Genomic DNA, 54,155 nt, shown 5'->3' on the forward strand with positions numbered 1-54,155 from the left:
ACATGAAGCCGATGCCGCCCGCGAGGCCCGCGACCAGTTCCTCCTCGTACACGCTGCCGAGTGCGTGCCGGACGAGGGAGCTCTCACGGTGCCGCCCGGTGCCGAAGTCCTCGTAGAGGAGTCCGGCGGGCTTCGGCCGGGGTGCCTGCTCGGTCATCGTGCCAGCGTAGCGGCGAGGTCGGACAACGCGACTTCCTGTACAGTTGTCCAGGAAATACCGACGAGTAGGCAGGAGTGGCCCGGGCAGCCCCGGCACTCCGCCCGTCCCGCCGAAACCGAAACCGAAACCGACCCGAGAAGTGGAGGCGGCCATGCACACGGTCGCTCAGATCCTGATCGGCCTCGTGGCCGCGCTGCACGTGTACTTCCTGGTCCTGGAGATGTTCCTGTGGCAGCGGCCCCCCGGCCGCGCCCTGTCCGGCTTCGACGCGGACACCGCCCGCCTCACCGCGCCGCTCGCCGCCAACCAGGGCCTCTACAACGGATTCCTCGCCGCCGGGCTGGTCTGGTCGCTCGTGATCGACTCGCTCGCCACCCAGATCTTCTTCCTCGTCTGCGTGATCGTCGCCGGGGTCTACGGGGCCGCGACCGCCAACCGCCGGATCCTCGTGGCCCAGGCGCTGCCCGGTGCCCTCGCCCTCGTCGCGGCGCTGCTGGCCGCATGAGTCCGCAGTTCCCGCGCGCGGACACCTCCCGGGCGGACGACGCCCGGGCTGAGGACCCCCGTACGGCCCGGACGAAGGCGCGGCTGCGCGAGAGCCTGCTGGCCGAGTGCGCCGACCGGCCGCTCGCCGGGGTCAGCGTTTCGGCGGTGGTGCGCCGGGCCGGAGTCGGCCGAGCCACCTTCTACCTGCACTACGAGGACCTCACCGCGCTCGCCGTGGACGCGTGCGCGGACGTGGTGCACGCGGCGGTCGACGCCCTGCACGCCTGGCAGACCGGCCCGTCGCCGCTTCCCCCGGCCCGGCCGCCCGCGGCGCTGGCCGCGTTCCTGGCGGAGGCGGCCGACCGGGCGGCGCTCTACCGGACCCTGCTGCTCCCGGGTGGCGGCGGCCCGCTCGGCAGGCGTCTGCACCGGGAACTGCGCGCCCGGGCCCGGGCGGAACGGGCGGCGGTGGGCGCCCCGCAGCCCGAGCTGGTCGCGTCGGCGGTCGCGGCCGCGTTCACCGGCGTCCTCGCGGACTGGCTGCACGAGGACATCCGGGCGGATCCGGGGACCCTGGCGGACCACCTGTGGCGGCTGCTCCTGGCCCTCCACCGCGCGGTCGGGCCCGCCGGCGGACCGGAGGGGGCCCGCGCGCGGTAGCGGAGCCGCCCGGAACGCGCGGGGCCCCGCCGGGTAAACCGGCGGGGCCCCGTGTCACGGGCTCGGCTCGTGAAGTGGACTACCTGAGGGGTACCACCTTCTCGGCCTGCGGGCCCTTGGGGCCCTGGGAGACGGAGTACTCGACGCGCGCGTTCTCCTCCAGCGACTTGAACCCGGTGGTCTCGATCGCGGAGAAGTGCACGAACACGTCGGGGCCACCGTCGTCCTGCTGGATGAAGCCGAACCCCTTCTCCGAGTTGAACCACTTCACGATGCCTGTTGCCATCTGGCTGATCCTTCACAACGTTCCACTGCGGGCCGCACGCGCGGCCGTCTCGATCCTGCCCAACGGTCCCGCGGAGCACACGCTGGACGCGGCCGTCCGGGGCGCGGCGCAGATTCGAACTTCTGCGCGCCTTGTCCGTGAAAAGAGGGAGGGGCCCCGTCCCACGGCTCCCGAGAGCCGCCCGGGCGGGGCCGCCGCCTCCCGGCCCGGGCACCCGTCACGTGGCGTTGTCGGCAGCGGGCAGCGGCGCGGCCGCCCGGGGCCGAGGCGCCGCGGCGCGGGCCCGCCGAGGCCCGCCGACGCGGCAGCCGAGGCAGTCGGCGTGCCCGGCGTGGGCGCGGGCGTCCCGGACGCGCCAGTCCCAGTCGGCCTCGGGCCTGGGCCCGCTGGGCTTGCCCCACCCGGCGAGGTGCAGCACCCAGGTGACGATCCCCGCCACGGCGACGACGCCGAGGCCGATCCAGATCCCGGGGACCCAGGCCGCGCACACGGCGGCGCCCGCCCCCGCGAAGCCCAGCAGGGCCAGGGTGGTTCCGGTCCAGCCGGCCACCGTGTGGCCGAGGTCTACGTGGCCGTGCGCGCTCATGGCTCTCCCTGGTCGGGCCTACGGCAGTAGGCTCGGAAGCGTGAAGCTTATTTCGCAAGATAAGCATCTCAGTCACTAAGTAACTTAGATACTAAGGAGTATTTGGATGCAGGGCAAGACCCGCCCCCCGGCCACGGCCGGCGAGGCGATTTCGCGCATGGACCAGTACGTCGCCCTGGGCATCGTCGGCCAGCAGGAGGTGGCGCAGCTACTCGGGCTCAACGTCACCGACCTGACCTGCCTGGGCCACATCCTGGGCGCCGGGGACACCCCGCTCGCCGCCGGCGACCTCGCCGGACTGCTGGACCTCACCACCGGAGCCGTCACCGGGGTGCTCAACCGCCTCGAACGCGCCGGATACGCGCGGCGCGTCCCGGACCCGGCCGACCGGCGCCGGGTCCGGGTGGTGGCCGACCCCGCGGCCGCCGCCCGGGTCGTCGCCGTCTACCAGCCGATGTACGACCGGCTGGCGACCCTCTTCGCCGACTACACCCCCGACGAGATCGCCGTGATCGCCGACTGGTTCGGCCGCGCGGCGGTCGAGATCCGCGCGCACTGCGCGCAGGTGCGGTCCGGGAAACTGACGGCCGGGGAGGCCTAGGGGGTGTCCACAGGACCTCTCTTTCGGATCCTGCCGCACTGGTACCATGGGCGGTTGACCATCTGCTTCTCGCTTCCCTCTTACTCACTGCTTCGAAAGGTCCTGCATGAGGAACCCGTCAGCTCATGGGCGCTTCGGTGTGAAGGGCGGTGCCAAGGCCGGTCCCCGGACCCCCGCCAAGGCCGCCCGCACCCTCGGCCCGCAGGGTGAGTTCACGATGCACGCGCCGAAGGAGCCGGCGCTGGCGCCGGTGGAGTCCTTCGCCGAGCTCGACCTGCCCCTTGAGCTGGTGGAGACCATGGCCTCGCTGGCCGTGACGGAGCCGTTCCCGATCCAGGCCGCGACGCTCCCGAACGCGCTGGCCGGCCGGGACGTCCTCGGCCGCGGCCGCACCGGCTCGGGCAAGACCCTGGCGTTCGGCCTGGCGCTGCTGGCCCGTACGGCGGGGCAGCAGGCGGACCCGAAGCGTCCGCTGGCGCTGGTCCTCGTACCGACGCGCGAGCTGGCACAGCAGGTGACCGAGGCGCTGGAGCCGTACGCCGCCGCTCTGAAGCTGCGGATGGCCACCGTGGTCGGCGGGCTGTCCATCGGCCGCCAGGTGAGCTCCCTGCGCACCGGCGCCGAGGTCGTGGTCGCCACCCCCGGGCGGCTCAGCGACCTGGTGGGGCGGCGGGACGTGCACCTGGAGCGCGTGAAGATCACCGTGCTCGACGAGGCCGACCAGATGTGCGACATGGGCTTCATGCCGCAGGTCACCGAGATCCTGGACCAGGTGCACCACGCGGGCCAGCGCATGCTGTTCTCGGCGACCCTGGACCGCAACGTCGACCAGCTCGTCCGCACGTACCTGAAGGACCCGGTCTCGCACTCCGTGGACCCGCAGGCGGGCGCGGTGTCCACCATGGACCACCACGTGCTGCACATCCACGCGGCCGACAAGGTCTCGGCGGCGACCGAGATCGCGGCCCGGGACAACCGGGTACTGATGTTCCTCGACACCAAGCACGGCGTCGACCAGTTCGTGAAGCACCTGCGGGCCATGGGCGTACGGGCGGAGGGCCTGCACAGCGGCAAGTCGCAGCCGCAGCGCACCCGGACCCTGGCCCAGTTCAAGAGCGGAGCCGTCACCGTGCTGGTCGCGACGAACGTCGCCGCACGCGGTATCCACATCGACGACCTCGACCTCGTGGTCAACGTCGACCCGCCCGCCGACCACAAGGACTACCTGCACCGGGGTGGCCGCACCGCCCGGGCCGGCGAGTCCGGTCGGGTCGTCACCCTCGTCACCCCGAACCAGCGCCGGGACATGGTCCGCCTGCTCTCCGACGCCCGGATCCGGCCGACGATCACGCAGGTGCGCTCCGGCGAGGCGGCACTGACCCGCATCACCGGCGCCAAGACCCCGCCCGGGGTCCCGCTGGCCGGCTCCGCGCCGACCGACGCCAAGGGCAAGCCCTCGGGTTCGGACCTGGCCTTCCGCGGCATCGGTACCCGCCCGGGCCGGGGCAAGGAGTCCCGCAAGACGATCGAAGCCCGCCAGCAGGCCGAGGCCCGCCGCGCGGCCCGGGTACGCCGGGGCGTCTAGGCAGTCGCCTTCGCATCGCGGCGGCCGGGGCCGCGGCGGAGGGGTCCCCGCCACCGGTTCAGAGCGCGCCGCCCCGGCGCAGGCGTTCGGCGGCCGCGTTGCGGACGCGGCGGGTGCGGGCGTCGGTGGCCAGCAGCGTCAGTGCCTCGTGCGAGGTGAGCAGGCGGGCGGCCGTGCGCTGGCACCAGTCGGAGGCGGCGGTCAGCTCCTCGGCGGACCAGGGCTCGCCGCTGCCGACGGCCTTGAGCAGGTTCCACTCCCGGAGCCTGCGCTCGGGAAAGGCCCGGCCGGCCAGCGCTGCGGCCATGGCCCCGGCCCAGGCGGGGAACTCCTCGTCCGCGAGCAGCTGTAGGGCGCGCCGGTCGAGGTGGGTGACCACCGCACTCTCGGCCATCACCCGGTCCGGATCACGCAGCACGGCGGCCACGACCTCCGCCTCGGACCCCGCGCCGGGGCCGGGCGCGGCGGCCAGGGACTCCAGGTGGCGGGCGTAGCGCCAGTGCTCGGGTGGCTCGTCGTCCGGGCCGTGCTCCGGGTCCCGCGCCGGTATGTCCGTGGCCGGTCGCTGCTGGTCGTTTGCTCTCCCCATGCCACCCATTCCACACGATCTCCCCGCGCGGCCGTCGGCCAGGGTGCCGTCAGGGCCTGTTCAGCGGTGCGGCGCCGGCATCAGGGCTTCGGCACCGACCGGTCGGTAGCCCGCGGCCTGGAAGGCCCGGACGCTGCGCGCGTCGCCGGTCGCCTGCTGGGACCGGACCGGCTGCCCGTCGGGGACGAGGTGGCGGGCGGCGCGGGCCAGCTCCCGGCCCAGCCAGCAATGGCGCGCGCCCTCGTCCACCTCGGGCAGGATGGTCGGGCCGGGGCGTCGCGGAGAGCCGGTCCCTTCGGAGCGGCCGTGGGTGCGGACGCACACACGCACCGGCTCTCCGTGCCGCGTCTCAGAGTTCGCCGGCCTCCTCCTCGGCCTCCGGCAGTGGAGCGCCGGTCTCCAGCAGGGTCTTGAGGCTGGACGCCAGCATCGGCCAGGCCCGTGAGCACATGCCGATCAGTGTTCCGCCGGGGGCGAAGCCCTCGTGCAGGATGGTCAGCCGGGCGAGGGCGTCGCCGACGGGCTCGATCTCGTACGTCACCTTCGTACGGCGCTCCTTCGCCAGTTCGGCCCGCAGTTCCTCACCGATCCCGACCGAGGCCGCCCACTGTGGGGTGAAGGTGTGCCAGGTGTAGGAGAGCCGGCGGTCCGGGACGCAGTCGAGGACCACCTGTTCGGGGTCGCTGGTACGGGCCCCCCGCTCGACCCAGTCCATCGGCGAGCCCACCGCCCAGTCGGTCTCGAAGCTCAGGCCCCAGTACCGGCGGGTGAAGGCGGGCTCGGTGAGGGCCTGCCAGACCCTGGCGGGATCGGCCTGGATGTACAGGGTGTAGGTGATCGCGCTGTCGCTCATGGCCCCATGCTGCGGGACCGCGGACCGCGGACCGCGGATTTCCCGATCATGGCGGCGGCCCGGGGCGGGGCCGTACGCACGCCCCGCCCCGGGCCGCCGGATCCGTTCTCCCACGCCGCCGACGTACGGAGTGCTCCCGGCATCTCAGCGGAGAGCGGCCTCCGCGGGGAGTTCCGTGAGCGGGGTGCGGGCGGGGACGGGCAGACCGAGACGGTCGCGGGCGGCGTGGACCGCGGCGAGTTCGTCCTCGCCCGCCGGCCCCCAGTCGCTCAGTTCGCGGACCTGTTCGGGAGTGGCCAGCAGGCGTGCGTACTCCGGGTCGGCGCCCGGCGGGAGGCCGGTGAGGCGGGCCGCGGTGCGGGCGTGGGCGCCCTGGTCGCCGCTCCGGTAGCCGAGCGGGAGGGCGTCCTCGGTGGCTCCGGCCGTCGGGGGCGGGAGGTGGGCGGCCCCGGTGGCGCGGGAGACCAGCAGCAGGACCCGGCCGTCGGGGGCGAACAGCCAGGCGGACAGGTCCCGAACGGGCAGCGGTTCCGGGACGGGGCCCACATGCCAGGCACCGTGCTGCGGGATCCGCCGGGTCCGCAGGACCCCGAGCCGGTCGAGGGCGGTCGGTGCGGTGGGGAAGCCGTCCTCCAGCAGGGCCGCGCCGGAGCCGTTGACGCGGGCGCGCAGGGCGGACAGCGCGCGGCGGGCGTCACCGGGGTCCATCAGGGCGGGCAGGTCGGCCGGTTCGGCGAAGTGGATGCCCGTGATCTCCTGGGCCGGGAGGCGGACGGCCTCGATCCGGTCGGGGGTCCAGGTGCCGCCGTCGTAGACGTGCAGGATCTCACCGGGAAAGCGCATCTCGGGCGGGAAGCCGGGGGTGTCGGCGGGAATCCAGTCCACGGCGAGGCCTCGCGGGTAGCGGCCGTCGACGCCGAGCTCCTCGCGCAGCTCCCGGGCGGCCGCCGCGGACGGTGCCTCGCCGGCGTCCACGGCCCCGCCGGGGAGCAGCTGGTCGGCGCGGTAGTCGACGCTCTGGACGAGGATCCGGCCGCGGGTGTCGGTGACGAGGACGACGGCCGCGGTCCAGACGGCGGTCCGCGAGGCCCCGTACTCCGCCGGGGTCATCCAGGTCCCCGTCCGCTCCCGCTCGTCTTCGTACGCGCCGGTCGCGCTCTGGTCGGTCAGCTGCGGCATCGGACTCCGTTCACCGTGGGTGGACCCGCCGGTCTGTGCAACAGCGGCCGCGGCTCCCGGGTTACGGCGCGCCGCGGAGCCCCCGTCGACACCCCACGCCTTTACCGGTCCTATACCTCTTTATTACTTGGTTATGTACTCCCTGGTACGTTCCGGATGCGGACTGGCGGCGTGAAAGCCGCCGGTCCGACCAGTTTTCACCCACCCTGGAGAGATCCACACATGCGACGCGCCTCCCCCACGGAGCCCGGCACGGGGACGGCGGCCCCGGCCGGGGGGTCCGGCGGCCGGCTGGCCGGCGTCGACGCCGTACGCGGGCTCGCCGTCCTCGGCATGTTCGCCGTGCACGTGGGCCCCGCCCCGGAACCGGAGGGCGCCGGCTACCTCCTCGTCGCGGCCGACGGGCGCGCCCCGGCCCTCTTCACCCTGCTCGCCGGTTTCTCCCTGGTCCTCGCCCAGCGCGGGCTGGACCCGGCACGGCGTCCGCAGGGCTGGGCGCGCCGCTGGCGCCCCCTGCTGATCCGCTGCGCGCTGCTGGCCGTCCTCGGTGTGTGGCTGGCCTCGTTGTGGCCCGGGATCCTGGTCATCCTGGCCTTCTTCGCCGTGTACTTCCTCGCGGCCGAGCCCTTCACCCGGCTGTCCACCCCGGTGCTCACCGCCGTGGCGGGGGTCTCCGTGGTGGCGGGCCCGTTGCTGTCGTTCCTGCTGGGCCCGGTGTTCGGGTACGAGGCGTCCGGGCGCGGGCTGGTCCCCGAGGCCGCCGATCTGGCCACGTGGTCCGGGCCGCCGACGGTGCTGCTGGAACTGCTGCTCACCGGGGCGTATCCGCTGGCCACGTACTTCCCGTACGTGCTGGTCGGAATGGCGCTCGCCCGGCTGTGCGACGTGCGGGAGCGGGCGGTGGCCCGGCGGATGGCCGCGTGGGGCACGGTGGCCGCCTTCGCCGGATACGGCTCCGCGTGGCTCGCCAACCACGTGTTCGGTGTCCGGCAGCGGCTCCTGGAGGCGATCGCGGTGCACCATCCGGAGGCCCTGGCCGCGGCCGACCCCGTCCGGGAGGTGCTGCAGGGCCAGTACGGCGCCGTGCCCAGCACCTCCTGGGACTGGCTGCTGCTGGCCGACCCCTACAGCCAGACCCCGCTGGAGACCCTGGGCAACGCCGGGGTGGGCTGCGCCCTCATCGGCCTGTGCGCGCTCGCCGCGCGCCACGGGGTGGGCGCGCGCCTGCTGCGGCCGCTGACGGTGCTGGGGGCGATGGCGCTGAGCGCGTACGTCGTCCACGCGCTGGTGCTGGCCGGTCCCGCGAACGGGGCGGCTTCCTGGTCCGCCTGGGTGGCCTTCAGCGGCGCGGCCCTGGCCCTGACCTGGGCCTGGCAGCGGGTCTGGGCCGAGAGTCCGCTGCGCCGCGGCCCGGTGGAACACCTGCTCCGGCTGGCCGCGCAGGGGCGCGCCCGGGCGTGAACGCGCCGCCATCACCCGTCCGTGTGATGGGTTCGGCGGGCGTGGCGCCGGTACGGCAGGGTGGGCGGATGCAGTTGCGCCTCGCCCTGCCCCTGACCCTTGCCGCGCTCGTGATGGCCACCGGGTGCGTGACGGTGCATCCCGCCGCCCCGCCGGACGCGCCGCTGCCGGGGCCTGCGGAGGCGGCCCGTGTGCCGGCCCGGCAACCGGCCCCGCTCGCGCTGCCGTTGGGCCCGCTCCCGTCCTCGCCCGGACCGGCCTCGCCGAGCGCGGCCCCGGAGGCCGGACCGGCACCGGCACCCGTACCGGCCGCGGCCGAGCGGTCGCACCGCCCGCGCCGGGTCGGGGCCAAGGCCCCGCGCCCCCGGCGGCCCGCCGAGCAGGCGAGGCCCGCGGCTCCGGCGAAGCCCCGCAAGCGGCCGCCGGCGGTGTCCAGGCCCCGGCCGGCGCCGCAGCATCCGTACGACATGGCCTCCTTGTGCGAGGCGGCCAAGGGCACCGTGCATCCGTCCATCGTCGCCCTCTGCCACTGAGGGCGGCCGGGTGGCCCTGCGCGGCCCGGCTGGAGCGGCTGCACTTCGCGGCGGCCGGGCAGCCGGCCGCCGCGGTGCGGTGCCCGGCTGACGACCGTACGACTCCCGGACGCCCGTGGCCGGTTCATCCGACCGGCCCCGGCCCGGCTGCCCGGGGGCGGCGGGCGGGTTCGCTTGGATGGGCCGGACGGGGTCCGGCCGGAGCCCCGTACAGCCCTCCACCCCAGGGAGCCGCCATGAAGAAGATCGCCCTCTTCGGCGCGACCGGCACGGTCGGAAGCCGGGTGCTGCTCGAAGCGCTCCGGCGCGGCCACGAGGTCACGGCCGTCGTCCGCGATCCGGCGAGGCTCCCGGATCCGGGGAGCGGGTCCGGTGCCGGGGCGCTCGTGGTGGTACGCGGCGACGTCCTCGATCCGGTGTCGGTGGCCGCGGCGGTGGCCGGGCACGACGTGGTGGTCAGCGCGTTCGGACCGGGCCGCGGGGACCCCACCGACCTCGTGACCGCCGCGCGTGCGCTGATCGGGGCGGTGCGGTCGCTCGGTACGGACGGTCCCGCACCGCGGGTGGTCGTCGTCGGCGGGGCGGGGACGCTGCGCACCCCCGGAGGCCCGCTGGTCCTGGACGAGGCCGGGGTCCCCGCGGCCGTCCTGGCGTTGATGCACGCCCACGGCGCCGCCCTGGACTTCCTGCGCGGCGTGCCCGTGGAACAGGTGCGCTGGACCTGTCTGAGCCCGCCCGCGCACCTCGCGCCGGGCAAGCGTACGGGCACGTACCGGCTGGGCTCCGACGACCTGGTGGTCGACGAGGAGGGCCGGAGCCGGATCTCCGTGGAGGACTTCGCCGTCGCCCTGGTCGACGAGGTCGAGCGCGACGCGCACGCGGGCCGGAGGTTCACCGTCGCCCACTGAGCGCGATGCCCGTGGCGGGCCCGCGCGATGCCTGCGGGAGGCGATATCGGGTGGATCTGTCCGGTCGGGCTACCTACAGTGACCGGGCACCCGATGTCGAGCAGGAGCGGACCATGCGCACCCACTATCCCCGTACGCCGCACCTCCCCTGGTCCCCCGGGGCGGCGGCGGACGACGTCCGGGCCGTCGGACTGGCGGGGCTGGCCGGGCGCGAGGTCGTGGTGACGGAGAAGCTCGACGGGGAGAACACCACGCTGTACGCGGACGGCCTGCACGCGCGCTCCCTCGACTCCGCGCACCACCCCTCGCGGGCGTGGGTCAAGAGCCTCCAGGGGCGCATCGGCGCAGGGATCCCGGCCGGGTGGCGGGTGTGCGGGGAGAACCTCTACGCCCGCCATTCGATCCCGTACGAGGACCTGGACAGCTGGTTCTACGGGTTCTCGGTGTGGGACGGCGAGCACTGCCTGGACTGGGACCGGACCGTACGGTTCCTGCGGGACCTGGGCGTGCCCGTCCCGCGCGTGCTGTGGCGGGGCACCTTCGACGAGCGCGCGCTGCGCAGGCTGAAGCCCGACACGGCCCGGCAGGAGGGGTACGTCGTCAGGACGGCGGCCGGGTTCCTCCGTGCGGACTTCGGCCGGTGCGTGGCCAAGTGGGTACGGGGCGGCCACGTACAGACGAGTACGCACTGGATGTTCGCGGAGGTCGTGCCGAACGGGCTCGGGCCGACGGCCCCGTTGTGGGCGGTGCGCTCGGGGGCCGAGCCCGATGTGCCGGGGCTGGCCGCCGCTCTCGGGGCGGGCGGGACGGACGCCGCGGGCACCGCAGAGGCCGCCGCGGACGGGGACGGGGTCGCGGAGGTCGTGGCCCGGATCGACGGGGCGGGACGGACCGGCGAGGACCGGCTGGCCGGTGTGCTGGCCGCCGTGCTCCGCCACGAGCCGCGGGCCCGGATCGCGGCGCGGCTCGCGGCGGGCCCGGTCGGGATGGGGCTCGCGCGGCGGGTCGCCGACCTGGTGGGGCTGTTTCCGTACCTGCAGCGGCCGTTCCCCGACGAGGAACGGAGGTCCGGGCTGGTCCGGATGGCCGCTGCGGCCGATCTCGGTGTGCTGCACGCACTCGCCGGGGCACTGGCGGACGGGCCGGCGGAGCGGGAGTGCGCGCAGTGGTCCGCGCTGTGCGCCGAGGAGGCCGGGCTGCTGGGCCCGGATCCGCTGGAGGCGCTGCGCGGCGGGCTGGGCGAGGCGCTGGCCGGGCTGGACCCGCAGGCCGCGGACCGCTGCTGGGCGCAGGCGCGGCGGGCGTTCGCCCAGGGCAGGATCTCGGGATCTGCCGTGGAGGAAGCCGTGGCGGCCACCTGGCAGTGGCGCGACGGAAGGTTTCCCCGCCTGGTGCAGCTGTGCGGGCCCTCGGGCAGCGGGAAGAGCACCTTCGGCCGCGAACTGCCCGGTGTGCAGACGTACATCGGCCTGGACGACCTGCGCGCGGCCAGGGGGTCCCGCGCGGACCAGGGAGCCAATGCCGAGGTGTTGAGCGAGGGCCTGGACCGGCTCGACGCGGCCCTGGCCCGAGGCGGGACGGTGGTGTGGGACGCCACCTCGCTCACCGCCCAGCAGCGCGGTCTGGCGGGATCGGTCGCACGGCGCCGCGACGCGCTCGTCACGCACGCCGTGGTGCTGGTGGAGGAGGCGGAGCTGGTGCGGCGCAACGGCGTGCGCCCGCACCCGGTGCCGCCCGAGGTGCTCACCGCGCAGGTGCGCCGGTTCAGCCCGCCGTACGCCGGTGAGGCGCACCGGACGTGGTACGTCGGTGCGGCCGGGGTCGTCGAGGACACGGCGGGCGGGCTCCTGGCCGGACGCGTGGACGCGGGAACAGGACCGCGTCCGGGAACGGGAGCGGGAGCGGGAACGGGAACGGGGCAGGGAGAGCGGCAGGGGACGGGACGGCACTGATGCGTACCAGCGAGGAGCTCTACCACCAGGTCCGCTGGGACTCCCGGTTCGATCCGGCACGGTTCGTGCTCGGGCTGCTCCAGCGGGGGGCCGCTCCGAAGCGGGTCCCGCTGCCGTCCTTCGTGCCCGGTGGTGACATCCCCTGGCACCGGGTGCTGTTCGTCGAGGCGGACGGTGAGCTGGTGTGGGACCGCGCCACGGGCGTGGACCGGATCGACGACACCGCGGCGGGCCGGGTCCGTGATCCGCGGCTGCTGCGGGCCCCGTTCTTCACCGCCCGGACCCCGCACACCTGGGATCCGGCGGGCGGTGGCGCCTGGCGGCCCGCCGGGCCGGCCCCCGGGGGCGGCGCGGCCTCGGCCGCGCCCTCGGTGCGGCTGCTGACCTGGAACACGCTCTGGGACCGCTACGACGCCCCGCGCATCTCCACCGCCCTGCGCAGGCCGCTGCTGCTGGCCGATCTCGCCGCCGCCGACGCCGATGTCATCGCGCTGCAGGAGGTCGAACCCGAGCTGCTCGGCATGCTGCTGGCGGCTCCGTGGGTGCGGGCCTCGTACACCGTCGGTACGGACCCGGGCGGCCGGGACGTCGCCGACTGCGGGCTGCTGCTGCTCAGCCGGCTTCCGGTACGGGAGGCGGGGATGCACCTGCTCCGCCCGCACAAGGGCGTCGTCGCGGTCACGGTGGACACCGCGGCGGGCCCCCTGGTCGTGTCGAACACCCACCTGACCAGTGACCACACCCAGAACGGCGACGTCCGGCGGGATGCCGAACTGGCCCGGCTCGCCGAGGGGCTGGGCGGCATCGAGGCCGGGGTGGCGCTGCTGGGCGACTTCAACGACGGCCGCCACGGCGCCTCGGGGCCGGCGGCCGCGCTCGGCATGCGGGACGCCTGGAGCGACGTCCACGGGGCGGCGGACGACACGCCGACCTTCGACCCGGTGGCCAATCCGCTGGCCGCGGTGGGCTCGCTGTCGGGCCGGGCGGCCCGGCTGGACCGGATCCTGCTGCGGTCCACGACGGCGCGGGTGGCCCGGGCCGCACTGCGCGGCGACGCACCGGCTCCGGAGGGGCTGTTCATCTCCGACCACTTCGGTGTGGAGGCGACGGTGGAGTTCGGGGAGCGGGCCGGCGCGCCCGCGCGACTGCGCGTACCAGCGACGGCGCGGTCGGCGGTGGCCTGGCTTCCGCCACCCCTGCCGGAGGCGGTACGGGCACTGCGCCGCACGCTCGACCCGCAGGCCGGGCGCTGGCCCGCGCACGTGAACCTGCTCTTCGGTTTCGTGCCGGAGTCCTCCTTCGCCGACGCGGTGCCGCTCCTGGCGGAGGCGGCCGCCGCGACCGGGCCGTTCCCCGTCCGGCTGGAAGGGGTGCACAGCTTCGGACACCGTGAGGACGCCACGGTCTGGCTGGACCCGGCGGCGGCCGGTGAGGCGCCGTGGCAGGAGCTCCGGCGTGCCCTGGCGGAGCGGTTCCCGGGCTGCCGGGGGCGTACGGGTGACCATCACGGCTACACCCCGCATCTGACGCTGGGTCGCAGTCAGGAGCCGCAGCGCGCGATCGCGGCCTTCGCTGCCCGGCTCGGCGGCCCGGTGGCGGCCCGGGTGGGAGAGCTCGCCGTGCTCTCGCGGCGCGGGGACGGGCCGATGCGGGTCCGGGCGACCGTGGCGCTGGGGACGGGCGAGGTGCGCTGGGAGCCGGAGACCGCCGACCGGTCCGGGCCGGGTCCGGGGTCCGGGGCCGTGGTCCGGGACGGGGACGCCGAGTCGGTCACCGCGCGCGTCCGGGCCGCCCTCGGGGACGCGCACGTGCACCTGGCCGGGTCCCGTCGCATGGGCTGTGCGCTGCCGGAGTCCGACCTGGACCTGGTGGCGGTCCTGCCCGGTGCGGCCGATGCGGCGCTCGTACGGGACCGGGTGGCTGCAGCGCTGCCCGGGGCGCGGCGGCTGCGCGAGGTGACGGGGGCTCGGGTGCCGGGGCTGCGGTTCCGTGTCGGCGGGCTGTCGGTGGATCTGGTCGTGGTGGCCACCGGCGGGCTGGATCCGGCGCACGCGGTGGCCCGGCGGGCGGAGCTGGGCGGGGCGGCCGCGCTCGCGCTGAGCGCGGTCGGCGACGCCGACGCGGTACGCGAACAGGTGGGTGCGGAACGGCATGCCGCGTTCGCCGGGCTGGCGCGGCGGGTGAAGGCGTGGGCCCGGGCCCGGGGGCTGGATTCGGCGCCGTTCGGCGGCCTGCCCGGTCTGGCCTGGACGGTGCTCACGGCACGCACGGTGGAGGAGGCCGGGGCGCTGCCGGCCGATGCCCTGCTGCGTGAGTTCTTCGGCAGGTGGGCCGCCTGGGACTGGCGTGTGCCGGTGGCCCTGTCCGCCGCGGGTCCGGCCCGGGTCGAGGACGGGCCGGACGCGGTCACGGTTCTCACCCCCTCGGAGCCGGTGCGCAGCTGTACGGCTCAGGTCGGGCCGGGGCTGCGCGACCTGCTGGTCCAGGAGTTGTACGCGGCCTGGGAGCTGCTGGAGTCCGGCTCCGGGGACCGCGAGTGGATCCCGGGGCCGCCGCCGCTGCACCGTCGGCACGCCGCCTGGGCGGTGGTGACCGTCCGGGCTGCCTCCGAGGGGGAGTTCGAGGAGACCCTGGGCCGGATGCGGGGGCGGCTGCGGGCGTTGCTCGGTGCGCTGGAGGAGGCAGGTGTCGCGGATGCGCACGCCTGGCCGCGTCCCTTCGAGTCGGGCCCGGCCCTGGCCCGTTACGCGATCGGCCTGGGCGCCGCTCCCCCGGACGCGGCGCGCCTGGCCGCCCTGGCCGGTCCCTGGCGGACCGGTCTGCCGGGGGTCGAGGTCTCCTGGGCGGCCGGCGGCGAGGTGCCGGACCTGGTGTGAGGTCAGGAAGCGCGCCGTGCCGCCGGAGCAGCCGGCTCTGGGTCAGATCTCGATGATGATCTTCCCTGCGGTGTGTCCTTCCTGGCTCAGCTCGAAGGCGGCCGCCAGCTCGCCCAGCGGGAAGGTCCTGGCGACGGGGACCTTCAGCTGTCCGTTGTCGGCGAGCCGGCCCAACTCGGCCAGGTCGCTGCCGACCGGGCGGACCCACATCCACTCGCCGCCCGATCCCAGCACGCTGGGATCGGCGATGGAGGCGTGCCGCCCGTCGTCGTGCAGCACCTCGCGGGTGACTCCGCCGACTCCGCCGACGAAGTCCGCGACGACCGTGGGGCCGTCGGGGACGAGGGCGCGCACCCGGTCGGCGAGTCCGTCCCCGTACTCGATGGGCTCGGCGCCGAGTTCGCGTACCCGGTCGTGGTTGCGCGGGGAGGCGGTGCCGATGACCCGGGCACCGAGTGCGCGGGCGATCTGCACGCCGAAGGAGCCGACACCGCCGGCCGCTCCGTGGATGAGGACGGTGTCGTCCTTGCCGGTGCCGAGGCGGGTGAGCAGCTGGTAGGCGGTGAGCCCGGCGAGCGGGAGTCCGGCGGCCTCCGCCCAGTCGAGGGAGGCGGGCTTGTGCGCGACGGCGCGTACGGGCACGGTGACGAACTCGGCGAACGTACCGCCGTGCACGTAGTCCTTGCGGGCGTACGCGATGACCTCGTCGCCCTCGGCGTACTCGGGGGTGTCGATGCCGACCCGTTCGACGGTGCCGGACACGTCCCAGCCCGGGACCACCGGGTAGACGACGTCCATCAGGGGGTCGAGACCGCCCGCCATGATCTTCCAGTCCACGGGGTTGACGGCGGCGCACTTGACCCTGACGAGCACCTCGCCGGGGCCGACCTTGGGCATCGGCAGCCGGGTCTCGGAGAGCACCTCCGTCCCGCCATAGGTCTCGTACGCCATCGCCCGCATGGTTTCCTGGCTGCTGCCGCCCGACTGGGACATGTACCCGGCCTCTCCGTGTGCTGGTGGAACCCGCCCCCGGCCCATCCCACCATGCACGAAGCGCCCGCCCCACGAAGCGGGGCGGGCGCGGCGCGGCGCGGGTGCGCCGGCGCGGGGTCTCACTCGTACTCGGTGCCGCCCTTGCGGGTCAGGTACGCCGGGCTGACGGCCTTGGCGATGGCGCGGCCGCCCACGACCGGGCTGTACCGCTCCGTCGACGGCCGGATGACCACGCCCTCCCGCAGGTGCGCGGCCTTGCCCGAGACGGTCTCCCGGCCGCTCGCCAGCTCCAGCACCGTGTCGAGGTCGTACGGTCCCTCGTAGAGCCGCGGCACCAGCGGGAGCTCACCGTCCGTCAGGACGGCGGCCGGGTCCAGCCAGCGCGTCTGCCCGTCGATCTCGGCGGAGACGTCGAAGACGGCGTATCCCGGTGGTGTGTCGGCGGTGCGGACGTCGGTCCCGTACGAGAGGTCCTGGACGCCCTTGCCGTACACCTCGCCGAAGATCCCGACCCGGGTCGCGCCGAGGCGGTCGGCCAGGGCCGCGGCAACGTCCGGCACGCCGTGCCCGTGTACGGCCCGCCAGTAGAGGTTGCGCTCGTCCTCCTTGAGCGCCAGCCCCTTCGAGCCGAACCCCTTGGAGGACACGATGGACCGCTCGCCCTCGACCACGTACGTGAACAGGCAGGCGGTGCCGTGCAGTTTCTCGGTGAGGACGACCGGCTCGCCGGGCTCGAAGACGTGCGGGTAGCGCTGGAGGTTCTCGATGTCGACCCACGGCATCAGGTCGGCGGCGGCTTCGACGTCACCGCTCATGGTCGTGGGTATCGGCGGGGCCCATTTGGTGATGCCGAGCAGCTCCGCGAAGTCGGTCTCCTCCTCGGCCGCTCGGGCCAGGTCCACGTCGGCGAGCGCGCGCGGCCTGCACACCAGCCCCTGTGACAGCTCTCCGCGGAGCCGGACCGCCTTGACCCGGTCGGCGGAGCCGCCGGCGAGCCGTCCGGTGAGGCCGAGCTCCTCGATCAGATCCGCGGGCAGCACGGCCTGTTCGGGGATGTAGACCGCGAACTCGCCCGTGCGGTAGGCGCCCTTGGCGATCACTGCGCGGTAGAGGCCCACCTGGGCCAGTTCCAGCGCATCCGCGTTCGGGTGCTCGTGGACGGTCAGTTCTTCGGCGGTGACGCGCAGGGTCGACATGGGACGGCTCCAGCAGTGGTCAGGGACAACGGACGACGCCCGGTGGTGCGGCGCGTCGTTGACGACCACTCTGCTTCCCGCCATTTCCGCTGGTCCAGCGAATATCACGGTGTTAGCCTGCCCGCTCCGTCCCGGCGCCGCGCGGCCCCCGCGCAGGTTCGGCGTCGCCCGTCCCGCAGGAGGTTCCCGTGCCAGCTCGTCCGGTCACCGTCGTCACCGGCGGCAGCAGGGGCATCGGGGCCGCGACATGTCTGCGACTGGCCACCGACGGGCATGATCTGGCGCTCGGTTACACTCGCGACGCCGAGGCGGCCGAGGCCGTCGCCCGGCGGGTACGGGCTGCCGGGGCCCGCTGTGTGACCGTGCGCGGTGACATCTCCGAGGAGGGTGCCGTGGAGCAGCTGTTCGACACCGCCGGCACCGAACTCGGCAGGGTGACCGGTCTGGTGAACAACGCCGGGGTGACCGGCCCGCTGGGCCGGCTCGCCGACGCCCGCACCGAGGACCTGCGGCGGGTGGTGCAGGTGAACCTCCTCGGGTACCTGCTGTGCTGCCGCAGGGCGGCCCGGGACATGGCGGAGGCCGGCGGCGGCGCGATCGTCAACGTCTCCTCCACGGCCGCCACTCTCGGCAGCCCCGGGGAGTACGTGCACTACGCGGCGACCAAGGCCGCGGTCGACGCGCTCACGGTGGGGCTCGCCAAGGAACTCGGCCCGGACGGGATCCGGGTCAACGCCGTGGCGCCGGGCATCATCGAGACCGACATGCACGCGGCGATGAGCGATCCCGACCGTCCGGCGAAGGCCGCGGCCGGCATCCCGCTCGGCCGGCCCGGCCGGCCCGGGGAGATCGCCGGGGCGATCGCCTGGCTGCTTTCCGCGGACGCCTCGTACACGACGGGCACCGTGCTCCGGGTCTCCGGCGGCCGCTGATCGCGGCGGGGGCCGCCGGGTCCAGGGCTCCGATCCGATGCCCCCGGCTGAACACCCACACGAGGGACAGCAGCGCGACGGCGGTAGGGCTACCCCCGTAGGGAAAGGTGCGCATCGCACGGTACGGATCGCACGGGAGCGAGCCGCTCGACAACGCCCGCTCCCGCGTTCACCCCTAGCCTGACAGAAGATTTGAACGCGTTCAATCGCGTGGGGTCGTCAGGCTCGGCCGGCGGTCAGCGCAGCGCCGCCTGGGTGGCCGGACCGTAGACGCCCGGGGAGTCGCCCTTGATGGAACGGTCGCGCTGCAGCTGACCGACACCGCGCTTGGTCTGACTGTCGTAGACCCCCGTGACGGAGACGTACGTGAAACCCTGCCCGTACAGCAGTTCCTGAAGGGCTCGCACCTCGGGCCCGGTGTCCCCCATCCGCAGCGTCCCGGAGGAGCCGGACGGGCCCGAGGCGGAAGCGCTGGGTGAGGACGGCGGTTTCGAGCCCTGGCTCGCGGAGGTACTCGGCGCTCGGGAGGGCGTGGCGGAGGTGGAAGTGGAGGCGGCGGAGGACGGTGCCGACACGGTCGGCCCGGGTACGCCGGCCTCTGCGTCGGAGGTCGAACTGCGCCCCCGCAGCATCGGCACGGACAGCTCGGCGGGCGCCCCGGCCCGGGGCGGCTGCGCGTCGGGACCGCTCAGCAGGAGCACCGAGGCGCCCACCGCGGCGAGCGACAGCAGGGTGAGGACGGCGAACGGAAGCCGGCTGCGCCGGCCACGGGCAGCGGTCGCGCGCGGAGCGGACCCGGGGCCGGGAACGGCCGCCGGAACGGCCGCCGGGACCTCGGATTCCCGCGCGTGTGCCGGGCCGGGGAAGGCCAGGGGGCCGCCCTGCGGCCAGGCGGGCGCGGTCGACCCGGCCGGTGGGCCCGAGGGGGCGACGTAGGGGCGTACGAGCAGGTCGTCGTCGGGGGCGATGCCGCTCTCGTCAGGGTCCTGGCGCATGGTGGTCTCCCGGCGGGGACGGGGGCCGGCGCGGCGGTGCGGTGCCGGCCCCCACCCGGTCGGTCAGGCTCCGTGCCGCCGGGCGGCGGGAGCCGGGGCTGCGGCTACGGCGGCGGGCGTGCCGGGCAGACCGAGGGCGCCGCGCGTGCCGTGGGTGCCGCGTGCCGGAGAACTGCCGATTTCGGCCGGGTCGATCGACGGGCGGACGGATATGGACATCTGACGTATCTCCGAAGTGCGGCTCACGCGGTGATTCTTGATCGGCGCACTCTCGCCCTCCTTCGGGGGCCGGGTCAAGCCCGGTGTCCGATCCGCCCCCGACCATCCGATCTGTCGGGCGTGCGGCGGACCGCCGTGACCCACACCGTGGCGGCGGCCGTGAGCATCAGGGCGGCTCCGCCGAGCGGAGCGGCGGGAGCGGAGAAGCCGTCGACCGCGAGACCGCCGCAGAGCGCGCCCGCGGCTATGGCGAAGTTGAACATGGCCACCATCAGCGAGGACGCCGCCTCGGGCGCCTCCGGCGCCGCCTTGATCATCCAGCCCTGCACGCTCACCGAGACCCCTCCGTACGCGAGTCCCCAGGCCAGCAGCAGCACGGTGCCGGCGGCCGGGCCCGGCAGGACCGCGATCAACGCGAGGACGACGCCGAGGGAGGAGCTGACCACCAGCAGGGTCCGGTACGCGTCACGGGTCCCGGCCAGGAAGTTCCCCGCGACGCCGGCGACGCCGTATCCGAGCAGCAGGGTGCTGATGTACTCGGGGTCGACACCGGAGACCTCCTGCAGGATCGGCCGTACGAACGTGTAGGCGGCGAACTGCCCGGTCACGACGAGGAAGGTGACGACGACACCGGCCCGTACGGCGCGGTTCTCCCGGAGCAGGGCGGGGAGTTCGGGGAAGGTGATGTGCCGGGTCGCCGGCAGCGGGGGCAGCAGCACGAGCAGGGCGGTCAGCGTGACGAGGCCGAGGACTCCGACCGCCGCGAAGGCGGTGCGCCAGCCGCCGAGTTCACCGAGCAGGGTGCCTGCGGGGACGCCGAGCACGGACGCCGTGGGGACCCCGCCGAAGACGAGGGCGGTGGCCCGGCCGACCTGGTGCTCGGGAACGAGGCGTACGGCGAGTCCGCCCGCGATGGCCCAGAAGCCGCCGACGCTGACGCCGACGAACACGCGGGCCGCCAGTACGACGGCGAAGTCCGGGGCGAGGGCCGCGGCGAGGTTGGCGGCGGCCGTCAGGGCGATGAGCACGCACAGCACGAGCCGCCGGTCGAGCCGGCCGGCGCCGACGGTGACCAGCGGCGCGCAGAATCCGGCGACCAGCCCGGGCGCCGTGACCATCAGGCCCGCGGTCCCGTCGGACACTCCGAGCGCGGCCCCGACGGGGGTGAGCAGCCCGACGGGCAGCAGCTCGGAGGTGATCAGGCAGAAGATGCCGAGCGAGACGGCGCAGACGGCCGCCCAGCCCCTCCACGGAGCGGCACCGCTCCCCGGGAAGGGCCCGGCTGCCGGTGCGGAGCCGTCCCCCGGCACGGATACGGAGGGGGACACGGATGCGGACTCGGACCCTCGCGGCGGGCTGGACGAGGCGGGCGGCGTGGGATCGTTGCCGGGCGCGGCGGCTGAGGTCATGGATCGGTACTCCGTACGGACGGTCGGCGGGCGGGACACGGCGGCACGGGGAGCCGGGGGTCGCGCCTCCCCCTTCACCCGTACTGCCGTTCCAATTTCCCACACGCCCCGGCCATTCCCGCCGGTCCGGTGTCACCCGCACGCGTGAGGGGGAACCCGACGGGCTCCTGCCGTACGGCAAGGTGGTCACATGCAGTTACGCCGTGCCGTGCCCCTCTCCCTCGTCGTGCTCCTCGCCAGCACCGGCTGTGTCTCCGTCGGGCCGCGGGATCCGGCTCCCGTACGGGGAGCCGTGCCGCCGGCCGAGGCGCCGGAGGTCCCGGCGCCCCTGGCCCTGCCGCTGGGGGCCCTGCCCGAGGCCGCCGCGCCCTCCCCGGGCGCGTCCCCGGCCCCGGACCGCGAGGCGGCGCCGAGGCCGGCCCCGAAGTCGGCCCCGGAGCCGGAACCCTCGCACGAGCGGGCCGCGAAGGCGGCGCCGCCGCCCCGGCGCAAGCGGGTGCCCGGACCGGCGACGGCCCGGCCGCGGCGGCGGCCGGCCCCACCGCCGCGGCTGGATCAGCTGTGCGCGGCCGCGGAGGGCACCGTGCCGCCGTCCATCGTCGACCTGTGCCTGCGGCAGTACGGCCGCTGACCACCGCGTCCGTCGCCGGTGCGACGCTTGACCCTCCCCCTGTGTCAGACCTTGTAGTGGAGAGCGTCATGTTCACCATCGGAGACTTCGCCAAGCACGGCCGGGTGTCGGTCCGCATGCTGCGTCACTACGACGCTCTCGGACTGCTGCGCCCGGCACGCGTCGACCCCTTCACCAACTACCGCTTCTACGAGGCCGGGCAGCTCGCCCGCCTCAACCGGATCATCGCGCTCAAGGAACTCGGTCTCTCCCTGGACCAGGTGGGATCGATCCTCGCCGAGCGGGTGGGCGCGGAGGAGCTGCGCGGCATGCTGCGACTGCGGCAGGCCGAGCTGGAGGACGCCATGGCCGCCGCGGCGGCCCGGCTGGTCCAGGTCGAGGCGAGGCTCCGGACCATCGAGGAAGAGGGAACCATGCCTGCCGACGACATCGTCGTGAAGAGCCTTCCGCCCGTCCGGCTCGCCGAGCTGACCGGCACGGCCGGAAGTTACGAACCGCAGGACATCGGCCCGGTCATCGGGCCGCTCTTCGAGGAGCTGTGCCGCCGGATCGAGGCGGCCGGGGTCGTCCCGACCGGCCCGGGGACGGCTTACTACGAGGACGTGCCCGGCACGGGATCCGGGTCGGCCGTCCTCGTCCACGCCGGACTGCCGGTGGCGGCGTCGGTCCGTGCCGAGGACCTCGGGGGCGAGGTGCGGATCGTCACGCTGCCGGCGGTGGAGCGGGCCGCGACCGTGGTGCACCGCGGGTCGATGGACGGGATCCTGCCGACGTCGCAGGCCCTGGCCCGGTGGATCGACGCGCACGGGCAGCGCTCGGCCGGGTACGCCCGCGAGCTGACCCTGGCCTGCCCGGACGATCCCGACCAGTGGGTCACCGAACTCCAGGAGCCGCTGGCCGCCACGTCCTGACGGCCCCGCCCCTGGGGCCCCGGCAGGTCACGGCCGGCGGCCGCAGGCGCGGGCACACCGCCGGGCCGTGTCCCGCCGCGCCGCGCGCAGCCTGCGCGCGGTGGTGTGGCCGCGCCGCTTCCACTCGCCCCGGGGCAGCGCGGCCCGCTGGCCGCCGCCCGCGATCAGGGCGTTGACCGGGGTCATCGGGTCGGCGGCCATCGCCTTGGCGAACAGGACGCCGACCACGAGCGGGACCAGGGCCACGGCCAGGGCCGAGCCGGCGGTGGTCACGTGCTGCATGCGCGGGCGGGCGGCCCGGCCGCTCCGGGCGTCTGAAGTCATGTCCCCATTCGACCAGCGGCGCGGCGCCGGGGAATCGGGGTGGATACTCAGGCCGTCGGGCGTGACGTACTCAGACGGGCGGGACGGGGGGTGGGTGATGACGGTACCCGGGCAGGGTTTCGAGCCATCGACCGGCGACGGCCCGGCGGCCGCGCCCGGTGGGCGCGAGGCGGAACTGCGCACCGCGTACGAGGGCCTGCTGCAGATCCGCCGTCTGGTGAACGGACCGGCGGGCGCCGCGGTTCCCGCGGCCTGGGAGGTACGGCAGCTGCCGCGCGCGGTGGCCCTCGTACTGGAGGCGGCGGGGATCGTACCGTCGGCGCTGGACGCGCAGGGGCGGCGTTCGCGGACGGGCTACCGCGTGGCGGCCGGGGCCGGGCCCGGCCGGGCCGAGGTGACGTGGGTGGGTCCCGCGGGCGGCGGCGCGGCCGGCGAGGAGCAGGAACGGCTGACGGCCTGCGCGGCCGTGCTGGAACGGCTGGGCTGGGTGTGCCTGCTGTACCGGGGCCCCCGGCGGCGCAGGTTCCTGGAGGTGGAGCCCCCGGGCGGGCCGGCGGCCTCCGCAGGGTCCGCCGGGCCGGGCGGGCGCCCGCCCGGCCGAGGGTGACGGGGAGGGGCCGGCCCGGAACCCGGCCGCGTCAGGCGTAGCGTCCGGCCAGGGTCGTCACCGTCTCGGCGAGGGCACGGCGCAGTTCGGGCGGGCCGAGCACCTCGGCCTCCGTGCCCAGGCGCAGCAGGTCCCCGACGGCGACGGCCTGGGACTCGACGGAGATGCTCAGCCGGACCCAGCCGTCCGCGTCGGCCGGGCCCGCGTCGGCGAGCGCCCGGGTGCCCGCCGCCCCGAACTGCATCGGCAGCAGCTGCTGCCCGCGAGGGGACAGGCGTATGTCGGCGGTCTGCTGGTGGAGCACGGCGTCCAGACGGCTGGTGGACTCCTGCCAGTAGGGGGCCAGTTGGAACCCGGTGGGCCGTTCGAACCGCTCCGCCGCCGTGTCCACCGACAGGAACCGCGAGACCCGGTAGGTCCGTACGGCTGAGCCGACGTCGGCGACGAGGTACCAGATGCCGCCCTTGAGGACGAGGCCGAGCGGGTGCAGCTCGCGCCGTACCTCGCCGCGCCAGCGGCGGTAGTGGGTGCGCAGCACGTGCTGGTCCCAGACGGCCTGGGCGATCTGCGCGAGGTACGGGACGGGGTCGGCCTCCCGGAACCAGGCGGGCGCGTCGAGGTGGAAGCGGTCCTGGATCCGGCGGGCCCGCGCGGCGAGCGCGGCCGGCAGCGCGGCCTGGAGTTTGAGCTGGGCGGCGGCCAGATCGGCGCCGAGGCCGAGCTCCTGCGCGGGTCCCGGGGCGCCGGCCAGGAAGAGGGAGCCGGCCTGGGCGTCGGTGAGGCCGGTGAGACGTGTGCGGTAGCCGTCGGCCAGCCGGTAGCCGCCCGCCGGGCCGCGGTCGGCGAGGACGGGAACGCCACAGGCGCCGAGGGCGTCGACGTCGCGGTGGATGGTGCGCACCGACACCTCCAGCTCGGCGGCGAGTTCGGGGGCGGTCATCCGGCCGCGGTTCTGCAGCAGCAGGAGCAGGGAGAGAAGCCGGTCGGCACGCATGGCGTCATTGTCGCGCGTACCTGACAGAAGGTGTCAGGTACGGCTGCCAGCCTGGGCCACGCCGGGCGGAGCGACCGTCCGTGCGACCGAGAGGATCGTCATGCGCACGCCCGTTGAGACCGGTGGCCGCTTCACCTTCGCCAACTGGGAGGAGAGCCCCGTCGGCGCCGTGGACGCCGTTCCCCGGCTCGCCCACGCCCGTGTCAACAACGCCTTCACCGGCGGGATCGCGGCTGCCGATACCGCCTGCGCCTACACGATCGCCTACGTCGGGGAGAACGTCGGCTCCTACAGCGGGATGGAGCTCGTCTCCGGCAGCCTCGACGGCCGCAAGGGCAGTTTCGTGCTGGAGGAGCGCGGCAGCTTCGACGCGGGCGGCACGGTGTGCCGTTTCGAGGTGGTACCCGGCTCCGGCACCGGGGATCTCACCGGCCTGACGGGCTCCGGGGGCTTCACCTACCGCCACGGCGACACCTCCGTCGCGTACACCTTCACCTACGAGATGGCGAACTGACGAACTGACGTGCGGGGATCACGCTTTGACGTCAAGGTGTGGTCCGCACCGGCCGGCGCGCGGTTTCCGTGCGACCACCTACCAGTTCTGTTAGGTGAGTTGAGCCGCGGTATTGCGGTGGTGGTATTCGGGGGCATTAACGCCGACGATACCGGGAGCGTTACGGTCCACGATGACGCCCCGAATTGACACATCGAGCATTACGCCGGGGCGGGGTGCAGTATCGTAAGTTCCGGAACTTACGGAACATGCGAAGGCGGCGCGCCCCAGGGCGCGCACGCCAGAGGCCCGACGCGGCATCCTCACCGCGCCGGGCCGACCCCGGAGACGGCCCCCCGGACGTGATTTCAGCACGTCCGGGGCGGCTATCCCCGCAGCGCGCGCACGAGTTGTGCGCCGTAGGCCAGCAGGGCCACGATCGGAACGGCGCCTCGCGCCGTCCACCTGACCCGGGCCACCAACCGACGCAGTCGATTACGCCGCGGCGGCCTGCCGCCTCCTTCGTCAGGGTCCTTCACGGCACCCCTTCCTTCACCTCGGGGACCGGTCCGCAGCCGCGGACCTTCGGCACGTCGTGGCACTGCGGCAACGCACCGAAGGGCAGCAGCAGAACGCCACCGACCCAGAGGATGCAACAGGGAAACAATAGCCACTTGCGAAGCCACGGGACAGCCGAAGCAGAGAATTCCGAAATTCACGGACACCTCAAATCCGCACATCGTTCGGCGAATTCGAACATCCACGGTGGCAGCGCGTCGGCGACCGCCGCACTCCGAGGCGGCAGAGCGCGTTCGGTCACCCCGGGCCGCCCGGCCGCGTGACGAAGGGACGCCTCCCCCAGCGCCCGAGTCGACGTGAGCGCCGGCCCAGGCTTTACCGGAAAAACTGTTGAATCCGGTCCCAGTGTCCGGAAATCCTCGGCCAGTTTGGCGATCTGGGTACTGATGTTTCATCATCATGACTGCACGTCAGTTCTCGGCGTGCAGTCAGAGGGATACGGGGGCGCCGGGGGGTCCCCCGTTCACCGGCTCGATCCCGCAGGCGAGTTCCCGTTCTCGCCGCGCCCCGCCGTGACTCCCCTTCCCGTTCCCGTCATCCAGGCAAAGGCTCATGTCCGCCCAGCAGCTCTCGGACCTCATACGTTTCGCCCGCCACAACTCGCCCTACTACCGGGACCTCTACGCGTCCCTGCCCGCGCACGTCGACCGCCTCACCGACCTGCCGGTGGTCGACCAGCAGGAGTTCTGGGCGGCCAACGCCCTGCACGACAGCCAGGTGCTGACCGGCCCGCTCAGCGAGGCCACCGTCTACAAGACCGGCGGCACCACCGGGTCCCCCAAGTTCTCCGTGTACACCCGCGACGAGTGGCGCACGTTCGTCACCGCCTTCGGCGAGGGACTCGTGGACGCCGGCCTGCGCCCGGGGCACCGGGTCGCCGATCTCTTCTACGCCGGGGAGCTGTACGCCAGCTTCCTCTTCGTCCTCGACTCGCTCGCCCACGCGCCCGTGGACAACGTCCGCCTGCCCATCGGCGGCGGTGCACCGCCGGAATCCACGATCCCCACGCTGTGCGATCTCTCCGCCCACGTGCTGACCGGCACGACCACCACCCTGTGCCGGCTCGCCGAGCAGGTCGTCTCGTCCGGTGCCCGGCTCGATTCGGTGGAGTTGCTCCTCTTCGGCGGCGAGGCCCTCTTCGACGACCAGCGGCGGCTGCTGGCCGCGGCGTTCCCCGGCGCCGAGGCGCGTTCCGTCGGATACGCGAGCGTCGACGCGGGCCTGCTCGGCCGCCCGGTGCCCGGCACCGACGCCCGGGTGCACCGGGCCTTCACCCCCTACTCGGTGGTCGAGATCCTCGACGACTCCACCGGCGAACCCATCACCGAACCGGGTCGGCCGGGCCGGGTCGTCGTCACCAGCCTGTTCCGCCGGCTCATGCCGATCATCCGCTACCCCGCCGGTGACCGGGCCGAGTGGACCGGCACCGGGCAGGGCCACTTCCGGATCCTCGGGCGCGCCGAGGAGGGTGTGCGCGTGGGCCCCGTCTCCCTCTACACGCAGGACGCCCAGGACGCCGTGGCCGCGGCGGACACCGAGGGTCACGTGGTCGGGATGCAGCTCGTCGTCCGCCGCTGGGACGGCCGCGACGGGCTCGTCCTGCGGCTGGCGACGGCCCCCGGCGACGACACCGGCGACCGGGTGACGGGCAGCGGCCGTGCGGCACTGGCCGAGGCCGTCGTGGCGGAACTCGAAACGGCACGGCCGCTCTATCCGGACAGTGTGCGCGCCGGGTTCGTGCACCCCCTGTCCGTGGAGTGGGCACGCCACCGCGACCTCGCCGTCAACCCGCGCTCGGGCAAGCTCGTCCGCGTGCTCGACGAGAGGCCGACCGCATGACCGCCGCACCCACGGCCGGCCCGGTCGGCCCGGCCACAACGGAGTCCGAGGGACAGCCGCGGACCGGAACCACGGCACCGGCACCGGCACCGGCACCGGCACCGGCACCGTCCCGGCGTCGCCGCGCTCCGCTGGTCCTGCGCAACCGTGCCTTCGGCGCCGTATGGGTCGGGCAGGTCCTCACCCAGGCCTCCGTGCGCATGTTCCAGGTCGGCGTGTCCTGGTGGATCGTCGCCTACGCCGTACCCGGAGCACGGGGGCTGGCCTCGGGGCTGTTCATGGCGGTCTGCACGCTGCCCGCCGTGGCGCTGGCGCCCGTCGTGGCCCGTGCCGTCGCCAGGTTCGCGCACCGTTCGGTGCTGCGGACCGCCGCCGCCGCGGCCGGGGCCGCCTCGGCCACCCTGGCCCTGTGGGCGTACGGCGGCGGCCTGCCGCTCACCTCCGTGTACGCGGCCGGTCTCGCCCTGGCCACCTGCCAGGCGTTCTTCGACCCCTGTCTGACCACCTCGGTCCCCGAACTCGTCGACGATGCCGACATCGAGACGGCCACCGGCTTCGAGCTGTCGACCCAGTCGCTGGCCGGCCTCGCGGGAGCGCTGCTCGGCGCGCTGACCGTCGACCGTGCCGGCCTGGCCGGACTGTCCGCCGGCTGCGCGGCCGCCTACCTCGGCGCCGCCGTGCTCGTCGCGAGCGCCCGGTTCCGTACCGTCGCCGCGGACGGCGCGGACGGCGCGGACGGCGCGGCGGCACCGCCCCGGCAGCGCCCGCTCCGCCGCATCCTGGCCGAACTGCCCGCCGTACGGCGGATCCTGGTCTGCTTCACCGCGGCGAACCTGTTCACCGCTGCCGTGTTCGTCGTCATCCCCCTGTACACCCGGTCCGTCCTGAACGGCGGGGGCGCCACCGTGGCCCTGCTGGAAGCCTCCCTGGGCACCGGCGCGCTCGTCGGCGCCTTCACCGGCACCCGCGTGCCCGGGCGGCCCACGGTCGCCGGCGCCTGGTGCCTCGGCCTGATGGCCCTCGCGCTGGCGCTGCCCGGGCTGTTCGCGCAGCGCCCGGTCATCGCGGGCTGCCTGGCCGTGGCCGGCTGGTGCGCCGGGGCGGTCAGCGTGCGCTTCGTCGCCCTGTTCCAGCGGATGGTGCCCACAGCCGACAAGCCCGGCTTCTTCGCCGTGATGCAGGCCGTCCTGGGTGCCTCCCTGCCGGTGGCGTCCCTGGTGTTCGGGTCCGCCGGCGACGTCCTCTCCCCGCAGACGCTCTGCCTCGTGCAGGGCATCGGTCTGCTCCCGGCTGCCTGCGCGCTGGCCCTTCTCGGTTCCCGTACGCCCGGCCCGGCCATGACGGAACCCGCCGGAGGCACGCGATGAGCCCCCTGATCACACCGGCCGTCCGCGCGGACATCGCCGAACTGCGCCAGCTCTACTACGCCGTCTACGGTCCGCACTACCCCGTGGCCCTCGGCACCGACCCCGCCGAGATGGCCCGGCTCATCGCCGACCCGCACTCCCTGTGGCTCGTCACCCGATGCGCCGGAACCGGGGCCCTGACCGCGTCCGCCGCCATCCACGGCGAGGCGGGCAGCCGCACCGGCCGCCTGGAAGGCATCGCCGTGCACCCCGAGCACCGCTCGGCCGGCCTGGCCGCCGCCCTCACCGAGGCCCTGTGCGCCGCGATGCTGGACACGGGCCGCCTGGACTCGGTGTACGCGACCGTACGCACCGTCAGTGCGGGTCCCCAGCGCGTCGTCCTGCGCAACGGCTTCCGCCCGCTGGGCATCCTGCCCAACGCCGTGGATCTCAGCAGCCGCGAAAGCCTCGCACTCTACGCGCGTCACGCCGCCGGAGTGCTCGACCGGCGGATCCCCGTCGCCGAAGTGCCCGCCCCGCTGCTGCCGTTGCTGCGCACGTCCGAGTCCGCGCTCGGCATCGACTACCCCGGGGTCCGGGCCGCCACCGGTCCGCTCCCGGCCCCCGCAGCGCACGCGGCGGCCGAACGGCTGGAGGTGATCGAGGCACCGGCCTTTGTCCGCCGCCGGTTCCGCGAGCGGTTCCCGGGCGCCGAGGGCTGGTTCTACCCGCTGCACACCCCGAACGTGCTGCTCACCCCCGAGGACGGCCGGTTCGAGGTCTACGCCTACCTCAACCGCGCCGGCGGGTACGCGTCCCTGCTGACGGCCCATCCCGACCCGGCCGCCGCCGCGTCCCACCTCGAACCCGTCACCCGGGCCCTGGCCCGCGCGGGCGCCGGCTACGTCGAGGCCCTGGTGCCACTCGCCCACCACGAGGCCCTCTCGGCCTTCCTCGCCCAGGGGTTCATCGCCGGGGCCCTCTACCCCGCCATGCGCGCGGACGGCGACGGCTTCCACGACTACGCCGTCCTGTCCCGTTCCGGCGAACGGATCGACTTCCGCGGCGTCGCCGTCGAACCACCCCTCCAGCCGTACCTGGACTGCTACGTGTCGGCCTGGGCGTCGACACACCTGCCCACATCATCCGAGGTTGCCTCATGAGCCCCATGGCCCCCGTTAACCCCGTTAACCCCGTGAACCCCGTGAACCCCCATCTGGCGCCGGTCGCCGTACCCGACCCGGCCCTGCTGCCGCACGTACAAGAGCTGTGCGACCTGACCGATCCGTACGCCTTCGGACCCGAGCAGGACGCGCTGTTCGCCGCAGCCATGGCGGAGACCAACGCCTGGCACACCGAACGCTCCGCGTTCTTCCGTTCCCTGTACGAGGCCACCGCGCCGGCCGAGCCCTACCGTGCGCCGCTCGTCCACGCGAACTTCTTCAAGCGGCACGAGGTGCTCTCCATCCCCCGCGAGGACGTCGACCTGCACCTGACCTCCTCCGGGACCACTGGCCAGAAGTCCCAGATGTTCTTCGACCGGTGGACCATCCGCTCCGCCCAGCGCATGGTCGCCCGGATCTTCGAGCACAACGGGTGGATCACCCCCGACCAGGAGGTCAACTACCTCCTGTACAGCTACGAGCCGGCCCCCTCGCTGAACCTCGGGACCGCCTTCACCGACAACTACCTGTGCGACTTCGCCCCCGCGCGCAGTGTCACCTACGCGCTGCGCAACACCGGCGGCGAGCACGAGTTCGACCCCTTCGGCTGCATCGCGGCGCTGCGCCGCTTCGAGCAGGAGGACGCCCCGGTCCGCATCCTCGGCTTCCCGGCCTTCCTCTTCTTCACCCTGGAGCGGATGCGGGCCATGGGGCTGCCTCCGCTGCGCCTGCCCGAGGGCTCCCTCGTGGTCCTCGGCGGCGGCTGGAAGGGCCACGCCGACCGGCGCGTCGAGAAGGAGGAGCTGTACTCCCGGGTCACCGAGCAGCTCGGCATTCCCGGTGAGCGGATCCGGGACACCTTCGGGTCGGTCGAGCACTGCATCCCGTACATCGAGTGCGACCACCACCGGCTGCACGCTCCCGTCTGGTCGCGCGTGACGATCCGCTCGACCCGCACCCTCGAACCCCTGCCCTACGGGGAGCGCGGCTACCTGCACCTCGTGTCGCCGTACATCACCTCGGTGCCCGCGCAGAGCGTGGTCATGGGCGACCTCGCCTCGCTCCAGCCGGGCGACGCGTGCGGGTGCGAGCTGCAGACCCCCTGGTTCACCGTCCACGGCCGTGCCGGGGTGAGCCGCAACCGCAGCTGCGCGGTGGCCGCAGCGGAACTGATGAAGGGTATGGCGTGACCGTGAGCGTGCACCACCACTACTGGCAGGGCGAGTTCATCGGCGACGAGGAGGCCGGCCGGCGGCTCGCCGGACTGCCGGACGTCGTTGAGACCGCGCTCGCGGAGGGCCTGGAGACCGAGACCGTCCTGGCCGCGTGCGAGGCCCTCTCCGCAGCGCTGTACGATCCGGGCCATCCCGTACGGGCCCGGCTCGCCGCGCATCTGCCCGAGGGCGAGGACCCGGCCGTCCTGGCCGAGCTGGGCGGCCTCCTCGGCCGCCGGGAGCTGACCCGCAAGCTGCGCCGGGAACTGGGCGGCGCGACTCCGGGCCGGCTGAACCGGGCGGATCCGCGCGAGACGGTCTACGAGGCGTGGGCGCCCGTCGGGATGGTCGCCCACATCGCGCCGGGCAACGCCGCGACGGTCGCGCCGCTGAGCATCGTCGAAGGCCTGCTCGCCGGCAATGTCAACGTACTCAAGACCAGCGGCGACGACACCCTCCTGACCCAGCACCTGATGGCCGAGCTCGCGGCCCTGGACCCCAGCGGCGCACTCGCCGCGCGGATCGTCGTGCTGCGCTTCCCTTCCTCCCGGCAGGAGTGGCTGCGCCTGATGTGCGCGCCCGCGGACGCCGTCGCCGTGTGGGGCGGGGAGGCGGCCGTCGAAGGGGTGGCGGCCCACGTGCCGGCCGGCTGCCGGCTGGTGGAGTGGGGGCACCGGATCTCCTTCGCCTACCTGACGGCCGACGCCTGGTCGGACGCCGGGACGCTCGACGCCCTGGCGGACGACGTCTGCCTGTACGAACAGGAGGCGTGCTCCAGCCCCCAGGTGGTCTACCTCGACACCGAGGACGAGGACGAGGTGTTCGCTTTCGCCGAGCGCCTCGCCTCGGTCCTCGCCACCCGGCCGCCGGCCGCCGCCGCAGCTGCGGCGGGCGAGCCGGACCCGGCGGAGGCGGCCGAGCTGACCACCACCGAGCTGATGGCCCGGCTGGAGGAGCACCTGGGCCTGACCCGGGTGTTCGCCGCCCCCGACGGCTCGTGGCGGGTGCTGGCGGACACCCGGTCCCCGCTCACGGCTTCGCCGTTGCACCGCAGCGTGTGGGTCAAGCCGCTGCCCCGCAAGCGGCTCGTCGCCACCCTGCGGCCGATGCGCCGCTACCTGCAGACGGCGGGCATCGCGGGCAGCGCCACGGACGTCGCCGAACTCGCCCGCACCGCCCTGGCCGCGGGTGTCACCCGTGTCACGCCGGTCGGCTCCATGCTGGAAAGCTACGCGGGTGAGCCCCATGACGGGGTCTACGCCCTGCAGCGCTACAGCCGCCGCGTCGCGGTCCAGGCCGATCCGGTCGCCTTCGCCACCACCGCCTGCCTGGACGACCTGGTGCGGCCCGTGGTGCTGCCGCGTCCCACGGGACCGCTGGTGGGCAAGGAGGACGTACAGGAGCCGGCCCGCCGGCTGGCACGGGCCGATGCCGAGCTCTACTTCCGCAGCGGTGGCAGTACCGGCGCACCGGCGCTGTCGGTCTTCAGCTACGACGACTACGACACGCAGATGCACGCCGCCGCCCGCGGCCTGCTGGCCGCCGGCTACGACCCGGCCTCGGACCGGACCGCCAACCTGTTCTACTGCGGGGCCATGTACGGCAGCTTCATCAGCTTCTTCTCCGTGCTGGAACGGCTCGGCGGCGTGCAGCTGCCGCTGTCGGCGGGCCCCGACCACCGGGCCACGGCGCAGGCGCTGATCGACCACGGGGCCGACACCCTCTTCGGGATGCCCTCCTACCTGTGGCAGCTGCTGCACGCGGAGGAGGACGCGCTGCGCGCGTACGGCGGCCTGCGCAAGGTGTTCTACGGCGGCGAGCACTTCACCGAGGAGCAGCGGCGCACCCTGAAGGACACCTTCGGGATCGAGGTGGTCCACTCGATCACCTACGGCAGCACCGACCTCGGCCCGCTGGGCTACCAGTGCACCGAGAGCTCGGGCGGCGTCCACCACCTGCACGCCGACCTGCACACGATGGAGATCCTGGACCTGGCCGAGGACCGCCCGGTGGTTCCGGGCGAGACGGGCCGGCTGGTCTTCACCACGCATGCCCGGCGCGGCCAGCACCTGGGCCGGTACGTCATAGGCGACCTCGGCCGGGAGGTTCCGGGCCGCTGCCCGTGCGGACGGCACGCGCCGCGCTTCGAGCTGCGGGGGCGCACCGGTGACGTGATGCGGGTGGCGACGTACTTCCTGAACCTCCGGCGCTTCCTGGACCTGGCCGGGGAACAGGGGGGCCACCGGGGCGAGCTGCAGATCCGGCTCGACTCGGCCGGCGCGCGCGAGCGGCTGACCGTACGGGTGGAACGGACCCCGGCGAGCGACCCGGAGCGGCTGCGGGAGGTGTTCCTGGCCGGCTACCCGGAGCTGCGCTCGGCGGTTGCGGAGCGGCTGCTGGATCTGGTGGTCGAAGCGGTGGACGGTGCGTCGCTGGACCGCAGTGCGACCAGCGGCAAGCTCCTCGCCGTGGTGGACGCGCGCCGTTAGGCGAGGGGGGCGCGGGCCGGCCCTCAGGCCGGCCCGCGCCCCTTCCTGTTCCCTGGGGGTGTCAGGTCACGGTGCGCCGAAGGTGAGCGTCAGCTGCGGCGTCCCCTCGTTCGCCTGTGCCTCGGAGGACCACAGCCACAGGGCGTCCGTACCGGTGCTGGTGAGCGCGAGGCCGTAGCTGCCGCCGAGGGCCGTCGCGACGCTCGCGGTGTTCAGCCCGGTGGTGTGCACGGCCGAACCGTCCGCGATCCCGGCGAAGGTGCCGAGCGCCGGACCACCCAGCGCGGGCCGGTTGTTGTACGTGGTCGCGCCCTCGCTCCACGAGCCGGTGACCGGGACGACCGAGACGGTGTCCGTGGTGCCGGCGCCGCTCTGCGTGCTCGTCTTCACGCTGAGCGCGGCCGCCTTCAGTACCGTGCCCGCGGGCGCGGCGGGCAGGTTGAAGCGCAGGTAGCTCGCGTAGAACGAGGTGCCGCGCACGGCGAGCGATCCCGAGGTGCCGTAGTTGGTGGCGGGCGCCCCCGCGTTGGCGTAGGTGTCCTCCGCGGCGGGCACCTGGACCACCGAGTCGGCCGGGGCGGTGGCGAGGGCGTAGTGGTTCTGCACCTGCGCCGCGCTGAGCACCGTCGGGTAGACGGCGGTCTCGTCGAGCCGGCCCGCCCAGTAGTCGCTGGTCGGGCGGTTCGGCCAGGAGCCCAGGTTGTCGCCGCCGGTGCGCCAGTATCCGGCGTAGTTCTCGTGGGTGGTGACGTTCAGCGTGCCCTTCTGCGCGCCGTCCACGTAGAGGGTCATTCCGCCCGGGCCCTGGGTGGCGACGACATGGTGCCATTGGTTGTCGTTGTAGGCGGCCGGGGTGGTGATCGTGCGGGTGGCTCCGGCGTAGACGCCGAAGACCAGCCGTCCGTCGTTGGTCATGTAGACGTGCTTGTCGTAGTGGTTGCTGGCGCCGACCTGGCGGCTCCCGAAGCCGACGAGCTTGCCGCCGCGGGTGGTGTCGGTGCGGAACCAGGTCTCGATGCTGTAGGTGCCGCCGATCGTCTGCAGCTTGTCCCCGTACACGTGGGTGTTCGAGCCGTTGAAGCCGATCGCGGTGCTCGCGCCGGAGACCGCGCCGGGCGTCTGCCGCAGGGCGGGGGCGTTGTTGTGGACGCCGCTCTGGTTGCCCGCGGAGGAGTCGGCGACGAAGGGCAGGGCCGATTCGTCATAGCGCCAGTACAGCGCGGCCCCGTCGGTGCGGACCTTGTTCGGGTAGCCCTCCGCCGTGGTCGGGACGGTCACGCTCGCCGTAGCGGACAGGGCGCTGGTGTTGCCCGCCCCGTCGGTGGCCGTCACGCGGTAGGTGTACGACTGGCCCGCCGTCACGGTGGTGTCGGTCCAGGAGGCCTGCGGCCGCCGGAAGAACAGCGAGTCGGCGGTGACCGTGGCGATCGGCGTGGCCGCGCCGTTCCGGTAGATCCGGTAGGTCAGCGCGCTGTCGTCGAGGTCGAGGCTGGTACGCCAGCGCACCTGGGCCTCGTCCGGTTCGAAGCTGACCGCGCTCGCCACGGGCACGGTGGGCGCGCCGGTGTCGCCGGTGGAGGCGAAGCGCGTCAGGCTCTGCTGCGCCGCGCCGTTGACGGTGGTGAACTCGCCGCCGACCCAGAGGTACTGGACGCCTGCCTTGGAGCCGACCGCCATCACGCGCGGTCCGATGCCCTCGCCGATGCCGTCGTTGGTGTCGGGGGCCCAGCCGAGCTTGCCGGTGCCGGTGGTGGGCTGGGCGAGCAGGTGGTGGCGCTGGCCGTCGGGGAACTCGCCGACGCTGGAGCAGTCGTGTGCGTGCGAGGCGCTGTAGAGCACGTTCTGGTACGGCAGCACGGCCTGGGTGGCGCCGAGGCAGGTGTCGCGCCAGCGCTGGCCGTAGTCGCTGAGGTTGAGCGCGATCCGGCCGTCGAAGACGCCGCCGCCCGTGCCCTCGTTGGCGGTGTAGAAGCCGGTGGCATCGGTCGCGATGTCCTTGACCACGGAGTTGGTCTCGATGAAACCGGCGTAGGACTTGGTGAGCGTGCCGCTCGTCGCGTCGACGACGGCCAGTGCGTGGGTGTTGGTGCCGTTGACGGTGAAGAAGTCGCCGCCGAGGACCACGTGGTTGCCGTCGGGGGTGACCTCGATGGCGCGGCCGGGCTCGTCGGCGTTGGCGGTGAAGGGCTTCAGCGCTCCGTCGGCCGCGCCGACGGCGGCGAACCGCTGCCGCGGCTGGCCGGCGACGCTGAGGAAGTCGCCGCCCGCGTAGACGGTGTCGCCGGTGACGGCGAGGGCGCGCACGGTGGCCGCGAAGGCCGGGCGGAAGCTCTGCTTCACCGTGCAGCTCGCCACGTCGATCGCGGCGAGGCTGGAGACGGGAGTGCCGTTGACGGCGCCGAAGTAGCCGCCCGCGTACAGGGTCGTCTTGTCCGGTGAGAGGGCGAGCGCGCGGACGGTGGCGGTGCCGGAGCCCACGGTGAAGGACAGCTCGCAGGAGGTCGGGGCGCCGGTCGCGGCGTCGAGGGCCGCGAAGTTCACGGCCGACCGCTCGCTTCCGGATCCTCCGTCCGGTGGGCGCACCGTGGAGAAGGTGCCTCCGGCGAAGACCTGGCCGCCCGCCTCGGCGAGGGCCCAGACGACGCCGTCGGGCTGCCAGGTGGACAGCGGGTCGGCGGTGAACGTGACGGGCGGGGTGAGCGCCGCCGCCTGCGGGGCGAGGCCGAGGCCCGCCCCCGCTCCGGTTCCGGCCAGGGACAGGGCGAGAGCGGCCACCAGCCCTCGGGATCTACGCATGAATCCCCCAGTTCGATGTGCGGTACGGCCGTAGGGTGCGGCCGGGTGAGCCATGGCCGAAAACCGCCGAACAGCAGTCCACAGCCGTGCCTACGGGCGCACCCTAGAGCGATTCGCGGCTCGGTTCACCCCACTTGACCCATCGGATGCGAAAGAGTGCCGGACCGGCACACCCGCCCCCGCCGTCACGCGCGGGGCTTCGCGCGGACGTGCATGCGCTCGCCCTGCCGCCCGAAGAGGCTGAGGATCTCCACCGGCCGCCCGTCCGCGCTGGTGAACCAGTGGGGCAGCCGGGTGTCGAACTCGGCGGCCTCGCCGGGGCCGAGCACCAGGTCGTGCTCGGCGAGGACCAGGCGCAGCCGCCCCTCCAGCACGTACAGCCACTCGTATCCCTCGTGGGTCCGCGGTTCCGGCTCACCGCCGCGGTCGGGGATGAGCATCTTGTACGCCTGGAGGGGGCCCGGACCACGGGTCAGCGGCACGGCCGTGCCTCCGTTCGGGAGGGTGCGGGGGGTCAGCCGCACCCGGGGATCGCCCACTTCGGGGGCGCCCACCAGGTCGTCCAGAGGCACCTGGTACGCGGCCGCGAGCGGCAGCAGGAGTTCCAGGCTGGGGCGGCGCTGCCCGGACTCCAGCCGGGACAGGGTGCTCTTCGAGATGCCGGTCGTCTCGGAGAGCGCGGCCAGGGTCAGTCCGCGTCGGGCGCGCAGCCGTCGGAGCCGGGGGGCGACCTCGTCGAGGACCGCCTGGTGGGGGGATGGCTTCTCGTCCATACGGCCATTGCACCCGGCCGTCCCGGAAACGGCAACAAGGTTTGCCGCCCGCCACCCGGCGACCGCACCCTCCCGGCATGAGCCCACACCGTGATTCCGCGACCGGACACCGACAGCACCGCACCGGCGGCGAGGGCGGGACGCCGTCCGCCGGTGCCCACCGGCCCCCGGTCCGGTGGGCGCTCGCCGGTCTCTCCCTGTCCGTACTGCTGTCCTCGCTCGGCACCGGCATCGCGCACGCCGGCCTGCCGACCCTGGCGCAGGTGTTCTCCGCGTCGTTCCAGGAGGTCCAGTGGATCGTCCTCGCCTATCTCCTCGCCGTCACCGCCCTGGTCGTGGGCGCCGGGCGCCTCGGCGACCTCGTCGGCCGCCGGCGGCTGCTCCTGGCGGGCATCTCCTTGTTCACCGTGGCCTCGGTGCTGTGCGCGGCCGCGCCCACGCTCTGGCTGCTGATCGCCGCCCGGGCGGCCCAGGGTCTGGGAGCCGCCGTGCTGACGGCCCTCACCATGGCGTTCGTGGGTGAGACGGTCCCGAAGGAGCGGACGGGCAGCGCCATGGGGCTGCTCGGCACCATGTCCGCGGTGGGAACCGCTCTCGGTCCGTCGCTGGGCGGGGCCCTGCTCGCCGGATTCGGCTGGCGGGCGCTCTTCCTCGTCAACGTGCCGCTGGGCATCGCGGCGTTCCTGCTCTCCCACCGGCATCTGCCCGCCGACCGGCGGGAACCCAGCGCCGACCGGGCCCGGTTCGACCACCTGGGGACCCTGCTGCTCGCGCTGACCCTCGCCGCCTACGCGCTCGCGATGACCCTCGGTGACGGCCGGTTCGGCCCGCTCAACACGGCGCTCCTGCTCGGCGCCGTCTTCGGGGCCGCCCTCTTCGTACGCGCCGAGGCGCGGACTGCTTCTCCCCTGGTCCAGCGCTCGCTCCTGCGGGATCCGGTGATCGGTGCGGGCCTCGCCTCGGGTGCGCTCGTGTCGACGGTGATGATGGCGACGCTGGTGGTCGGCCCGTTCTACCTCTCCCGGACCCTCGGGCTCGACGAGGCCCCGGTCGGACTCGTCCTGTCGGTCGGTCCGCTGGTGGCCGGGGTGACCGGGGTGCCGGCCGGGCGTCTCGCGGACCGGTTCGGCGGACGGCGCACGGCCCTGCTGGGGCTCCTGGCGATGACGGCCGGGGCCGTCAGCCTGTCCGTGGCTCCGGCTTCGCTCGGCGTCCTCGGGTACGTCGTTCCGCTCGCGGTCGTGACCTCGGGCTACGCGGTGTTCCAGACGGCCAACAACACCGCCGTCATGGCGGACGCCGGCCCGGACCGCCGGGGCGTCGTCTCCGGCATGCTCGGCCTCTCCCGCAACCTCGGCCTCGTCACCGGCGCGTCCCTCATGGGCGCCGTGTTCGCGCACGCCTCGGCGTCGGCCGGAGCCGTGGCCACCGGGATGCGGTCCACCTACCTCGTCGCGGCGGCCCTGATCCTGGCCGCGCTCGCCGCCGTCGCCGCGGCGGGCCGTATTCAGGCCGGTCCGGCCGGTGATCAGGCCGCCCGATACCCGGCGGACGGTGGCAGGGGACCGGCGTAGCCTGTGTCGGTTGCGCACGGCGACCCGATGGGGGAAGAGCGATGTCGATCTTTGCCACGTGGCTGTTGCTCGCCGAGGACGGCGACGCGGCCGCACCGCTGGTCTACCGGGGATCGCACGTGAACCCTGCGGACAGCGACCCGCGCGCCGGCCTGCTGGAGGTCGCCGCGATACCGAACCACTGTCATCCCCGGGTTCGCGACCTGGACACGGCTCCTGACGCCCGGGTACCGGCGGAGGCCCCGCCGGTGGAGGGCCTGCCCGTGGAGTACCTGCGCGTGGCCGTCGCCCAGTCCGCCGGGACCTTCCCGGGCGGCCTGCCCGGCCACGCGACCGTCATCATCGACCGGGCCCAGGTCGAGCGCCTGCGCGACACCCTCACGGAGTGGCTGGACACGGACGAGCGATGACACCTCGCGGCAACTGATCACGCGGCGGGCAGGGGACGGCACAGGAGTGCGGCCGGGGAGGGGCGGGTGGCGGCGCGGGTGGTGAAGGCGATGCCCGCCGCGTACTCGGTGGGCAGGCACTGGCCCTTGTAGTGCCCGGAGGCGAAGTCGCCGCCGGGGCCGCCCGCCGGGCGGTTGTCGCCCCGGTCGAACCACACCGTCCGGCCCCCCGCGGGAAGCGCGGTACGGGCCGGGGCGCAGAGCGCGGCCGAGACCCGCTCGCCGCGCAGGCTGTATCCGGTCAGGAACTGGCCCGCCGGACACTGGAACTTGGTGTACCCGGTGGCCCAGTCGCCGCCCGTCGGGACGTGCGTCTCGTCGCGGACCACGGTGTGCCCGCCCGTCGGGGCGCGCAGATCGGAGGTGGTGCACAGGCCCCGGCCGCCGGTGTGGGCGAGCCCGGTGAGGCGGGCGCCGTCGGGGCAGACCGCCTTGCGGGCCCCGCTGTCCCAGTCCCCGGCGGCCCGGGTGCGCAGCGAGGCGTTGTGGTCCCGGTGGTCCGTGGTCAGCTGGTACCAGGCGGTGGTGGCGGGGACCGGTCCGGTGCGGCCGGGGGTGGTGGTGAGCGGTGACCAGCGGGCGGTGCGCCAGTCCCCCTGGTCCAGGACGCCCGAGCGACGGCCGGCCGTGTCGTAGCGCAGGAGCGCCCAGGTGTCGCCGCCCGGGGTGCCCTGGGCGGTGGTGCTCCAGCCGACGAGGGGCCAGTACGCGAAGTCGGCGTCGGAGCGCGTCAGATACCCGGTGAGCCGGTCGAACCAGGCACGCGGGGCGGCGCCGCTCTCGTCGGCGCCGATGCCGAACTCGCTGATCCACACGGGGGCGGTGAAGTGCGTACCGGTCTCGGCGGACACGAAGAAGGCCTGGTCGTAGAGGGTCTGTTCGAGCTCCGCCGCGGTCATGTCCTGGTAGCGGAGGTCGTGCGTCTCGCCCATGCCGGTGGCGCCGCTGTGCCGGGGGCCGGTGTAGCCGTAGAAGTGGGCGCTGTAGACCAGCTTGTTCGAGGTGACCAGGGTGTGGGAGAGGGTGCGTACGGGGGTCAGGGTGGGGCGGCCGTGCGGGAAGCCGTCGACGGGCAGCCCGAACCAGTTGATGCCCTCGACGACGATCAGCAGGTCCGGGTTGGCCTCGGTGAGGATGCGGTCGGCGGCCTCCTGGGCCGCGGCGTGCCAGTCGTGGTTGTCGCCGAGGCCCCAGTTGGGGTCGTCCCAGAAGTCCCGGCGGACCTCGTTGTAGAGGTCGGCGCCGACCACGCGGGGGTTGTCGCGGTAGCGGCGGGCGAGGAAGACCCAGTCGTCGGCCCACTGGGCCGTGGAGCGGCCGCTGTTCCAGCGTTCGTTGCCGTCGAGGCCGCAGCACCAGCGGGTGGTGACGGTGTGGTTGTTGAGGATGACGGCGAAGCCCTCGCCGGTGAGGGCGGCTACCACCGCGTCGTAGACCTGGAGGGGCGTGCGGCCGCGCAGGGCCGGGTTGGCGGCGACGGCGGAGTCCGGGACGGGGGTGGTGTCGCGCAGCATCTCGTTGGAGAAGGGCAGCCGGATGCTGTTGAGTCCCGCGGCCCGGAAGTCGGCGATCAGGGCCGGCAGGGCTGCCCGGTCCAGGCCGACCGGGATGCCGTGGGCGTTCTGCCCGCTGTGGTGCGTGGCCGGATCGTCGCGGTCGCCCGAGCCGTTCCAGGAGCCCTGGGCCCCGTCCCAGTTCCCGGAGCGCAGGCGGAACCGGTTGCCCTGCGCGTCGACGATGTACCGGCCGCGGGTGGACAGCGGCGGGGTCCAGGTGTCGGCGGTGCCCGTGGCGGCCGCGGACGGCGCGGCGGCGTGCGCGGGCTGTGCGGACGGCGCCGCGAGGGCGCCGGCCACCAGCAGGAGGGCGGCGAGGACCGCGCGTAAGAGGCTCGTCATGGTGCTCCTGCCGGATGTCGGCCGTCCCGGCGGGCGGCTGCCGCGGGCAGGTTACCGGCCGGTCGCTTCCGGGGGAAGGCGATTGCGGGACGCTTTCCGCCGGGCCGGCCCACCAGCGGCCGGGGACGGCTGACCGCCCGGATCCGGCCGGTCGGGGCCCGGTCACGCACCGTCACCCTGGCAAAACGGCCCCGCGCGGCGCCGCGCCCCTCTACCGTGCCCTGAGGTGATGTGGCACGGCACCGGAGGGCGGGGCGGATGGACGACGACGAGGACATGCGGCTGGCGGGAATGACGCCGGAGATCTCCCGCCGGACCCTCACCCTGCTGCGCGGTCTGGCGGGGCTGGAACCGCCCGAGCAGGTGCCCGAGGAGGCGATGGTCGTCGCCGACGCGGTCCTGGCGGAGCACGGCACGGACGGGCTCAGGGTGCTGGTGATGACCCTGGCGGCCTGGGCGACGGCCCAGATCGAGAACGTCGCCGAGCTGAGCGGGCGCAGCCACGAGGCCGTCCTCGACTCGATGGAGCTGGCCTGTCTGGAGGCGAACGCGGAGGACACCCCCTGAACCCTGGGCACAGAAGGCTTCCGGAGCCCCGTTCCCGGGCCCGGTGGGCAAGAAACCGTGCCCGGTCCGGCAGCGATTCGGCGGGCTTCGGCGACACTGGGAGAGCAGGAGCGTCGTGGGGGGTCGTGATCGGAGGCCGTCGTGAGCACACCTTCCCCCATCCGGATCGCCGCCGTCCTGTCCACCGAGCACCGTGGACGGCTGATGTCCCAGGCCCGTGAGGTGAATTTCCCGGAGAACGCGCGCATCTTCGACGAGGGCACCAGGGCGGATTCCTTCTGGATCGTGCGTTCCGGCACCGTGACCCTGGAAATCCCCGTCGCCGGCCGTCGGCCCGCGCCGGTGGAGAGCCTCGGCCCCGGTGAGCTGGTGGGCTGGTCCTGGCTGTTCCCGCCGTACGTGTGGCAGCTCGGCGCGGAGGCGATGACCCCGGTGCGGGCGTACGAGTTCGACGCCGCGACCGTCAGGATGCTGATGGACGCAGACCCCACCTTCGGCTCCGCGATCGGGCACTGGGTCGGGCGCGTGCTCGCGATGCGGCTCCAGCAGACCCGTACCCGCCTGCTGGAGCTGTACGCACCCCGCCTCAGCAGCACCGCCTGAGCGGCCTGTCGGGCCCCGCTGCCCGGGCAGACCGCCCGGGTGGTGCTCAGTCACGCACCCCCGCCGTCGCGACCGCCCCGCGCCGCAGGCCGAGCGCGGCAGGGACGACCGCGGACACCACCGCCCCGGCCGCGCAGGCGCCCGCCGTCGGGCCTTGAGTTGGATCGCGTCGTTTTCCATGCCCCCGGCCAACCGTCGCGGACGGCGCGGCACAGCGGGCCCGGGCCGTGTCCCGGGGGTGGCGCCGGCCCTGCCCCGGAGGGGGTCCAGAACCCGTCCCGGCAGATCACAGGTGTGGGCCGCAGGTTTCGGGGAGGTTTCCCGGTCGGTGTTCGGCCGATTCGGCGGCCCGCTCCGGCACTGGTCAGCCCGCCCGCACGGCTGCGGACTGCAGTCATCCGCACACGATCGGTGACGGAAAACGGAGGTCCGAACGGGCGTTCACGGCCCGGGTCGGCAAGACTGCGTCCGCTATCCGAAACAGCAACCCAAGGGAGTGTTCGCAATGCGGTCCATCGCAAAGGGTCTCGGGCTCGGTTCCGCCGCCATGGCGCTCACCGCGCTCACCGCGCTGGCCTGGCCGGGTACGGCCGGAGCCGCACCGGCCGGCACGGCGAGCCTGTACGCGCCGTCGGCGCTGGTGCTCAGCGTGACGGCCGGGCCCGACGCCGACACGGGCGCGGTCATGCGCGCGGTGACCCTCGTCTGCTCGCCGGCGCCCGGCGGGACGCACCCGAACCCGGCCGGCGCCTGCGCCGAGTTACGCGCGAACGGCTCGCAGCTCGACCCGCTCGCCGCACCGGCACCCGGCGCCGCCTGTACCCGGGAGTGGAACCCGATGACCGTAGCGGCCGTCGGGGTGTGGCAGGGCCGTCGGCTCAGCTACACGTACACCTTCGCCAATCCGTGCGGCCTGCGGAACACCTCCGGCACGCTGTTCGGTTTCTGATCCCCCGTGAGGCGGTGGGCCGGGCGGCGCCGTGCGACCGCCGCCCGGCCCGGCCGCGTCCTCATCCCAGTTCGAGACTGGTCACCCCGAAGAGCTCCGTCATGACGACGTCCGGTGCCGGACCGGTGTACATCCGGGCGGTCTCGAAGGCCGGGGCCAGGCCGAGGCGTTCGAAGAGGGCGGCGGCCGCCGGGTTGGCGTCGGGTACGTCCACGGACACCAGCCCGTCGGGGGCGTGCCGGGCCAGCCCCTGCACCAGGGCCGCCGCCACCGCGGGGGTGGCCGCGTAGAGCGGGCCGATCCGGTGGGCGGCGCTGGCGGGGCGGATCACCCCGAGGCCCTCGATGCGGCCGTCCCGGACGGCGGCCAGCGCGATGCGGCCGGGCAGGCCGGTCCAGGCGGACAGGAAGGCGTCCCGCGGCGCGGGGAAGAACCGGCGGTCGTAGGCGGCGAGCCGGCCGAAGGGCAGGGTGGCCGCGTCCACGATCTCGGCCGCGCCGTCGTCCTCCCCCTGCGGGGCGCCCTCGTAGCGGAAGTTGTTCCAGGCCGGACGGAACCCGGATTTGCGGTAGTTGTCCTGCTGGTCGACGACCCCGTCCAGGCCCACGAGCCGCCCGTCGAGCCGTTCCATCCCCGCGCGCCAGAGCCGGATGCCGTACCCCTGGCCACGGACGGCCGGCCGGGCGATGTAGAAGCCGACGAAGCCGAATCCCCCGCCGTACCGCACCGCGGAGATGCAGGCCACCGGCTCGCCGTCCAGCCGGCCGACGAGGAACCCCTCCGGGTCGGCGACCGCGAAGGCGAAGCGGTCGGAGTCCCCCGGATTCCAGCCCTCCTCGTCAGCCCAGTCGCGGATCATGTGCATGTCGCCGGCACTCGCGCCGGCGATCTGGAATCCCGTCATGCCGGTGTTGTACCAGATGGGCCAGGTGTGCGCAGGGGTGCCTGATCAGCCGTCAGGACGCCTACCAGTGCGGCCCGGTCGACCTCCCGGTGGAGGTCGCTGACCTGGCCGTCCCCCACCTCGACCACCCGCCACACCCCGTCCGCGCGCAGCGCGAGATCGGTGGTCACGAAGGGGCAGCCCAGCGCCTGCACGGCGGCCCGGACCGGTGCGAGGGCCGCTTCGACGGCAGCCTCCGGGACCACGGCGACCGGGCTGTCGGGATGGGTGGTGAGCAGCCGGGGCGCACCGTCCCGCCACCACACCCGTACCTCGGCGGCCGCCGCCTCCGGCGTGACGAAGTGCTCGAAGGCCCGCACCACCACCCCGCCCGCCAGGAACTCGCCCTGCAGTTCGACGAAGCGCGCGACGACGCGGTGCAGCGCGGCCGGGTCGGCGAGGTCCGGCACGTAGCAGGCCTCGTCCCACTCGTGCTTGCGGGACTTGACGTAGTCCTTGACGATGCCGGCTCCCGGCGGCAGGCCCGCCGCGAGGGCCGCGAGGCCCTCCGGGTCGGGAACCACCCCGGGCTCCGCCGGCAACCAGCCGCTGACCGGGGTCAGGCCCCCGAAGGTCTCGTACCAGCCGGGGAGTTCGTGCGCCCGGCGGTACGCCTCCGGGGTCACGACGAGCGCGCCACCGCGTCGGCGCAGGGCCGCGTCCAGTGCGGCGTACCGGCCCGCGGGGATCATCCAGCCCCGGTACCAGAGCGCTCCTGCCCCGTCCGGCACGCGGGTGACGGCACGCTCGGCGTCCCCGGCGAGCAGCGCGTCGTGGTCGACGAGCAGCGCCGTGCCCCCGGCGGCGCGCAACTGCCGGGCCTCCGCAGCGAAGTGGGCGTCGGCCCGGCGTTCGTTCAACGGGTCGCGGCAGTACAGGACGGTGGTGGTCGCGGTTGTCGTAGCCATGTGCCCACCCTACGAACGGCCCCGTGGATCACCGTACGGACGTCAGCCCGCGCAGATCACGTCGTCGAGCCGGATGGGATTGGAATCGAGGCGTACGTACGCGGTGAAGGTGTCGGTGCCGCCCGAGGCCCAGTGGGTGGTCACGGTGGCCCAGCCCACCGAGGCGGTCTTCGCGACGGTCACCGGGCCCACACCGATGTCCTGCGGCTCGTCGCGGGCGCAGAGCAGGACGTCGACCTCCTCATTGACCTGCTGTCTCTCCTTGAGGACCTGCGAGACCTGGTTCTCCCGGTCCTGCGCGGAGGGACCGTGGGCACCGTAGAAACCGACGAGGAAGTCGCTGATCTGGGCAGCGGTGTGTCCCTTCCCCGCGAGGGCGGCGGACGCGGCGAAGGCGGGAACGGACGGCATGACCGGCAGCGCGAGCAGGGTCAGCAGCAGGGCACCGAGGCGGTACGGCTTGAGCATCATGTCCGGTCTTGTACCCCCCGGGCCGGTGGATCGGGAGGGCGGGGCCCGGATCTCACTCCTGTGGGGGGCGGGATTCACCGCAGAAACGACCCTCCGGCGGTGGGCGGAAATGGGCTCGCGAGCGCCCCTCGGCCGTACGTAGGGTCGGTACATGGGAAAGCCTCTTGTCGCGCTGTTCAGCGGAGCCGGAATGTCCACCGACTCCGGAATTCCGGACTACCGGGGGCCCCAGGGCCTGTGGCGGCAGGATCCCGACGCCGAAAAGCTCGTGACGTACTCGTATTACATGGCCGATCCGGAGATCCGGCGCCGCTCCTGGCTGATGCGTGCCGAGATCGGCGCGCTCGGAGCACGCCCGAACGCCGCGCACCTGGCCGTGGCACGGCTGGAGAGCGGCGGCACCCCGGTGCGGGTGATCACACAGAACGTGGACGGGCTGCACCAGCTCGCCGGGATGCCCGACCGCAAGGTGTTCGAGCTGCACGGCAGCGCCCGCTCGGTGGTGTGCACGGCCTGCCGAGCCCGGTCGGGCATGGAGGAGGCCCTGGCCCGGGTGGCCGCCGGGGAGCCGGATCCCGCCTGCCTGGTGTGCGGCGGGATCCTCAAGTCGGCGACCGTGATGTTCGGCCAGCGGCTCGACCCCGAGGTACTGGGGCAGGCGATGGCCGTGGCCAAGGGCTGCCAGGTGTTCATCGCCGTCGGGTCGAGCCTGCAGGTGCAGCCCGCCGCCTCGCTCGCCGGGATGGCCGCGGAGGCCGGAGCCCGGCTGATCATCGTGAACGCGGAGGAGACCCCGTACGACCCGCTGGCCGACGAGATCGTCCGTGAGCCGATCGGCACCGCCCTGCCGGCCCTGCTGGCCCGGTTCGCCGCGTCCTAGCCCGGCCCTGTCCCTAGCCCTGTCGCCGTTACTGGCCCGTGTCCGCCGCCCTGCGCATCTGGCTCACGTCCAGCTTCTTCATCCCCATCATGGCGGCGGTCGCCCGGGCGGCCCGCCCGGGGTCCGGGTCGGCGATCAGGTCGATGGCGCCCGGCGGGATGACCTGCCAGGACACGCCGAACCTGTCCTTGACCCAGCCGCAGACGCCCTCCTCGCCGCCGTCACCGGTCAGCGCGTCCCAGTAGTAGTCCGCCTCCGCCTCGTCGGCGCAGTGGATCTGGAACGAGATCGCCTCGGTGAAGGGGAACTGCGGGCCGCCGTTGAGGCCGATGAACTGCTGGCCGTTGATCTCGAACTCCACGACCATCACGGAGCCGGCCGGGCCGGGGCCCGCCTCCGTGTACCGGCCGATCCGGCCGAGCCTGCCGTCCTTGAAGACGGACAGGTAGTAGTCGGCGGCCGCTTCCGCGTTGCCGTCGAACCACAGGCACGTGGTGAATCCCTTGCCGCTCATCTCTGCCTCCGGGCCGGTGCGTGGACGGTGGTCACCGTCTCTCCCATACAGACCGGCCCCGGACCCGAAATTCATCGGTGGGTCCGGGGCCGGTCCGTGTTCAGCCGGTGATTCGCCCGTTCGGCCTACTTGGCGGGCTCCGCGCCCCTCGCGAGCATGCGCTCGACGACGCGCTCGGTGGCGCTGCCGTCGTCCAGGTCGCAGAACTCGGCGCGGAACGCCGCCCGCGCCCCGGCGTACTCCGCCCCGACCGCGTCCGCGTTGCGCACGGCCTCGATCAGGCTGGCCGAGTCCGCGAGCAGCGGTCCCGGGGCCTTCGCCTCCAGGTCGAAGTTGAAGCCGCGCAGCGTGCCGCGGTAGTGCTCCAGGTCGTACGTGAAGAGCAGGATCGGCCGGTCGGTGTGCGCGAAGTCGAACAGCACGGAGGAGTAGTCCGAGATCAGCACGTCGGCGACCAGCAGCAGGTCGGTCGCGTCGGGCCAGCGGGACACGTCGACGACGAATCCGTCGCGGACGCCGTCGCGGACCTGCTCCGTCACGTGGTGGTGGCTACGGACCAGCAGGACGTGGTCGTCGCCCAGCTCGCGGCGGGCCTGGTCCAGGTCGATGCGCAGGTCGAGCTTGTAGCCGCCGGAGAAGCCCTCGTTGTTCTCGCGCCACGTGGGCATGTAGAGGACGACCTTCTTGCCCTCGGGCAGGCCGAGCCGGCGGCGGACCTCTGCGATCCGCTGCGCGTCGGGCCGCACCAGCGCGTCCGTGCGCGGGCTGCCGGCCTCGATGACCTCGCCGTCGTAGCCGAGGGCGCGCTTGAGGATGGGCGTGGCGTAGGAGCTCGGGGAGGCGAGCAGGGTCCACTGGGCGCTGTCGTGCTCCAGCCCCTCCAGGATCTCCGGGCTCGTGTAGTAGTCGTGGACGAAGTCGTGGCCGATCTCCTTGATCGGCGTGCCGTGCCAGGTCTGTACGACGACCTGGCCGGCGCGGCGCTCGAAGCGCCGCGGCACGGTGTCGTTGGTCACGAAGTAGCGGGCGCGGGCCAGCACCTCCCACGACTCCACGCTGTTGTACTGCACGGCGCGGGCGGTCTCCGGGACCTCTGTCTGACCGTCGCGGACCAGCCAGATGTGTTCCAGCTTCTCGCCTCGGCGCACCAGTTCCTCGTGGATGGCGCGCGGCGAGTCGCCGGAGCCCTGCCCGTGGTGGGTGTCGTAGACGACGATGTCCTTGACCGGCAGGGCGCGCTGCGCCGGGTAGGTCTCGAAGCGGGCGACGCGCTGCGCGTAGTTCGAGCGGTCGTGCGGGCTGATCAGCGGGTCGGCGACCAGCACCATGCGGTCGTGGAAGCGGGTCTCGACCCGCATCCGGCGGCCCTGCACGGTGAGCGGGTGCGGCCCGGCGAAGAGCAGGCCGGGACCCATCTGCACCGGGGCGCCGCGGTCGACACCGAGCAGTCCGGCGGTGGTTCCGCCCTGGGCGGCCGGGCGCAGCGTCGGCCACCAGCGGCCCTCGGGGAGGGTGGTGCGGCCGGCGTACGCCTCGGGGAGCACGGGCCGGAAGACGGCTTCGAAGGCGTCCCCGTCGCGGGTGACGGGGTAGCTGAACTCCACGCCGTGTGCGTTGTGCAGGACGAACTCGTACGGCTCGTCGGTCGGCGCGAGGAAGCGGCCCCGCAGGGTGAGGGTGCCGTCCTCGGCGGTGACCTCGTCGACCAGCGGCGGGGAGGGCTGCACGGAGAGCGTCAGGTGACCGGTGTTGCCGCGCTTGGCGAAGAGGGAGCGGCCCTCGTCCCCACCGGACAGGGGCAGGACCAGGCCGTCGAATCCGCCGCGTTCGTCGTGGACCATGCGGTGCTCGGTGCCGTCGGGGCCGATGACGGAGAGGCTCCACGGCTCGGGGGCCCATTCGCCGGGCCCGCACTCGGCGTCCGGTACGGAGGCCAGGTCGGCCAGCGGTACGCGGGCGCTGAAGGAGGCCCGGCCGGCGCCGGACGCCCTGCTCTCCAGCGGGAAGGACAGGGTGGTGCCCGTGGTGACGTGGACGGCCTGCAGCGCGGTGGATCCGACGGCCTCGGCGGTGAGTTCGCCGGTGATCTCGACGGCGTCGTCACCAGCGGTGTGGACGTCCAGCGCGCGGGCGCGGGCGATCTCCACCTGGATGGTGAGGGCGCCGGAGACCACCGGGACGATCCGGACGTCGGGGGCCACCCAGTGCGGGGGCGGGTTCTGGCCGGTGTCGTTCTCCCCGCCCCGCAGGCGGGCGCGGTGCAGCCCGCCTGCTCCCGTGACGGCGATGGACGTGGTCCATATGCCCTGGTTCCACTTGCCGCCCGACTGGAAGATCGAGGGGTCGACCACGGCCGTGAAGCCTGCCCAGTCGGCGTGCCGCAGCGCGAGGTGCGGGGACTTCACCGTGGCCATCGGAGAGGCGACGGTGCGGGTGCTGACCACGGAGCGGCGGCGCTTGTCCCCCTCGCGGAAGACCAGCATCTTGCGGGAACCGAGGCGGCTCTCCGCACCGAGGTGGCCGGGGAGGGCGTAACCGCGCAGCAGCAGCTTGCCGTCGGCCCAGACCGCCTGCTCCAGGCGGCTGACGACGCGGCGCTCGCGCGGGCCGAGGGTGAGGATCTTGGCCGGGACCGGCGGACGGCCCTGCAGGAAGGGGTAGTCCGCCTGCGGGCGGGCGATGCCCTTGACCGGGACGCTGTAGCTGTAGTCGCGCTGGTGGTGCTGGAGCGCGATGAAGTCGTCGACGCGGCCTTCGCCGGCGAGGTACGCCTTGAGCCGGTCGGCGACGGTCAGGTCGGACCAGGGGCCGGTGCCGATCTCGCGGACGAGACCGCCGACCTCCTTGACGAACGCGGCGCGGAAGTCGGGGCCGCCCTCGCCCACGTACTTGTAGATGAGCGGGAGTTCCTCGCTCAGCACGTTGTGGTCGTAGTCCCGCAGGTAACGGGCGTACTTGGCGCCCTGCTTGGCCTTGAGGGACTCGCGCACCAGGCGTACGGACTTCACGCGGTCGATCAGGGAGATCGGGTCGGTCGAGCGCTGGGTGATGGAGCGCTCGCCGGTCTCGCGGACGCGCCAGTGGTACACGCAGTCGCTGATGATGTCGACGCTGGAGGCGAAGTAGTGCGCGGGGATGCTGACCGGGGCGTCCTCGTAGAGGATGCCCTCGGGGTACTGGAAGCCGTGCCGGTCCCAGAAGCTGCGCCGGTAGACCTTGTTCCACGCGGTGCGGTCGGTGACCAGCGCCGGGAACTTCGAGATGTGGGTCTTCAGCTGCGTACGGGCGAAGGCGGCGCGGTGTCCCCAGGACTGCTGCATGCCGACGGAGCGGAAGCGCTTCACGTTGCCGCCCGCGAAGTCCGACCCCGTCTCGTCGAGCGCTTCGATGAGCCTCTGGTAGGCGTAGTCCGGCATCGTGTCGTCACTGTCGACGAAGGCCAGGTACTCGCTGTCCTTGTCGGCGTGACGGGCACCGACGTTACGGGCCGCGCCGAGGCCCGCGTTCTCTTGCATCACGACGCGGAAGCGCTTGTCCTTGGCGGCGAACGCCTTGGCTATGACGGCGCTCGTGTCCGTGGACCCGTCGTCCACGAGGATGACCTCGAAGTCTTCGAAGGTCTGGGATGCGATGGATTCCAGGCACTCGTCGAGGTAGAGCTCGACGTTGTAGACGGGGACGACGATGCTCAGGCGCGGCGGCATGGGTGGCGGTTTCTCCAGCGTTTTATGCTTTGTCGATGATCAGCTGCTCACAGCATCCTACTCTGTAACAGAGTCATAAACTCCACCCATATGGGGCATACGCAGCCAACCGCCAGGGCGGACGGCAAAGAATTCAGCCGTCCGCCACTTCGGCGGTGCGGTGGGAGGCGGCCCGACCATGCCCAGTGGGCCGGTCAGACCTCCAGGTCCGCTTCGATCTTCTTCAGTTGATGACGGGCCATCGCGAGATTGGCCCGCCCCTTGTCGAGGGCCAGGTAGAGGAAGAAGCCCGTGGAGCCGCGGGCCTTCATCAGCCGGATCAGGTGGTACTGGCTGCCGAGGGTGATCAGGATGTCCTCGATCTCGTCCTTGAGGCCGAGCATCTCCATCGTGCGGACCTTGGCGCGCACCACGTCCGTGTTGCCCGCGGCCGCGACCGCGAGGTCGAGGTCCTTGCCGCCTCCGATGGTGCCGAGGGCCATCCCGCTGCCGTAGTCGACGAGCGCGGCACCGATCGCGCCCTCGATCGTGGTGGTGGCTTCCTTGAGTGCGGTCTCCACATTGACCATGAGAGGTTCCTCTTTCTCTTTTCACTGTGACTGGGATGTGAGGGGAACGTGACTGGCTGTAGCTGGGTGCATCCGTGGCGGCACGCGCCGGGTGGTTCGGGCGCCGCCGCCGGCCGGAACGCGCATCACCCGGGTGCGGCTCCCGGACCCCTTCGCCCGAGGGTGTGGTCGATCAGTTCCGCGATCCGGAGACTGGAGCGCCGGGCCTCCAGGTGGAGGCGTCCGACGTTGACGCGCGGCTCGGCGGTCAGGGTGAGGACCGCCGCCAGTCCCGCCGCGTAGGTGGCGACGTATCCGTCCTCACCGCGCACGAGCAGTTCGCGGAAGGCGCCCTGTCCGGTGCAGTCGCTGAGCCGCTGGGCCACCCCGAGGGCGGCGGCGGTCAGCGCGGCGACGGACTCGGCCCCGGCGGCCGCACTGTCCTGCGCGAGCACGAAACCGTCTGCGCTCGCGGCGAGGGCGCCGGTGAGCTGGGGTACCCGGGCCCGCAGCCTGCGGAGCTCGGCGAGTATCTCGGCCTCCGTCTCGGGGGGCACCGTGCTCATGTCGGCCTTACTCCTTTCGGGCTGCCTACGCTCGGAGCGGTCGGCGCGCAGGGCCGGTCGCAGCGGGAGCCTCACAGACTTGCCTCCAGTGCGTCGCGTAACCGGCGGAGCAGCGCCACGTCCGGGGATTGGGCCTCGGTCATCCAGTCGGGCAGGGGCGCCACGACCGGCGGCGGGGCCGGGGTGTGCGGGGTCTCGACCAGTCCGGCCGCCGCGAGGCGCCGTACGTCGAGCAGGGTGTGGAAGGCGGGCCGGCCCAGGACCCACGCGAGGTCGGCCGGGGTGCGCAGGCCGTCGGCCCGGCCCAGCAGGGCCCGCTGCCGGGAGGTGATCGTCTGGCCCGGAGCGGCCGCCCGGGGTACGACCGGGGAGGTGTCGAGCAGGGGGTACGGCCAGACCGCGTCGAGCAGGTCCCGGCGGCGCCGGGTCTCCCGTTCGACGGCGGCGGCGGCAACGGAACGGACGGAGCCGATCCAGTGGGTGGCCCCGCGACGGAAGCGGGAGGGCCCGCTGCCGGGGGAGAGTGCGAAGAAGGCGGCGTCGAATATGGCGGCGAGGTGGCATATCTCCAGCTCCCCGTCGGCGAGCCCCCCGCTGTCCACGAGGAAGCGGGCGACCTGGCGGCGGGCACCGGCCCGGTCGACGGCCTCGCGCCAGCGCTCGGGGGCGAGGCCGCCGCCGGTGGTGAGCAGTACGTCGAGACCGGGGGTGGCCGGGCTCTCCGCGTGGACGATACGGCCGTCCTCCAGGAAGAGGGTGCCTCGGTCGCGGAGCAGGGCGCCGGTGGCGCGTTCCGCGGCGAGTCGGGTGAGTAGGGGGGAGACGGCGGCGAAGGCGTTCGGGGCCGTGGCGGTGGCCGGGGAGGTCATCTCAGTACCAGCCCCTCGGCCAGGGCACGGAGCCTGTGGCGCGCGAGGGCGAGGTTGCCGTCGGCGCGGTCGAGCCACAGGTGGAGGAATACGCTGCTGTCGAAGCTCGTCTCGACGAAGCGCAGTACGTGGTATCCAGTGCGGGTGGTGACGATCAGATCCTCGACAGGCGGGCCGGCCGGTAAGCCGACGGACGGACCGGCGGAGGGAACGGCTCCGCCACCGTGTTCCGGTTCGGCCTCCGCAGGGGCGAAGGACTCGTACTCGGCTGCCGCCCGGGCCAGTTCGGCGGTCTCGGCGGCGGTGGTCTCGTGGTCGCCCACGGGTGACTCCCCCGCGGTGCCGAGGGCCAGTCCGCTGCTCCAGTCGACCAGCGCGGCCCCCCGCGCACCAGGCAGGGCCATGGCTTCGAGCAGGCATTCGTCGATCCCGGGCACGCGGGCTCCCCTCCCGGCCGGACGTGCTGAGTGCACGGTCGTACGGCGCGACAGGAGGGAACTTACTCAAGTTCCACTGTACGAAAGGGCGTTCTGGCATTTTCCGCTGGAACATGCCAGGAAGGGTGCGAGAGCTTGGCCGGAACGCGTCGATATCTGATCACGAAGCGAGCGGAAGATCGTCCGCGAGACGGAACGACCCTCCTTCGCGCTGCACGTAGCCCTCGTGGCTGAGGGTGCGCAGCAGGTGATAGACGGTCGGCAGCGGGATCCCGGTGAGCCGGGCGAGCCTCTTGGCCGTCACCCCGCCCTCCGCGGACATCGCTTCCAGGAGGCGCAGTGCGCGCTGCACGGAACCGATCAGGGTGGGTGTGCTGTCCTTCTGGCTGTGGTCGGTGCCCATGTGTGGTCCCCCTGCTCCGGTACGAGGCCTGGCAAACCCATCAAAGTGGCTCACCGGGCGCAAAACCAGCGGACTCGCGTAAACCTGAGCATAAGATCACCGCATCCCGGCCCTGTCACGGACCGCTACCGCGTGCAGGTCACGTACGCCGGCAGGGGGGTGTCCGCGATCAGGTGGCGCGGCAGGGACAGCCCGAAGCGGCGTTCCACGACGGCGAGGGTGTGACGGTCGCGGTCCGCGTCCGGTTCGCCGGCCGGGCGGGCGCACGCGCCGTCCGGGGTGAGGATCCCGGCCGCGGTCAGTTCCGGGAGCAGGAAGTCCGGCCGGTGGCCGCCGCGCCAGCATTCCTCGCCGAGGCCGAAGCAGCAGACCAGCTCGCCGTCCCGGGCGTACGCGAACTGCTTGGGCGGGTGGTCGGGCTGCGGGTCGAGGTGGACGGCCTCCACACCGCCCCGGGACACCTCGGCGAGGCGTTCCGCACCGGCCGGCAGTCCGTGTTCGACGGCGAAGGACCAGCCGCCCCACCGGCCGACCCGGGCCACGCCGTCGCCGTCCACGGTCTCGGTGACCATGCTCCAGGCGTCGAGCGCGCCCAGCGGTCCGGGGTGCACGCCCGGCAGCGCGCCGAGCCGCGTGGCGAGTTCGTCGGGGGTTATCCCCCGGGCGAAGGTCAGACCGGCGAACCACTGGTCCCAGTCGGCCAGCCACCGGATCCCGTCCGCCAGGTCCTCTGCGATGTCCGCCATGTCCGCACTCCCCACGGTTTCCCCACCCCGCCGGTGCTTGTTCACCGGCACGATAGTCAGTCCGCGGGCCTCTCCGGGAGGAGGCGCTCGACCATCGTCCGAATGAGCCCCTGCACCGAGTGCGCCTCCAGCATGGCGGGGGCCGTCAGGTCGTCCACGATCAGACCGAGCATCGCCAGGTACATCAGGACCACGCCCTGCCGGTCCCCCGGCAGCCCCGCGTCCAGGTGCCACCTGACGTTGGCCTCCAGTTCCAGGCCCTGGAAGGAGGTGAGCTCCTTCTGGAGTTCGGGGCGCCTGGTGCCCTCCAGCCGCAGCTCCAGCATGGCGATGTGCACACTGCGCTCGCGCCGCATCCGGTCCAGGAGCCGGGTGAGCAGGACCTCGGTGTCGAGCGGGCCCGCGAGGTCCGCCGGGTCCGGGACGAGCCGCTCCCGGGTGCGGTGCAGGATCTGCGCGAGCAGCTGGGACCGGTTGGCGAAGTAGTTCGAGGCGGTGCCCGTGGGCA

The 54,155-nt window shown here is 73.8% G+C and carries 53 protein-coding genes and 1 pseudogene (2 of these 54 only partly in view); 25 read left to right on the plus strand and 29 right to left on the minus strand.

The genetic code is table 11. The features are described 5' to 3' along the window. Positions 1-157 carry the 5' portion of a BtrH N-terminal domain-containing protein gene (locus DEJ51_RS01700; protein ID WP_190620127.1) on the minus strand. 863 nt of this gene lie to the left of the window's left edge, so 157 of the gene's 1,020 nt are visible here — the first part of the coding sequence; it begins with the start codon at positions 155-157; the stop codon falls past the left edge of the window. A 154-nt stretch (positions 158-311) separates the two neighbouring features. Here DEJ51_RS01700 and DEJ51_RS01705 point away from each other — a divergent pair, with 154 nt between their 5' ends. Further along, positions 312-665, plus strand: coding sequence for a DUF1304 domain-containing protein (locus DEJ51_RS01705; protein WP_150255629.1), 354 nt, complete (start codon positions 312-314; stop codon positions 663-665). Then, positions 662-1,306 carry a TetR/AcrR family transcriptional regulator gene (locus DEJ51_RS01710; RefSeq protein WP_150255631.1) on the plus strand — a complete coding sequence of 215 codons (645 nt, stop codon included), beginning with the start codon at positions 662-664 and terminating at the stop codon, positions 1,304-1,306. The genes DEJ51_RS01705 and DEJ51_RS01710 overlap by 4 nt, the downstream gene beginning before the upstream one ends. A gap of 79 nt (positions 1,307-1,385) precedes the next feature. Here the strand turns inward: DEJ51_RS01710 and DEJ51_RS01715 are convergent, their stop codons facing one another. Next, positions 1,386-1,592 (minus strand): cold-shock protein, encoded by a 207-nt coding sequence (locus DEJ51_RS01715; RefSeq protein WP_033213830.1) that lies wholly within the window; start codon positions 1,590-1,592, stop codon positions 1,386-1,388. Positions 1,593-1,809: 217 nt separating this feature from the next. Further along, the gene (locus tag DEJ51_RS01720) at positions 1,810-2,178 is read right to left on the minus strand and encodes an HGxxPAAW family protein (RefSeq protein ID WP_150255633.1); all 369 of its coding nucleotides are present in this window, start codon (positions 2,176-2,178) and stop codon (positions 1,810-1,812) included. A 106-nt stretch (positions 2,179-2,284) separates the two neighbouring features. On the opposite strand from DEJ51_RS01720, the gene DEJ51_RS01725 reads away from it, so the two are divergent. Continuing rightward, entirely contained in the window at positions 2,285-2,779 is a 495-nt protein-coding gene (locus tag DEJ51_RS01725; RefSeq protein WP_150255635.1) for a MarR family winged helix-turn-helix transcriptional regulator, read from the plus strand. Between the two features lie 106 nt (positions 2,780-2,885). Next, positions 2,886-4,364, plus strand: a complete 1,479-nt coding sequence (locus DEJ51_RS01730; protein WP_150255636.1) for a DEAD/DEAH box helicase — start codon at positions 2,886-2,888, stop codon at positions 4,362-4,364. Between the two features lie 58 nt (positions 4,365-4,422). Here DEJ51_RS01730 and DEJ51_RS01735 read toward each other — a convergent pair whose 3' ends face one another. The 4 genes and pseudogenes from DEJ51_RS01735 to DEJ51_RS01750 form a co-directional block, all read right to left on the minus strand. Next, the gene (locus DEJ51_RS01735) at positions 4,423-4,953 is read right to left on the minus strand and encodes a hypothetical protein (RefSeq protein WP_223835618.1); all 531 of its coding nucleotides are present in this window, start codon (positions 4,951-4,953) and stop codon (positions 4,423-4,425) included. A 60-nt stretch (positions 4,954-5,013) separates the two neighbouring features. Continuing rightward, a pseudogene (locus DEJ51_RS01740) lies at positions 5,014-5,205 on the minus strand (GNAT family N-acetyltransferase); the annotation flags it as partial. Positions 5,206-5,302: 97 nt separating this feature from the next. Next, positions 5,303-5,806 carry an SRPBCC family protein gene (locus tag DEJ51_RS01745; protein WP_150255638.1) on the minus strand — a complete coding sequence of 168 codons (504 nt, stop codon included), beginning with the start codon at positions 5,804-5,806 and terminating at the stop codon, positions 5,303-5,305. A 144-nt stretch (positions 5,807-5,950) separates the two neighbouring features. Next, positions 5,951-6,985 carry an NUDIX domain-containing protein gene (locus DEJ51_RS01750; RefSeq protein ID WP_150255640.1) on the minus strand — a complete coding sequence of 345 codons (1,035 nt, stop codon included), beginning with the start codon at positions 6,983-6,985 and terminating at the stop codon, positions 5,951-5,953. A 222-nt stretch (positions 6,986-7,207) separates the two neighbouring features. On the opposite strand from DEJ51_RS01750, the gene DEJ51_RS01755 reads away from it, so the two are divergent. The 5 genes from DEJ51_RS01755 to DEJ51_RS01775 all read left to right on the plus strand — a co-directional run bounded on the left by DEJ51_RS01755 (position 7,208) and on the right by DEJ51_RS01775 (position 14,715). Continuing rightward, positions 7,208-8,446 carry a DUF418 domain-containing protein gene (locus tag DEJ51_RS01755; protein ID WP_190620128.1) on the plus strand — a complete coding sequence of 413 codons (1,239 nt, stop codon included), beginning with the start codon at positions 7,208-7,210 and terminating at the stop codon, positions 8,444-8,446. Positions 8,447-8,514: 68 nt separating this feature from the next. Continuing rightward, positions 8,515-8,979, plus strand: coding sequence for a hypothetical protein (locus DEJ51_RS01760; protein WP_150255644.1), 465 nt, complete (start codon positions 8,515-8,517; stop codon positions 8,977-8,979). 236 nt (positions 8,980-9,215) lie between these two features. Further along, complete coding sequence (locus DEJ51_RS01765; protein WP_150255645.1) at positions 9,216-9,887, plus strand: NAD(P)-dependent oxidoreductase; 672 nt, start codon at positions 9,216-9,218, stop codon at positions 9,885-9,887. Positions 9,888-10,000: 113 nt separating this feature from the next. Further along, a complete protein-coding gene (locus DEJ51_RS01770; protein ID WP_150255647.1) occupies positions 10,001-11,839 on the plus strand; it encodes an RNA ligase family protein in 1,839 nt (612 codons plus the stop codon). Next, entirely contained in the window at positions 11,839-14,715 is a 2,877-nt protein-coding gene (locus DEJ51_RS01775) for a poly(A) polymerase (protein ID WP_150255649.1), read from the plus strand. The genes DEJ51_RS01770 and DEJ51_RS01775 overlap by 1 nt, the downstream gene beginning before the upstream one ends. A gap of 42 nt (positions 14,716-14,757) precedes the next feature. Here the strand turns inward: DEJ51_RS01775 and DEJ51_RS01780 are convergent, their stop codons facing one another. Beyond that, complete coding sequence (locus tag DEJ51_RS01780) at positions 14,758-15,675, minus strand: NADP-dependent oxidoreductase (protein WP_150261635.1); 918 nt, start codon at positions 15,673-15,675, stop codon at positions 14,758-14,760. Between the two features lie 152 nt (positions 15,676-15,827). After that, entirely contained in the window at positions 15,828-16,904 is a 1,077-nt protein-coding gene (locus tag DEJ51_RS01785; protein WP_150255650.1) for an RNA ligase (ATP), read from the minus strand. 188 nt (positions 16,905-17,092) lie between these two features. Here DEJ51_RS01785 and DEJ51_RS01790 point away from each other — a divergent pair, with 188 nt between their 5' ends. Continuing rightward, on the plus strand, positions 17,093-17,836 hold the full coding sequence (locus tag DEJ51_RS01790) for an SDR family NAD(P)-dependent oxidoreductase (protein WP_150255652.1): 744 nt from the start codon (positions 17,093-17,095) through the stop codon (positions 17,834-17,836). Positions 17,837-18,072: 236 nt separating this feature from the next. Here the strand turns inward: DEJ51_RS01790 and DEJ51_RS01795 are convergent, their stop codons facing one another. The 3 genes from DEJ51_RS01795 to DEJ51_RS01805 all read right to left on the minus strand — a co-directional run bounded on the left by DEJ51_RS01795 (position 18,073) and on the right by DEJ51_RS01805 (position 20,459). After that, complete coding sequence (locus tag DEJ51_RS01795; RefSeq protein WP_150255654.1) at positions 18,073-18,831, minus strand: peptidoglycan-binding domain-containing protein; 759 nt, start codon at positions 18,829-18,831, stop codon at positions 18,073-18,075. Between the two features lie 63 nt (positions 18,832-18,894). Beyond that, the gene (locus tag DEJ51_RS01800; RefSeq protein WP_150255656.1) at positions 18,895-19,077 is read right to left on the minus strand and encodes a hypothetical protein; all 183 of its coding nucleotides are present in this window, start codon (positions 19,075-19,077) and stop codon (positions 18,895-18,897) included. Between the two features lie 47 nt (positions 19,078-19,124). Further along, positions 19,125-20,459, minus strand: coding sequence for an MFS transporter (locus DEJ51_RS01805; RefSeq protein ID WP_150255658.1), 1,335 nt, complete (start codon positions 20,457-20,459; stop codon positions 19,125-19,127). Positions 20,460-20,649: 190 nt separating this feature from the next. On the opposite strand from DEJ51_RS01805, the gene DEJ51_RS34345 reads away from it, so the two are divergent. Further along, positions 20,650-21,090: a hypothetical protein gene (locus DEJ51_RS34345; protein WP_190620130.1), complete on the plus strand. Its 441-nt coding sequence runs from the start codon at positions 20,650-20,652 to the stop codon at positions 21,088-21,090. A gap of 68 nt (positions 21,091-21,158) precedes the next feature. Then, positions 21,159-22,001 carry a MerR family transcriptional regulator gene (locus DEJ51_RS01815; protein ID WP_150261636.1) on the plus strand — a complete coding sequence of 281 codons (843 nt, stop codon included), beginning with the start codon at positions 21,159-21,161 and terminating at the stop codon, positions 21,999-22,001. 27 nt (positions 22,002-22,028) lie between these two features. Here the strand turns inward: DEJ51_RS01815 and DEJ51_RS01820 are convergent, their stop codons facing one another. Continuing rightward, a complete protein-coding gene (locus DEJ51_RS01820; RefSeq protein ID WP_150255662.1) occupies positions 22,029-22,325 on the minus strand; it encodes a hypothetical protein in 297 nt (98 codons plus the stop codon). A gap of 97 nt (positions 22,326-22,422) precedes the next feature. Between DEJ51_RS01820 and DEJ51_RS01825 the strand changes: the two genes are divergently transcribed. Then, positions 22,423-22,932 carry a hypothetical protein gene (locus tag DEJ51_RS01825; RefSeq protein WP_150255664.1) on the plus strand — a complete coding sequence of 170 codons (510 nt, stop codon included), beginning with the start codon at positions 22,423-22,425 and terminating at the stop codon, positions 22,930-22,932. A gap of 31 nt (positions 22,933-22,963) precedes the next feature. Here the strand turns inward: DEJ51_RS01825 and DEJ51_RS01830 are convergent, their stop codons facing one another. After that, complete coding sequence (locus DEJ51_RS01830) at positions 22,964-23,926, minus strand: helix-turn-helix transcriptional regulator (protein ID WP_150255666.1); 963 nt, start codon at positions 23,924-23,926, stop codon at positions 22,964-22,966. Positions 23,927-24,026: 100 nt separating this feature from the next. On the opposite strand from DEJ51_RS01830, the gene DEJ51_RS01835 reads away from it, so the two are divergent. The 6 genes from DEJ51_RS01835 to DEJ51_RS01860 all read left to right on the plus strand — a co-directional run bounded on the left by DEJ51_RS01835 (position 24,027) and on the right by DEJ51_RS01860 (position 33,049). Next, positions 24,027-24,440, plus strand: coding sequence for a DUF3224 domain-containing protein (locus DEJ51_RS01835; protein WP_150255667.1), 414 nt, complete (start codon positions 24,027-24,029; stop codon positions 24,438-24,440). A gap of 1,110 nt (positions 24,441-25,550) precedes the next feature. Next, positions 25,551-26,837 carry a phenylacetate--CoA ligase family protein gene (locus DEJ51_RS01840; protein WP_150255669.1) on the plus strand — a complete coding sequence of 429 codons (1,287 nt, stop codon included), beginning with the start codon at positions 25,551-25,553 and terminating at the stop codon, positions 26,835-26,837. Continuing rightward, entirely contained in the window at positions 26,834-28,204 is a 1,371-nt protein-coding gene (locus DEJ51_RS01845) for an MFS transporter (RefSeq protein ID WP_150255671.1), read from the plus strand. The genes DEJ51_RS01840 and DEJ51_RS01845 overlap by 4 nt, the downstream gene beginning before the upstream one ends. Then, on the plus strand, positions 28,201-29,346 hold the full coding sequence (locus DEJ51_RS01850) for a GNAT family N-acetyltransferase (RefSeq protein ID WP_223835619.1): 1,146 nt from the start codon (positions 28,201-28,203) through the stop codon (positions 29,344-29,346). The genes DEJ51_RS01845 and DEJ51_RS01850 overlap by 4 nt, the downstream gene beginning before the upstream one ends. Positions 29,347-29,387: 41 nt before the next feature. Then, the gene (locus DEJ51_RS01855; RefSeq protein WP_150255673.1) at positions 29,388-30,536 is read left to right on the plus strand and encodes an acyl-protein synthase; all 1,149 of its coding nucleotides are present in this window, start codon (positions 29,388-29,390) and stop codon (positions 30,534-30,536) included. After that, positions 30,533-33,049: an acyl-CoA reductase gene (locus tag DEJ51_RS01860; RefSeq protein WP_223835620.1), complete on the plus strand. Its 2,517-nt coding sequence runs from the start codon at positions 30,533-30,535 to the stop codon at positions 33,047-33,049. Before DEJ51_RS01855 ends, DEJ51_RS01860 begins: the two co-directional genes overlap by 4 nt. A gap of 66 nt (positions 33,050-33,115) precedes the next feature. Here the strand turns inward: DEJ51_RS01860 and DEJ51_RS01865 are convergent, their stop codons facing one another. Both DEJ51_RS01865 and DEJ51_RS01870 read right to left on the minus strand, forming a co-directional pair. Beyond that, on the minus strand, positions 33,116-35,845 hold the full coding sequence (locus DEJ51_RS01865; protein WP_150255674.1) for a DNRLRE domain-containing protein: 2,730 nt from the start codon (positions 35,843-35,845) through the stop codon (positions 33,116-33,118). Positions 35,846-36,030: 185 nt separating this feature from the next. Next, on the minus strand, positions 36,031-36,618 hold the full coding sequence (locus tag DEJ51_RS01870; protein ID WP_150255676.1) for a helix-turn-helix domain-containing protein: 588 nt from the start codon (positions 36,616-36,618) through the stop codon (positions 36,031-36,033). Positions 36,619-36,695: 77 nt separating this feature from the next. On the opposite strand from DEJ51_RS01870, the gene DEJ51_RS01875 reads away from it, so the two are divergent. Beyond that, positions 36,696-38,192, plus strand: a complete 1,497-nt coding sequence (locus tag DEJ51_RS01875; RefSeq protein WP_150255678.1) for an MFS transporter — start codon at positions 36,696-36,698, stop codon at positions 38,190-38,192. 41 nt (positions 38,193-38,233) lie between these two features. After that, positions 38,234-38,602 (plus strand): hypothetical protein, encoded by a 369-nt coding sequence (locus DEJ51_RS01880; protein ID WP_150255680.1) that lies wholly within the window; start codon positions 38,234-38,236, stop codon positions 38,600-38,602. 17 nt (positions 38,603-38,619) lie between these two features. On the opposite strand, the gene DEJ51_RS01885 is transcribed toward DEJ51_RS01880, so the two are convergent. Then, positions 38,620-40,539 carry a glycoside hydrolase family 5 protein gene (locus DEJ51_RS01885; protein ID WP_150255681.1) on the minus strand — a complete coding sequence of 640 codons (1,920 nt, stop codon included), beginning with the start codon at positions 40,537-40,539 and terminating at the stop codon, positions 38,620-38,622. A gap of 258 nt (positions 40,540-40,797) precedes the next feature. Here DEJ51_RS01885 and DEJ51_RS01890 point away from each other — a divergent pair, with 258 nt between their 5' ends. The 3 genes from DEJ51_RS01890 to DEJ51_RS01900 all read left to right on the plus strand — a co-directional run bounded on the left by DEJ51_RS01890 (position 40,798) and on the right by DEJ51_RS01900 (position 42,658). Further along, positions 40,798-41,106: a hypothetical protein gene (locus DEJ51_RS01890; protein WP_150255683.1), complete on the plus strand. Its 309-nt coding sequence runs from the start codon at positions 40,798-40,800 to the stop codon at positions 41,104-41,106. Positions 41,107-41,247: 141 nt separating this feature from the next. Beyond that, complete coding sequence (locus DEJ51_RS01895) at positions 41,248-41,709, plus strand: Crp/Fnr family transcriptional regulator (protein ID WP_030722979.1); 462 nt, start codon at positions 41,248-41,250, stop codon at positions 41,707-41,709. A gap of 505 nt (positions 41,710-42,214) precedes the next feature. Continuing rightward, a complete protein-coding gene (locus DEJ51_RS01900; RefSeq protein WP_223835621.1) occupies positions 42,215-42,658 on the plus strand; it encodes a subtilase-type protease inhibitor in 444 nt (147 codons plus the stop codon). A gap of 61 nt (positions 42,659-42,719) precedes the next feature. Here DEJ51_RS01900 and DEJ51_RS01905 read toward each other — a convergent pair whose 3' ends face one another. From DEJ51_RS01905 to DEJ51_RS01915, 3 genes are read right to left on the minus strand one after another with little or no spacing between them, the layout of a single operon-like run. After that, on the minus strand, positions 42,720-43,562 hold the full coding sequence (locus tag DEJ51_RS01905) for a GNAT family N-acetyltransferase (RefSeq protein ID WP_150255685.1): 843 nt from the start codon (positions 43,560-43,562) through the stop codon (positions 42,720-42,722). Continuing rightward, positions 43,559-44,509, minus strand: a complete 951-nt coding sequence (locus DEJ51_RS01910; protein WP_150255686.1) for an ATP-grasp domain-containing protein — start codon at positions 44,507-44,509, stop codon at positions 43,559-43,561. Before DEJ51_RS01910 ends, DEJ51_RS01905 begins: the two co-directional genes overlap by 4 nt. A 42-nt stretch (positions 44,510-44,551) precedes the next feature. Beyond that, the gene (locus DEJ51_RS01915; RefSeq protein WP_223835622.1) at positions 44,552-44,980 is read right to left on the minus strand and encodes a hypothetical protein; all 429 of its coding nucleotides are present in this window, start codon (positions 44,978-44,980) and stop codon (positions 44,552-44,554) included. 151 nt (positions 44,981-45,131) lie between these two features. Between DEJ51_RS01915 and DEJ51_RS01920 the strand changes: the two genes are divergently transcribed. Further along, a complete protein-coding gene (locus tag DEJ51_RS01920; protein WP_150255688.1) occupies positions 45,132-45,860 on the plus strand; it encodes an SIR2 family NAD-dependent protein deacylase in 729 nt (242 codons plus the stop codon). A 28-nt stretch (positions 45,861-45,888) separates the two neighbouring features. Here the strand turns inward: DEJ51_RS01920 and DEJ51_RS01925 are convergent, their stop codons facing one another. From DEJ51_RS01925 to DEJ51_RS01965, 9 genes are all read right to left on the minus strand, one after another. Then, positions 45,889-46,374 (minus strand): VOC family protein, encoded by a 486-nt coding sequence (locus tag DEJ51_RS01925; RefSeq protein WP_150255690.1) that lies wholly within the window; start codon positions 46,372-46,374, stop codon positions 45,889-45,891. A gap of 125 nt (positions 46,375-46,499) precedes the next feature. Continuing rightward, positions 46,500-50,078: a bifunctional glycosyltransferase family 2 protein/CDP-glycerol:glycerophosphate glycerophosphotransferase gene (locus DEJ51_RS01930; protein ID WP_150255692.1), complete on the minus strand. Its 3,579-nt coding sequence runs from the start codon at positions 50,076-50,078 to the stop codon at positions 46,500-46,502. A 194-nt stretch (positions 50,079-50,272) separates the two neighbouring features. Continuing rightward, complete coding sequence (locus DEJ51_RS01935) at positions 50,273-50,647, minus strand: hypothetical protein (RefSeq protein ID WP_150255694.1); 375 nt, start codon at positions 50,645-50,647, stop codon at positions 50,273-50,275. A 125-nt stretch (positions 50,648-50,772) separates the two neighbouring features. Next, entirely contained in the window at positions 50,773-51,192 is a 420-nt protein-coding gene (locus DEJ51_RS01940) for a roadblock/LC7 domain-containing protein (RefSeq protein WP_150255696.1), read from the minus strand. A 71-nt stretch (positions 51,193-51,263) separates the two neighbouring features. Further along, positions 51,264-52,061, minus strand: coding sequence for a transcriptional regulator (locus DEJ51_RS01945; protein ID WP_150255697.1), 798 nt, complete (start codon positions 52,059-52,061; stop codon positions 51,264-51,266). Then, positions 52,058-52,498 carry a hypothetical protein gene (locus tag DEJ51_RS01950; protein ID WP_150255699.1) on the minus strand — a complete coding sequence of 147 codons (441 nt, stop codon included), beginning with the start codon at positions 52,496-52,498 and terminating at the stop codon, positions 52,058-52,060. Before DEJ51_RS01950 ends, DEJ51_RS01945 begins: the two co-directional genes overlap by 4 nt. Positions 52,499-52,658: 160 nt before the next feature. Continuing rightward, the gene (locus DEJ51_RS01955) at positions 52,659-52,901 is read right to left on the minus strand and encodes a helix-turn-helix domain-containing protein (RefSeq protein WP_030723034.1); all 243 of its coding nucleotides are present in this window, start codon (positions 52,899-52,901) and stop codon (positions 52,659-52,661) included. 125 nt (positions 52,902-53,026) lie between these two features. Then, positions 53,027-53,647 carry a DUF6461 domain-containing protein gene (locus DEJ51_RS01960; protein ID WP_223835623.1) on the minus strand — a complete coding sequence of 207 codons (621 nt, stop codon included), beginning with the start codon at positions 53,645-53,647 and terminating at the stop codon, positions 53,027-53,029. Between the two features lie 56 nt (positions 53,648-53,703). After that, positions 53,704-54,155: the 3' portion of a TetR/AcrR family transcriptional regulator gene (locus DEJ51_RS01965; protein WP_150255700.1), read on the minus strand. It continues 112 nt past the right edge of the window; 452 of the gene's 564 nt are visible here — the last part of the coding sequence; its start codon lies beyond the right edge, outside the window; it ends in the stop codon at positions 53,704-53,706.

It is taken from the genome of Streptomyces venezuelae, from assembly GCF_008642275.1.
Lineage (GTDB): Bacteria > Actinomycetota > Actinomycetes > Streptomycetales > Streptomycetaceae > Streptomyces > Streptomyces venezuelae_E.

What these genes read in the sequence shown, in the direction of transcription:
- DEJ51_RS01880 (WP_150255680.1), top strand. Translation starts at nt 38,234, where the DNA reads ATGTCGATCTTTGCCACGTGGCTGTTGCTCGCCGAGGACGGCGACGCG.
- DEJ51_RS01750 (WP_150255640.1), bottom strand. Translation starts at nt 6,985, where the DNA reads ATGCCGCAGCTGACCGACCAGAGCGCGACCGGCGCGTACGAAGACGAG.
- DEJ51_RS01945 (WP_150255697.1), bottom strand. Translation starts at nt 52,061, where the DNA reads ATGACCTCCCCGGCCACCGCCACGGCCCCGAACGCCTTCGCCGCCGTC.
- DEJ51_RS01720 (WP_150255633.1), bottom strand. Translation starts at nt 2,178, where the DNA reads ATGAGCGCGCACGGCCACGTAGACCTCGGCCACACGGTGGCCGGCTGG.
- DEJ51_RS01900 (WP_223835621.1), top strand. Translation starts at nt 42,215, where the DNA reads ATGCGGTCCATCGCAAAGGGTCTCGGGCTCGGTTCCGCCGCCATGGCG.
- DEJ51_RS34345 (WP_190620130.1), top strand. Translation starts at nt 20,650, where the DNA reads ATGCAGTTACGCCGTGCCGTGCCCCTCTCCCTCGTCGTGCTCCTCGCC.
- DEJ51_RS01775 (WP_150255649.1), top strand. Translation starts at nt 11,839, where the DNA reads ATGCGTACCAGCGAGGAGCTCTACCACCAGGTCCGCTGGGACTCCCGG.
- DEJ51_RS01785 (WP_150255650.1), bottom strand. Translation starts at nt 16,904, where the DNA reads ATGTCGACCCTGCGCGTCACCGCCGAAGAACTGACCGTCCACGAGCAC.
- DEJ51_RS01815 (WP_150261636.1), top strand. Translation starts at nt 21,159, where the DNA reads ATGTTCACCATCGGAGACTTCGCCAAGCACGGCCGGGTGTCGGTCCGC.
- DEJ51_RS01825 (WP_150255664.1), top strand. Translation starts at nt 22,423, where the DNA reads ATGACGGTACCCGGGCAGGGTTTCGAGCCATCGACCGGCGACGGCCCG.
- DEJ51_RS01745 (WP_150255638.1), bottom strand. Translation starts at nt 5,806, where the DNA reads ATGAGCGACAGCGCGATCACCTACACCCTGTACATCCAGGCCGATCCC.
- DEJ51_RS01795 (WP_150255654.1), bottom strand. Translation starts at nt 18,831, where the DNA reads ATGCGCCAGGACCCTGACGAGAGCGGCATCGCCCCCGACGACGACCTG.
- DEJ51_RS01715 (WP_033213830.1), bottom strand. Translation starts at nt 1,592, where the DNA reads ATGGCAACAGGCATCGTGAAGTGGTTCAACTCGGAGAAGGGGTTCGGC.
- DEJ51_RS01705 (WP_150255629.1), top strand. Translation starts at nt 312, where the DNA reads ATGCACACGGTCGCTCAGATCCTGATCGGCCTCGTGGCCGCGCTGCAC.
- DEJ51_RS01760 (WP_150255644.1), top strand. Translation starts at nt 8,515, where the DNA reads ATGCAGTTGCGCCTCGCCCTGCCCCTGACCCTTGCCGCGCTCGTGATG.
- DEJ51_RS01725 (WP_150255635.1), top strand. Translation starts at nt 2,285, where the DNA reads ATGCAGGGCAAGACCCGCCCCCCGGCCACGGCCGGCGAGGCGATTTCG.
- DEJ51_RS01770 (WP_150255647.1), top strand. Translation starts at nt 10,001, where the DNA reads ATGCGCACCCACTATCCCCGTACGCCGCACCTCCCCTGGTCCCCCGGG.
- DEJ51_RS01835 (WP_150255667.1), top strand. Translation starts at nt 24,027, where the DNA reads ATGCGCACGCCCGTTGAGACCGGTGGCCGCTTCACCTTCGCCAACTGG.
- DEJ51_RS01840 (WP_150255669.1), top strand. Translation starts at nt 25,551, where the DNA reads ATGTCCGCCCAGCAGCTCTCGGACCTCATACGTTTCGCCCGCCACAAC.
- DEJ51_RS01920 (WP_150255688.1), top strand. Translation starts at nt 45,132, where the DNA reads ATGGGAAAGCCTCTTGTCGCGCTGTTCAGCGGAGCCGGAATGTCCACC.
- DEJ51_RS01885 (WP_150255681.1), bottom strand. Translation starts at nt 40,539, where the DNA reads ATGACGAGCCTCTTACGCGCGGTCCTCGCCGCCCTCCTGCTGGTGGCC.
- DEJ51_RS01820 (WP_150255662.1), bottom strand. Translation starts at nt 22,325, where the DNA reads ATGACTTCAGACGCCCGGAGCGGCCGGGCCGCCCGCCCGCGCATGCAG.
- DEJ51_RS01910 (WP_150255686.1), bottom strand. Translation starts at nt 44,509, where the DNA reads ATGGCTACGACAACCGCGACCACCACCGTCCTGTACTGCCGCGACCCG.
- DEJ51_RS01890 (WP_150255683.1), top strand. Translation starts at nt 40,798, where the DNA reads ATGGACGACGACGAGGACATGCGGCTGGCGGGAATGACGCCGGAGATC.
- DEJ51_RS01730 (WP_150255636.1), top strand. Translation starts at nt 2,886, where the DNA reads ATGAGGAACCCGTCAGCTCATGGGCGCTTCGGTGTGAAGGGCGGTGCC.
- DEJ51_RS01870 (WP_150255676.1), bottom strand. Translation starts at nt 36,618, where the DNA reads ATGGACGAGAAGCCATCCCCCCACCAGGCGGTCCTCGACGAGGTCGCC.
- DEJ51_RS01905 (WP_150255685.1), bottom strand. Translation starts at nt 43,562, where the DNA reads ATGACGGGATTCCAGATCGCCGGCGCGAGTGCCGGCGACATGCACATG.
- DEJ51_RS01755 (WP_190620128.1), top strand. Translation starts at nt 7,208, where the DNA reads ATGCGACGCGCCTCCCCCACGGAGCCCGGCACGGGGACGGCGGCCCCG.
- DEJ51_RS01780 (WP_150261635.1), bottom strand. Translation starts at nt 15,675, where the DNA reads ATGCGGGCGATGGCGTACGAGACCTATGGCGGGACGGAGGTGCTCTCC.
- DEJ51_RS01850 (WP_223835619.1), top strand. Translation starts at nt 28,201, where the DNA reads ATGAGCCCCCTGATCACACCGGCCGTCCGCGCGGACATCGCCGAACTG.
- DEJ51_RS01930 (WP_150255692.1), bottom strand. Translation starts at nt 50,078, where the DNA reads ATGCCGCCGCGCCTGAGCATCGTCGTCCCCGTCTACAACGTCGAGCTC.
- DEJ51_RS01955 (WP_030723034.1), bottom strand. Translation starts at nt 52,901, where the DNA reads ATGGGCACCGACCACAGCCAGAAGGACAGCACACCCACCCTGATCGGT.
- DEJ51_RS01845 (WP_150255671.1), top strand. Translation starts at nt 26,834, where the DNA reads ATGACCGCCGCACCCACGGCCGGCCCGGTCGGCCCGGCCACAACGGAG.
- DEJ51_RS01830 (WP_150255666.1), bottom strand. Translation starts at nt 23,926, where the DNA reads ATGCGTGCCGACCGGCTTCTCTCCCTGCTCCTGCTGCTGCAGAACCGC.
- DEJ51_RS01875 (WP_150255678.1), top strand. Translation starts at nt 36,696, where the DNA reads ATGAGCCCACACCGTGATTCCGCGACCGGACACCGACAGCACCGCACC.
- DEJ51_RS01915 (WP_223835622.1), bottom strand. Translation starts at nt 44,980, where the DNA reads ATGATGCTCAAGCCGTACCGCCTCGGTGCCCTGCTGCTGACCCTGCTC.
- DEJ51_RS01710 (WP_150255631.1), top strand. Translation starts at nt 662, where the DNA reads ATGAGTCCGCAGTTCCCGCGCGCGGACACCTCCCGGGCGGACGACGCC.
- DEJ51_RS01865 (WP_150255674.1), bottom strand. Translation starts at nt 35,845, where the DNA reads ATGCGTAGATCCCGAGGGCTGGTGGCCGCTCTCGCCCTGTCCCTGGCC.
- DEJ51_RS01940 (WP_150255696.1), bottom strand. Translation starts at nt 51,192, where the DNA reads ATGAGCACGGTGCCCCCCGAGACGGAGGCCGAGATACTCGCCGAGCTC.
- DEJ51_RS01935 (WP_150255694.1), bottom strand. Translation starts at nt 50,647, where the DNA reads ATGGTCAATGTGGAGACCGCACTCAAGGAAGCCACCACCACGATCGAG.
- DEJ51_RS01960 (WP_223835623.1), bottom strand. Translation starts at nt 53,647, where the DNA reads ATGGCGGACATCGCAGAGGACCTGGCGGACGGGATCCGGTGGCTGGCC.
- DEJ51_RS01805 (WP_150255658.1), bottom strand. Translation starts at nt 20,459, where the DNA reads ATGACCTCAGCCGCCGCGCCCGGCAACGATCCCACGCCGCCCGCCTCG.
- DEJ51_RS01735 (WP_223835618.1), bottom strand. Translation starts at nt 4,953, where the DNA reads ATGGGGAGAGCAAACGACCAGCAGCGACCGGCCACGGACATACCGGCG.
- DEJ51_RS01765 (WP_150255645.1), top strand. Translation starts at nt 9,216, where the DNA reads ATGAAGAAGATCGCCCTCTTCGGCGCGACCGGCACGGTCGGAAGCCGG.
- DEJ51_RS01925 (WP_150255690.1), bottom strand. Translation starts at nt 46,374, where the DNA reads ATGAGCGGCAAGGGATTCACCACGTGCCTGTGGTTCGACGGCAACGCG.